At 46.2% G+C, this 46,930-nt stretch carries 47 protein-coding genes; 14 read left to right on the top strand and 33 right to left on the bottom strand.

Annotated features, from left to right (window positions below; translation table 11 throughout):
- Positions 1-191 precede the first annotated feature (191 nt).
- Complete coding sequence (locus tag JFQ59_RS01175; protein WP_202318561.1) at positions 192-2,894, bottom strand: cation-translocating P-type ATPase; 2,703 nt, start codon at positions 2,892-2,894, stop codon at positions 192-194.
- Between the two features lie 245 nt (positions 2,895-3,139).
- Here JFQ59_RS01175 and JFQ59_RS01170 point away from each other — a divergent pair, with 245 nt between their 5' ends.
- Positions 3,140-4,000, top strand: a complete 861-nt coding sequence (locus JFQ59_RS01170; RefSeq protein WP_202318560.1) for a coiled-coil protein — start codon at positions 3,140-3,142, stop codon at positions 3,998-4,000.
- Here the strand turns inward: JFQ59_RS01170 and iorB are convergent.
- Positions 3,972-4,577, bottom strand: a complete 606-nt coding sequence (iorB, locus tag JFQ59_RS01165) for an indolepyruvate ferredoxin oxidoreductase subunit beta (RefSeq protein ID WP_202318559.1) — start codon at positions 4,575-4,577, stop codon at positions 3,972-3,974. The genes JFQ59_RS01170 and iorB overlap by 29 nt on opposite strands.
- A gap of 32 nt (positions 4,578-4,609) precedes the next feature.
- The gene (locus JFQ59_RS01160) at positions 4,610-6,037 is read right to left on the bottom strand and encodes a DHH family phosphoesterase (RefSeq protein WP_202318558.1); all 1,428 of its coding nucleotides are present in this window, start codon (positions 6,035-6,037) and stop codon (positions 4,610-4,612) included.
- A gap of 117 nt (positions 6,038-6,154) precedes the next feature.
- Between JFQ59_RS01160 and JFQ59_RS01155 the strand changes: the two genes are divergently transcribed.
- From JFQ59_RS01155 to JFQ59_RS01140, 4 genes are read left to right on the top strand one after another with little or no spacing between them, the layout of a single operon-like run.
- Positions 6,155-8,104 (top strand): hypothetical protein, encoded by a 1,950-nt coding sequence (locus JFQ59_RS01155; protein WP_202318557.1) that lies wholly within the window; start codon positions 6,155-6,157, stop codon positions 8,102-8,104.
- Positions 8,105-8,132: 28 nt separating this feature from the next.
- Entirely contained in the window at positions 8,133-8,840 is a 708-nt protein-coding gene (locus tag JFQ59_RS01150) for a hypothetical protein (RefSeq protein ID WP_202318556.1), read from the top strand.
- A complete protein-coding gene (locus JFQ59_RS01145) occupies positions 8,837-10,309 on the top strand; it encodes a hypothetical protein (protein ID WP_202318555.1) in 1,473 nt (490 codons plus the stop codon). Before JFQ59_RS01150 ends, JFQ59_RS01145 begins: the two co-directional genes overlap by 4 nt.
- 4 nt (positions 10,310-10,313) lie before the next feature.
- Entirely contained in the window at positions 10,314-10,850 is a 537-nt protein-coding gene (locus tag JFQ59_RS01140) for an amastin family protein (RefSeq protein WP_202318554.1), read from the top strand.
- On the opposite strand, the gene hisC is transcribed toward JFQ59_RS01140, so the two are convergent.
- From hisC to JFQ59_RS01120, 4 genes are read right to left on the bottom strand one after another with little or no spacing between them, the layout of a single operon-like run.
- A complete protein-coding gene (gene hisC / locus JFQ59_RS01135) occupies positions 10,842-11,876 on the bottom strand; it encodes a histidinol-phosphate transaminase (protein WP_202318553.1) in 1,035 nt (344 codons plus the stop codon). The two genes, JFQ59_RS01140 and hisC, sit on opposite strands and share 9 nt — an antisense overlap.
- On the bottom strand, positions 11,873-12,751 hold the full coding sequence (locus JFQ59_RS01130; protein ID WP_202318552.1) for a hypothetical protein: 879 nt from the start codon (positions 12,749-12,751) through the stop codon (positions 11,873-11,875). Before JFQ59_RS01130 ends, hisC begins: the two co-directional genes overlap by 4 nt.
- Entirely contained in the window at positions 12,741-13,280 is a 540-nt protein-coding gene (locus JFQ59_RS01125) for a hypothetical protein (RefSeq protein ID WP_202318551.1), read from the bottom strand. The genes JFQ59_RS01130 and JFQ59_RS01125 overlap by 11 nt, the downstream gene beginning before the upstream one ends.
- Positions 13,277-14,287 carry a rod shape-determining protein gene (locus tag JFQ59_RS01120; protein ID WP_202318550.1) on the bottom strand — a complete coding sequence of 337 codons (1,011 nt, stop codon included), beginning with the start codon at positions 14,285-14,287 and terminating at the stop codon, positions 13,277-13,279. Before JFQ59_RS01120 ends, JFQ59_RS01125 begins: the two co-directional genes overlap by 4 nt.
- A 73-nt stretch (positions 14,288-14,360) precedes the next feature.
- On the opposite strand from JFQ59_RS01120, the gene JFQ59_RS01115 reads away from it, so the two are divergent.
- On the top strand, positions 14,361-14,924 hold the full coding sequence (locus JFQ59_RS01115; RefSeq protein WP_202318549.1) for a hypothetical protein: 564 nt from the start codon (positions 14,361-14,363) through the stop codon (positions 14,922-14,924).
- On the opposite strand, the gene JFQ59_RS01110 is transcribed toward JFQ59_RS01115, so the two are convergent.
- The 6 genes from JFQ59_RS01110 to JFQ59_RS01085 are packed head-to-tail and all read right to left on the bottom strand — an operon-like array spanning position 14,901 to position 21,440.
- Entirely contained in the window at positions 14,901-16,052 is a 1,152-nt protein-coding gene (locus tag JFQ59_RS01110; protein ID WP_202318548.1) for an iron-containing alcohol dehydrogenase, read from the bottom strand. The genes JFQ59_RS01115 and JFQ59_RS01110 overlap by 24 nt on opposite strands.
- On the bottom strand, positions 16,045-16,767 hold the full coding sequence (locus JFQ59_RS01105; RefSeq protein WP_202318547.1) for a sulfite exporter TauE/SafE family protein: 723 nt from the start codon (positions 16,765-16,767) through the stop codon (positions 16,045-16,047). Before JFQ59_RS01105 ends, JFQ59_RS01110 begins: the two co-directional genes overlap by 8 nt.
- A complete protein-coding gene (locus JFQ59_RS01100) occupies positions 16,764-17,630 on the bottom strand; it encodes a 3-hydroxyacyl-CoA dehydrogenase family protein (protein WP_202318546.1) in 867 nt (288 codons plus the stop codon). Before JFQ59_RS01100 ends, JFQ59_RS01105 begins: the two co-directional genes overlap by 4 nt.
- The gene (locus JFQ59_RS01095; RefSeq protein ID WP_202318545.1) at positions 17,627-18,553 is read right to left on the bottom strand and encodes an NAD-dependent epimerase/dehydratase family protein; all 927 of its coding nucleotides are present in this window, start codon (positions 18,551-18,553) and stop codon (positions 17,627-17,629) included. The genes JFQ59_RS01100 and JFQ59_RS01095 overlap by 4 nt, the downstream gene beginning before the upstream one ends.
- A 4-nt stretch (positions 18,554-18,557) precedes the next feature.
- Positions 18,558-20,201, bottom strand: coding sequence for a thiamine pyrophosphate-binding protein (locus tag JFQ59_RS01090; protein WP_202318544.1), 1,644 nt, complete (start codon positions 20,199-20,201; stop codon positions 18,558-18,560).
- Positions 20,202-20,210: 9 nt separating this feature from the next.
- Positions 20,211-21,440, bottom strand: a complete 1,230-nt coding sequence (locus tag JFQ59_RS01085) for an MFS transporter (protein WP_202318543.1) — start codon at positions 21,438-21,440, stop codon at positions 20,211-20,213.
- Positions 21,441-21,536: 96 nt separating this feature from the next.
- On the opposite strand from JFQ59_RS01085, the gene JFQ59_RS01080 reads away from it, so the two are divergent.
- Positions 21,537-21,803, top strand: a complete 267-nt coding sequence (locus JFQ59_RS01080) for a Sec-independent protein translocase subunit TatA/TatB (RefSeq protein ID WP_202318542.1) — start codon at positions 21,537-21,539, stop codon at positions 21,801-21,803.
- On the opposite strand, the gene JFQ59_RS01075 is transcribed toward JFQ59_RS01080, so the two are convergent.
- From JFQ59_RS01075 to JFQ59_RS01030, 10 genes are read right to left on the bottom strand one after another with little or no spacing between them, the layout of a single operon-like run.
- Complete coding sequence (locus JFQ59_RS01075; protein WP_202318541.1) at positions 21,760-22,344, bottom strand: ZPR1 zinc finger domain-containing protein; 585 nt, start codon at positions 22,342-22,344, stop codon at positions 21,760-21,762. The genes JFQ59_RS01080 and JFQ59_RS01075 overlap by 44 nt on opposite strands.
- A complete protein-coding gene (locus JFQ59_RS01070; RefSeq protein WP_202318539.1) occupies positions 22,341-22,709 on the bottom strand; it encodes a cell division protein SepF in 369 nt (122 codons plus the stop codon). Before JFQ59_RS01070 ends, JFQ59_RS01075 begins: the two co-directional genes overlap by 4 nt.
- A gap of 52 nt (positions 22,710-22,761) precedes the next feature.
- Positions 22,762-23,754 (bottom strand): fumarylacetoacetate hydrolase family protein, encoded by a 993-nt coding sequence (locus tag JFQ59_RS01065; RefSeq protein ID WP_202318538.1) that lies wholly within the window; start codon positions 23,752-23,754, stop codon positions 22,762-22,764.
- An 18-nt stretch (positions 23,755-23,772) separates the two neighbouring features.
- On the bottom strand, positions 23,773-24,648 hold the full coding sequence (locus tag JFQ59_RS01060) for an MBL fold metallo-hydrolase (protein WP_202318537.1): 876 nt from the start codon (positions 24,646-24,648) through the stop codon (positions 23,773-23,775).
- A gap of 20 nt (positions 24,649-24,668) precedes the next feature.
- Positions 24,669-25,880 (bottom strand): M20 family metallo-hydrolase, encoded by a 1,212-nt coding sequence (locus JFQ59_RS01055; RefSeq protein ID WP_202318536.1) that lies wholly within the window; start codon positions 25,878-25,880, stop codon positions 24,669-24,671.
- Positions 25,877-26,350, bottom strand: coding sequence for an ArsR family transcriptional regulator (locus JFQ59_RS01050; protein ID WP_330999816.1), 474 nt, complete (start codon positions 26,348-26,350; stop codon positions 25,877-25,879). The genes JFQ59_RS01055 and JFQ59_RS01050 overlap by 4 nt, the downstream gene beginning before the upstream one ends.
- A gap of 31 nt (positions 26,351-26,381) precedes the next feature.
- Positions 26,382-27,224, bottom strand: coding sequence for an SPL family radical SAM protein (locus tag JFQ59_RS01045; protein WP_202318534.1), 843 nt, complete (start codon positions 27,222-27,224; stop codon positions 26,382-26,384).
- The gene (gene yjjX / locus JFQ59_RS01040; RefSeq protein ID WP_202318533.1) at positions 27,221-27,742 is read right to left on the bottom strand and encodes an inosine/xanthosine triphosphatase; all 522 of its coding nucleotides are present in this window, start codon (positions 27,740-27,742) and stop codon (positions 27,221-27,223) included. Before yjjX ends, JFQ59_RS01045 begins: the two co-directional genes overlap by 4 nt.
- The gene (gene endA / locus JFQ59_RS01035; protein ID WP_202318532.1) at positions 27,739-28,659 is read right to left on the bottom strand and encodes a tRNA-intron lyase; all 921 of its coding nucleotides are present in this window, start codon (positions 28,657-28,659) and stop codon (positions 27,739-27,741) included. Before endA ends, yjjX begins: the two co-directional genes overlap by 4 nt.
- The gene (locus tag JFQ59_RS01030) at positions 28,656-29,477 is read right to left on the bottom strand and encodes a TatD family hydrolase (RefSeq protein ID WP_202318531.1); all 822 of its coding nucleotides are present in this window, start codon (positions 29,475-29,477) and stop codon (positions 28,656-28,658) included. The genes endA and JFQ59_RS01030 overlap by 4 nt, the downstream gene beginning before the upstream one ends.
- An 87-nt stretch (positions 29,478-29,564) precedes the next feature.
- Between JFQ59_RS01030 and JFQ59_RS01025 the strand changes: the two genes are divergently transcribed.
- The 4 genes from JFQ59_RS01025 to JFQ59_RS01010 all read left to right on the top strand — a co-directional run bounded on the left by JFQ59_RS01025 (position 29,565) and on the right by JFQ59_RS01010 (position 34,413).
- Positions 29,565-30,875, top strand: a complete 1,311-nt coding sequence (locus tag JFQ59_RS01025) for an FAD-dependent oxidoreductase (RefSeq protein ID WP_202318530.1) — start codon at positions 29,565-29,567, stop codon at positions 30,873-30,875.
- A 14-nt stretch (positions 30,876-30,889) separates the two neighbouring features.
- On the top strand, positions 30,890-32,227 hold the full coding sequence (locus JFQ59_RS01020) for an FAD-binding oxidoreductase (protein WP_202318529.1): 1,338 nt from the start codon (positions 30,890-30,892) through the stop codon (positions 32,225-32,227).
- A gap of 70 nt (positions 32,228-32,297) precedes the next feature.
- Positions 32,298-33,020 carry an ABC transporter ATP-binding protein gene (locus tag JFQ59_RS01015; RefSeq protein ID WP_202318528.1) on the top strand — a complete coding sequence of 241 codons (723 nt, stop codon included), beginning with the start codon at positions 32,298-32,300 and terminating at the stop codon, positions 33,018-33,020.
- 40 nt (positions 33,021-33,060) lie between these two features.
- On the top strand, positions 33,061-34,413 hold the full coding sequence (locus tag JFQ59_RS01010; protein WP_202318527.1) for a hypothetical protein: 1,353 nt from the start codon (positions 33,061-33,063) through the stop codon (positions 34,411-34,413).
- A gap of 4 nt (positions 34,414-34,417) precedes the next feature.
- On the opposite strand, the gene JFQ59_RS01005 is transcribed toward JFQ59_RS01010, so the two are convergent.
- The 8 genes from JFQ59_RS01005 to JFQ59_RS00970 are packed head-to-tail and all read right to left on the bottom strand — an operon-like array spanning position 34,418 to position 40,572.
- A complete protein-coding gene (locus tag JFQ59_RS01005) occupies positions 34,418-34,864 on the bottom strand; it encodes a DUF2284 domain-containing protein (protein WP_202318526.1) in 447 nt (148 codons plus the stop codon).
- Positions 34,864-35,931 (bottom strand): cyclic dehypoxanthinyl futalosine synthase, encoded by a 1,068-nt coding sequence (gene mqnC, locus JFQ59_RS01000; RefSeq protein ID WP_202318525.1) that lies wholly within the window; start codon positions 35,929-35,931, stop codon positions 34,864-34,866. The genes JFQ59_RS01005 and mqnC overlap by 1 nt, the downstream gene beginning before the upstream one ends.
- The gene (locus JFQ59_RS00995; protein ID WP_202318524.1) at positions 35,888-36,625 is read right to left on the bottom strand and encodes a menaquinone biosynthetic enzyme MqnA/MqnD family protein; all 738 of its coding nucleotides are present in this window, start codon (positions 36,623-36,625) and stop codon (positions 35,888-35,890) included. The genes mqnC and JFQ59_RS00995 overlap by 44 nt, the downstream gene beginning before the upstream one ends.
- 8 nt (positions 36,626-36,633) lie before the next feature.
- On the bottom strand, positions 36,634-37,641 hold the full coding sequence (locus tag JFQ59_RS00990) for a CofH family radical SAM protein (protein ID WP_230972173.1): 1,008 nt from the start codon (positions 37,639-37,641) through the stop codon (positions 36,634-36,636).
- On the bottom strand, positions 37,622-38,539 hold the full coding sequence (gene aglJ / locus JFQ59_RS00985; protein WP_202318523.1) for an S-layer glycoprotein N-glycosyltransferase AglJ: 918 nt from the start codon (positions 38,537-38,539) through the stop codon (positions 37,622-37,624). The genes JFQ59_RS00990 and aglJ overlap by 20 nt, the downstream gene beginning before the upstream one ends.
- The gene (locus JFQ59_RS00980; protein WP_202318522.1) at positions 38,539-39,126 is read right to left on the bottom strand and encodes an orotate phosphoribosyltransferase-like protein; all 588 of its coding nucleotides are present in this window, start codon (positions 39,124-39,126) and stop codon (positions 38,539-38,541) included. Before JFQ59_RS00980 ends, aglJ begins: the two co-directional genes overlap by 1 nt.
- Positions 39,101-39,592 carry an NOB1 family endonuclease gene (locus tag JFQ59_RS00975; RefSeq protein WP_202318521.1) on the bottom strand — a complete coding sequence of 164 codons (492 nt, stop codon included), beginning with the start codon at positions 39,590-39,592 and terminating at the stop codon, positions 39,101-39,103. The genes JFQ59_RS00980 and JFQ59_RS00975 overlap by 26 nt, the downstream gene beginning before the upstream one ends.
- A 35-nt stretch (positions 39,593-39,627) precedes the next feature.
- Positions 39,628-40,572 (bottom strand): transglutaminase-like domain-containing protein, encoded by a 945-nt coding sequence (locus tag JFQ59_RS00970; RefSeq protein WP_202318520.1) that lies wholly within the window; start codon positions 40,570-40,572, stop codon positions 39,628-39,630.
- 51 nt (positions 40,573-40,623) lie between these two features.
- Here JFQ59_RS00970 and JFQ59_RS00965 point away from each other — a divergent pair, with 51 nt between their 5' ends.
- Positions 40,624-40,980: a GIY-YIG nuclease family protein gene (locus JFQ59_RS00965; protein ID WP_202318519.1), complete on the top strand. Its 357-nt coding sequence runs from the start codon at positions 40,624-40,626 to the stop codon at positions 40,978-40,980.
- On the opposite strand, the gene JFQ59_RS00960 is transcribed toward JFQ59_RS00965, so the two are convergent.
- Both JFQ59_RS00960 and dph5 read right to left on the bottom strand, forming a co-directional pair.
- Entirely contained in the window at positions 40,941-41,573 is a 633-nt protein-coding gene (locus tag JFQ59_RS00960; RefSeq protein ID WP_202318518.1) for a hypothetical protein, read from the bottom strand. The two genes, JFQ59_RS00965 and JFQ59_RS00960, sit on opposite strands and share 40 nt — an antisense overlap.
- Before the next feature lie 93 nt (positions 41,574-41,666).
- Complete coding sequence (gene dph5 / locus JFQ59_RS00955) at positions 41,667-42,422, bottom strand: diphthine synthase (RefSeq protein WP_202318517.1); 756 nt, start codon at positions 42,420-42,422, stop codon at positions 41,667-41,669.
- Between the two features lie 41 nt (positions 42,423-42,463).
- On the opposite strand from dph5, the gene JFQ59_RS00950 reads away from it, so the two are divergent.
- On the top strand, positions 42,464-45,076 hold the full coding sequence (locus JFQ59_RS00950) for an oligosaccharyl transferase, archaeosortase A system-associated (protein ID WP_202318516.1): 2,613 nt from the start codon (positions 42,464-42,466) through the stop codon (positions 45,074-45,076).
- 251 nt (positions 45,077-45,327) lie between these two features.
- Positions 45,328-46,896: a CO dehydrogenase/CO-methylating acetyl-CoA synthase complex subunit beta gene (gene cdhC / locus JFQ59_RS00945; RefSeq protein WP_202318515.1), complete on the top strand. Its 1,569-nt coding sequence runs from the start codon at positions 45,328-45,330 to the stop codon at positions 46,894-46,896.
- Positions 46,897-46,930: the final 34 nt, after the last annotated feature.

The raw sequence follows: 46,930 nt of genomic DNA, 5'->3' as shown, positions 1-46,930 counted from the left end.
CATTTGATGAAGTTCGTGGATGAGGGGAAGATAACCAAATGGGCGGTGCCAGACAGATTTGAGATCGTTGACGAGATACCCAAAACCAGTGTTGGAAAGATAGATAAGAAAGTGCTGAGGCAGATGTACACCAATTAATTTTTTATTTATCTTTCTCTAACCAGAGTCCTGGGCCTTGCATTGTTAATCGATTACGATTTTCCGAGTCTCTTTATCAGGAATTTCTCCACTTCAATTACGATAAATCCGGAGGATGCAAGCAGGATTATAGGTATCCACCATTCCGGTGGTATAGCAGTTGTTCTGAAGGGAATCTGCAGTGAAGGAACATAGACTATCATGAGCAGTGTTGCTGCACTTATTGCGACACCTGCCAGTATCCATTTATTGGAGAACGGACTGAATGTCAGAGCGGACTCCGTTATTGATCTAGCAGTGAAGAGGTAGAAGATGTGTACGGCTATCACGGCAGCAAACGCTGCGGTTTGTGCCTGAGTTAGCAGCAGTTCATCACCCGGATTCGAAAGGGCCTTTGCCCCGAAATAGTAATACACGGTAAATCCTGCGATTGCCATCACCACAGCAACGAGTCCGACTTTTCTGAAAAATAGACGGTTTATTATCTGTTCTCCGGGATCACGTGGGGCTTTTTCAAGCAGTCCCTTTTCCCTGGGTTCCATAGCAAGAGGCAGGGCGAGGAATACAGCATCGGCCAGATTTATCCAGAGAATCTGTATTGGTTCTAAAGGAAGGCGCAATGTGAACAGGGGTATGAACGGTGCCAGTATTACCGCCAGCAGCATCATCAACGCTTGTCCACCATTGGTGGGGATGGTGTAAAGAATTATTTTGCGGATATTCTCAAAGATGTGCCTGCCCTCCTCCACAGCATCAACTATGCTGGCAAAGTTATCGTCAGCCAGAATCATGTCCGATGCATCCTTGCTCACATCTGTCCCCATTATACCCATGGCTATCCCTATGTCTGCCACCTTTAAAGCTGGTGCGTCGTTTACGCCATCCCCTGTTACCGCAACGACATGTCCCTTTTTCTGCAGCTGTCTTACTATGCGAAACTTGTGCTCCGGAGAGACCCTTGCATATACACGTACGTCATCCACGATCTCTTGCAATTCTTCATCGTCCATTCTCGATAGCTCCTCACCCGTTACAACTCTATCTTCCTCACCGCAAATTCCCAAATGTTTTGCAATTGCTCTGGCTGTTTGGGCGTGGTCGCCGGTTACCATCACCACCCTGATGCCGGCCCTCCTGCACTTTTCAACCGCCTCCCTTGCCTCCTCTCTCGGCGGGTCTATCATTCCCTGAAATCCAAGAAAGGTCAGATCTTCCAGATCTTCCACGGTAAGTCTGCCCTTTTCCTCAGGAACGATTTTATATGCGAAACCCAGCACCCTGAGAGCATCCTTTGCCATCTCATGTGCAACCTTCAGCATCTCCTCATACATTACCGGTTTAACCCGACCGTTTATCAACTGGTGTTTGCACATCTCAAGAATCCTCTCCGGTGTACCCTTCACATATAGGATATTCCTGCCATCGCCTTTGTGCAGGGTGGCCATGTACTGTCTTTCCGAGTCAAAGGGTATCTCGTCAATTCTCGGATAATTCCTGTCAATTCCAGCTTTCATTGCTGAGACAACCAAAGCCACCTCTGTCGGGTCACCTGTGATCCTGTATTCTCCGTCATCCACAGTCAGACCCGCATCGTTGCACAGAATACCCGCTCTCAGTATTTCGATCAGATCCCCATCCTGCGAGGGATCAATTTTGGTATTGTCCAGGATAAACTCTCCCTCGGGCTCGTACCCAACTCCGGTTACACTGTAGTACTTCCCACCGCTGTATATCTTCACAACTGTCATCTGGTTTTTTGTAAGGGTGCCGGTCTTGTCTGTGCATATAACCGTGGTACAGCCCAACGTTTCCACTGAGGGCAGCTTCTTTATGAGCGCATTTTTGTGTGCCAAAGCAGTCACGCCCAGGGCCAAGGTTATGGTTAAAACAGCCGGCAATCCCTCGGGTATGGCTGCTACAGCCAAAGCTACGGAAGCCATTAGGGAATAGAAGAAGTCATATCCGAACGCGATACCCAGCACGAAGTTGAGGGCAGCTACTGCAAGTGTGGTTATAACTATAATCTTCGTGAATTCCGCCATCTCCCTCATCAGTGGTGTGCTTATTTCCCTTGTTTCCATAACAATTTTAGCAATTTTACCCAGTTCTGTCTGCTCCCCGGTTGCCACCACAATTCCCTTCCCGGAGCCCTGAGTGACGAAAGTTCCGCTGAATGCCATGCAGTGCTGATCTGCAGGGGGCAAATCCGGCTTTTGAATGGGTTCAGTACTTTTCTCCACAGGTATGGACTCTCCCGTAAGTGCCGACTCATCGATGAACAGATTTTTTGCGTAAAACAAGCGTAAATCCGCTGGAACTTTATCGCCACTCTTGAGCAGGACGATGTCGCCCGGAACAAGTTCTTTGGCCAGTATCGACATCTTTTTACCATCCCTCAGCACAGTACAGTAGTGAGGCATCATCATCCCCAGAGATTCTATGGATGACTGGGCCTTTCCCTCAAGGATAAACCCTATAATCGTATTTGCGATAACCACACCCACAATGACTGCTGTATCCGTATATTCTTGGAAGTAAGCAGTAACAAAAGCGGCAACAAGCAGAACGTATATCAGGGGGTTATGAAACTGTAGAAGCAGTCTGGTGATAACTCCGGTCTTCTTGAACTTCAGCTCGTTGTATCCGTACTTTTTTATCCTCACCTCTGCCTCTCTGGTGGTAAGACCGTCACCACTCGATTTCAGAGTTTCAAAAACCCGTTCTACCGGTTGTGCGTACCACTCCGTATCTGACACCTGATATCTCCTCACCTTATCTTCTACAATGATACTTCTCCCATTCTATTTGTGATTTCCCCTTGATCACATTGTTCAGCAGTTTGCAAAACCCGTCCTTGTACCCAAAAGTTTTTTAAAGTTTGTCAGATTCTGTCATAAGTCCCCTGAGTTTCGCAATGTACAAGAGAAAAATTTAAATCCAGTCTTTAACATCCCCAATAAGTGACCTCAGAGTTTTTCAAAAAGAACGCTGTTGTGGGAGCATGATGTTGGAAAAGTTGGAAGAACGGAAGGAACAGCTTGAAAAAGAGCTTCAGGAGTACATAAGGAAGAGGGACGAGCTTAATGCAGCGGCCAGAGAGTATGCGAAGAAAAGGGACGAGCTTAACAAAACCGTCAGAGAAATGCTTGAGGCCACCAAATCGGTAAAGGCCAAAAGAGATGAGTACAACAGGAAGGTGAAGGAAATAAGAGTCAAGAGAAACGAAATTTTCAAGGAAATCGACAAGCTCTATAAAGAAGTTGACAAGCTGCGAAAGAGCATAGACAAGGGCGGGAGACCTCTGGGAGAGATTGAGAAGGAAATAAGAAGGCTCGAATTCAAGCAGCAGACCGCAGTTCTCACGATCGAAAAGGAAAGGGCTCTGGTTGAGAGGATATCAAAGCTTAGAAAGGAGCTTGAAGAGCGTAAAAACCAGCTTGAGAAGCATGAGGAGTTTAAGAAGCTCATATCTAGAATCAGGGAGCTGAAGGACCAGGCAAAAGAGCTTCTTAACGAGCTGAAGGCGTATGCGGAAGAGGCGGACAAGTACCATGAACAGCTCTCCCAGATGTTCAGTGAAATCGATGAGAAAAGGAAGCTTGCAGACGAAATGCACGAAAAGTTCGTTGAAAGCAAGAAGGAGGCTGACAGATGCCACAACGAGACCATAAAATTGAGGAAGGACATCAAGGACCTTGAAAAGGTTATCAAAGCTCTGAAGTCAAAGCAGTTTAAGAGTAAGGAACAGAGAGAGAAAGAGGAGCTTATAAGGAAGGCAAAGCAGATTTACGAAATGTTCAAGAGGGGAGAGAAAATAGAGACAGAGGATTTACTTATACTGCAGAGGGCCGGATTGATTTAGCCGATTCATATCCCATTTTTAATGCATTCAGGTTCAGATCCACGATCCTGTCGCTCATAACCTCTTTTATAACCTCCTCAACATGTTCCAATTCAAATGGCATGTTGAACAGTCCAAGCAGCATTCCCACAACAACCACATTTGTTGCCAGAACGTTCCCGGCCTTCTCCGCAATTTCGGATGCGTCCACGGCTATCACTCTTGGTGTTATCTTTCTCAGCTCCCCTATGATTTCATCGAGTTCTGGATAACTGCCAGTCCCAGAGGTTACAGAGGGAGGAATTATTTTCCTTGTGTTGAGGATAACGAGTGTTTTGCTGTTCAAAAATCTGGAATAGCGCAGAGCTTCTGACGGTTCGAGGGCTATCAAAACATCCGCCCCGCCATCCGGGATGAGGGGGGCCATCACATCACCAATTCTTACATGGACCTCTACACTCCCTCCTCTCTGGGCCATTCCGTGAGTTTCGGCAGTGACAACGTTTAACCCCGCTCTTGCAGCAGCTCTGGCGATAATTCCAGAAGTGGTCAGAGCACCCTGCCCTCCAACACCAACTATGACTATGTTCAGCTTCATTGCTCGCAGTCTGGAGCATTGCATTTAAAAATTTAGCTCTGAACCTCGATGCCGATGGCACCAAGCAACCTCTTCTTTATTGCCCCGGTAATGAGTTTTGCAAGCAACTCCTTCTCGCTTGTTTCTCCAAAAATGCCGAGTGGTATCTGTGCTCCTGCTGCATGTGCATGACCTCCAGCGCTGCCGACATCTCCAAACGCCCTTCTGAGCACCTCACCCATATGGAGCCTCACATCCTTATTTCTGGCAGAGATGTACACTGTATCTTTCACAACACCGAATACAACCACTGTCGAGATCCCTTCAAGCCTCAGCAAAAAGTCTGCAGCCTGAGGGAGCGCATCCCTGTCGTTTATGAATCCGGCAAAACTCAACAGGAAGCTGGAGTAAACCTGCCGGTTTTTGATCGCAGTACCCAGAATGTCCAGGGTTTCGGTTGATATTGCGGGTCCTTCGATCTTTTCGATCAGTTCGTGATCAACAAAGGGATACAGAAAGGCAGATGCGAGAAAATCAGCAGTTCTGGTGTTCCTCTTGAACTCGTCGGTTTCACTTTTTATTCCAAAAAACAGAGCTGTTGCAAGGATTTTGCTTGGAACGATTTTAAGCTCTTTAATGTACTCAGTCATAATCGTAGCGGTTGATCCCACATCGTCCCTGAGGTCTATGAACTCGGCAACCACCTTCTCTGCCGGATGGTGATCTATAACAATTGCAATGTCAAGATGTGGCGGTATCGAGTTGTTCACTCCCGGTCCTGAGCTGTCAACGATTGCAAAGGCATCATATTCGTTCAGATCAATTTCATCCGCTCTGGTCATCGGGATCTCCAGTATGTTTACCATGGCCCTGTTTTTCTGATGGAGTATTTCACCGTAATAAAGGATGTCTGCATTAACTTCGAAATGCTTTGCAATCTCCCGCAGAGCGTAAGCGGAAGACATGGAGTCAGGGTCGGGGTTATCGTGAGTGAATATGCCCAGCTTTTTACCCTTCAGCGATTCCAGAATTCTCTTGAGTTTTTCCAGCCTCTTGTAAGTTTCCATTTTCTTGATCTTTTCAAGGAACGTCAGCTTTATTGCGTCAGAAACGAGAATTATCAGATTTGCTCCGGCATCCTCAAATTCGTCTTTGAGCTTTTGTGATCCGGCGCGAACAATGATGTAAGCTTCTTTTGAAATCTTTCTTATTGCTCTCACGATCTCAAGATTTCTACTGTCGTCACTCCCCGTGATAAGAATTGCGGATAGTTTTTCGAAGTCAAGCGATTTGTAGAGCGAAACATCTACTGGATCGGCTATAATTGCATCAAATCCCTCATCCTCCAGCAATTCGATCTTCTCCTTGGACGTGTCGACTGCGAGCACGCTTTTTCCTGCAGCGGTGAGTTCTCTTACAAGCCCCACCCCTGCTGCCTCGCATCCGATTATTATATATTCGTACTTACCATTTTCGGCCATTTCAGAATCACAATAGAAACGTAGTATTAAACGTTTCTGGTGCTGGATTATATACTTTATGTTGTAAGTATTCAAGAGTTCGAAAAATTTTTATATATGGTTATTACCATTACGAGCATGTTTGGTTGGAGATTCGCAGAAATGGGGACAGGAGCTGTGATTATAGTGCTTATAATTACTATCATTAACACTTCAGCCGCACCGCTTGAGGTCAGCGTGGATGAGGTGATCAACAGTACGGTTGATGTCAGTTCCATAGTTAATGGTGAGGCAACCTTCACGTACAGCACCAACACCACTGGCGTTGTTAACATAACCAACAGTGCGGGAGAGAGCATTTACGACGTGTGGGTATCGCTTGACCTCCAGAACAATATCACCAAGTGCACGGAGATAAACCCGCCTGCAGGAGTATACCTTACAGGAAACGTGGGCGATATTCCGTCCAAGGTCAGAAAGGTTTTGAATACCGCAAATGCGAACTGTTTCGTTCACATCCCTGTTCTTAAAAATGGGGAGAGTGTTGAGTTGAAATATGACGTTGATGATCAGGGAATGGGCATAGATAAAGGTTCACCGTTCAACTTTTCAGAAAAATTCGATCCGGCAAAAATACCATCAAGAGGAGAATACACGTGGACTGTTTACTTCAACGTGTCGATAAACCAGAGCTGGTTTAACCTGATCGGCGTATCCAGCCCAAGCGTTACGGTAAATGTGACAAAATACCTGAGCAACGAAAGTACGAACTTCGGAGATGATAACTGGAAGTCGCTCGGTCCAATAACAAGCTGTCAGATCCTCACCGGGCAGAGCGTCTGCAATCTTTTCGATGGCGATTTTGTGGCCAGTACTCAGAATGATGCGTTCTATACGGGAGATGTGACCCTAACTTCTTCGTCAGCATACCTGAATACAACGTTCCAGGTTAGCGGTAACTATTCATCGGCCACCGCATTCCAGTACCGCCTTGCACCCTTTGGCTTTGCAGTTCTGAAATTCGGATTTGACGGTAGTGTTAGCGGCACAAAGGTCGTTGACGTCTTTGCTTTCGGTAATGCAAGTGTTGCGGTGAACAAGAGTGGCCCCTTCAGCGGGAACATCTGGAAAGCGAACGTGACGGTGACCAGCAAGACGACAGGCAATCTCGTGTATGTTCTGACCAACGTCACCGTCTGGGCAACTCAGCAGGGAAGCTTCTCCAGCTATGTGCAGAATAGCAACTTCGCAGACACGAACTGCAGCGGTGGCACGGCTCTCGACGGATCGAATGTAATCTGTGGTTATGAGCCGAATCAGCAACTGGATGCATCAAACCCATCCTACAAGACCGGTGACATGGTCTTCACGTATAACCAGGTTCCTGTAGTCTGGGCAAATGCCACCTTCAAGCTAGTCAGGGGAACCAATGGCTGGGATACAGTTAGCAGCACAAACCACAGCATAAATACCACGTATGGCTCAAATTTCATCGTTATAGAAAAGATATATGTTATAGGAAGTTATCTGGTTAAGGTCACAAAGTATGTCAGGGAAAACAGCACCGCCGGTAATAACGTGTTTGATGTGAAACTCGTCGTTGAGAATCTGGGTGGAGAGAAATCGCCTTTCGTGTATGTGTATGACATGATACCCGCAAACTTCCAGAGGTTGGTTGGAGATAACGACTGGACAACACTCGGGGATTCAGAGTGGGTCAATGATCCAGCCATGCTGGCCGGTGCTCCAACCGTTATAACAAGTCCGATGAGCGGGTACGATGAGGGTTACGTATGGAGACTTAACCCTCTGGAGCCGGGTGCCAATGGCGATGGGGTGGCAAGCAGTGATGAGCTGAGCAGCCACAAAGCGGTGGTTGTGTTCTATCAGATACAGGGCAGCGGAGATTTCAAGGTTCTGGATGCCTTCATTGTGGGTATTGACCCAATGCTGTCGGTGAATGAGCAGACATCACCGAAAATAACCGTTGTCAGCGGTTCAGCCTCATCAAGCTACGAGTCAGTCATGGCTATCGGCACAGCGATAACAGGACTTCTGGCACTGGTGAGTTACAGAAAAAGAAGTTAATTTTTTAAAATTTCACCCTCTTTTTAACATGATGCGGAAACTGGCAGTGCTGCTCCTAGTGCTTATCGCAATACCTGCTGTTCAGGCTAGCAGCGTGGAGGAAATCTCGAATTTTAAAATCACGGTAAAGATCGACGGGACAGCCCATGTCAGATATGATATCACGATAAAGAACCTAATAGACAAACCGGTTGTTCCCGGAATTGGAGAGATAAGGTTGCAAAAAGTTCAACCACTAAAGATAGGTTTTCTTTCATTACCATTTACTGAAGAGAGAGTTCCGGTAAAGGTCAGAAATCTCAAAGTGTACTCGGAAGGTAAGGAATTCAAGTCCAGTGTGGAGGATAGGGGAGACTACACCACCATAGTTTATGAAATCTGGTATCCGATTGAACCCCATAAAAGCCTGAACTTCACTGTCGAGTACGATGCTGACATTGTGGACTCCGGAATTCTCTTCAAGAGTGTAACGATACCCGTCGGTGCTGATACGAACATCAGAAAACTGGAGATAAACGTGGACTCGAGCTGGAAACTTTGCTATACGGAACCAAAATCTTCGGGCAGCAATCCCCTCTGGACTGGCAGCATTCCAGCGGGTGGAATAGCCTTTTACACTGCTGAATTCTCCATACTGCCACTTCCAATGCTTCCTGTCAGGGGATACATAGCGTTCTGGGGAACTCTGCTGTTTTTGTTTGCCATCTCTGCAATTGCAGGGCTGAAACGAAAATGAGGGCTGTTTACCTCGCTTTGATGATCTTAATTCTCTCCATTACGGAGGTCTCTTCCTGTATTTACGAATACAGGGATGTTCTGTTCTATCCAAATCAGACTCAGGAGGTTGGCAAGGACTGGATTGTGGTTAATTTCACCAACAGCAATCCTTTTCCACTTTATGATATCGAACTGAGCTACAGGGGAGAGACTGTTTACATACCAAGCGTCAGACCAGGAGAGAATCTAAAAATAGATCCGTACAAAACCTTATCTCCATCTCCTTTCCCGTTGAGAATTGATGCCGATGTAGTGGGACACAACATTACGTACACAGTTTTCAACGATTATTCCCGTTCAGTTGATGTGAATATCACAATTCCGACCTTCACCGGTTTTGAAGGATGTGACGATTGCAGAGTGACCGAATCGATATTTTTCAACAAAACCATACCTCCTCACGGCAAATCGAAATTCACTATCTTTATCAACACCAGCAGCTTCAGGATACCTGATGGCAAGATCCACTTCCAGATTGAGGATGTCATTCCGGTCAGGTACGGGGTTGATGTGCAGATATCCGTGGAAAAGGAGAAGAGAGGTGGCGAATGGTATGCTGACTTTAAGTTGAAAAACAATCTGAGCAGAGATGTTAATGTGAGCTTCGAGGCATGGTATGTTCTCAGGATTGACGATCATACCTACTCCAACAAAACCGAGCTATTTAATGAAACCGTATTTTTGAAATCGGGAGAAATGAAGTCTTTTTCATCCTCAGTAGTGACTGACAAAATACCCGTATTTTATATGAGGGCGAGGGCCAGGCTTTCCGGAACATGTAAGGTGTACATTAAGCCTGTGACAGGTGTGGGAAACGACTACATTGTTGGTTACGCAGTTTTGAAAGGTTTTACAAATTCGGGTAGAGTTGGCGGTGGAGGTGGTGCTGCCAGTTCAGTCGGTGCAGGAGCGGTTGCTGGTGCTAACGCAGAAGGTAAGGGCAGGGCCGGTGGAGGTGAGACCGGGACATCTCCTCGGGTTCCCTCATTACAACCCCTTCCCGTTTCCATAAACCTGCCATCTCCAGCCATACCTGAAATAACGCTGGAGGAGGCAAGAGGATACGTTGCGACGATGCTTCCGGCATCTTACGGCCTGTTCTTCGCCATGGTCCTGTTCCCGCTTATGACAAGAAGGGGTGTTGTTGTTGGTAACGACATGATCACACCCCACAGATATGCCTTGCTAAGGGCATACGGAAGAAGGCTCTACTCCACACCCTCAAACGCATTTCCGGGTGGTATAATCATAACTCCGGATGAAAAGCTTGTTGAAAGATTTATGAATCTCGGTATCAGCAGAAAAGATGCGGAATGCATAGCAGCGGCTATCAAACTTAAAAAACCTCTGGTAACTTCAAACAGAGAGGTCGCTGAGATTGCAGCCAACAACGGTTGTATAATCCTGTTTGTTGGTGGAAGGATGTGAGAAAATGGACGAGTTTGAAATAGCCCTTGAAGAACTGGTTAGGGAGGTAAGAAGAAGAGATACCATAGCTGCGATTCTCATCTCGACAGCATTCGTTCTGTTTGGATTTCTTGCTCTGATTCTCCTCGACGTGATAAGGCTCACTGAATTCGTGAAAGGCGTTGTTGCGATTGTTACGCTCATAGCAACATGGGCCATGATGGCCGCAGGGGTTTACATTCTGCTCTCCATGCCGCTACCAGAGATGCCTTTGAGGATAGTTGCGGACTCGAAAGGTGCAGTAGAACTCATGAAAAAAAATTATGGTGGAAAGGTGTATGTTACGAGACAGAACTACAGAAAGCTGCCCCCTAAAGCCGGGGCCATGATGAATCTTGAGATAGTGGATGTTCCTTCCAAGGAGGTGGAAAAGTATCTTGACCATGGTATTGAGATGGCCGAGAGTATTGCAGCAGCAAAGATTCTCAGGGCAAAGGTGGTGAGCGACAGGAAGGGGAAGATTGACGGTGTGGAAGTTGTGAGAGCCGAGGATTTATTCTAACTCTCTGAGCACCTTCAGCAACCTGTTGTTTTCTTCTTTTCTGCCCACCGTTATTCGAATATGTGTACCATCGAGACCCATAATGCCCGCATCCCTGACGATTATCCCCTTCTCACCCAGTCTTTCGACTATATCCTTCTCACCCTCAACCTTCACCAGAATAAAATTTGCCTCAGATGGGTAGGGCTTTAACCATTCGATTTTTTTAAGTTCATGGTAAAGTCTGTCTCTTTCTGAAACGATTTTCATCCTCACAGTCTCGTAGTAATCTCTGGAGTTTATAGCTGCAATTGCAGTTTTCGCTGCCGGATAACTGATTGCGAAGGGAAGTCTGACCTTTTCAATGGCATCTGCGAGATCGGTACTGCAGACAGCATAACCAATTCGCATTCCTGCGAGTCCAAAGTACTTGGAAAAGCTTCTCAGAACTATCAGATTCTCGTAATCTTTCACCAGTTCAACATGACTTTCCCCTGAAAATTCAGTGTAGGCCTCATCAAGGACAACGTATTCTGAGCTTTCGATCACACCCCTGATTACCTTTTCATTTATACAGTTCCCCGTGGGATTGTTTGGAGAGCAGAGAAAGACGAGTTTTGGATTTTCCTCTGCAATTCTGTCAGCATCAATATCGTAGCGTTCAAAAACCGGAAAACTTATGGATGCGCTCCTCAGCATGGCGTAAATTGCGTAAAGGGTGTAAGAGGGCATTGGAATCACGACCCTGTCCAGCTCCTCAATGATGATGTTGCAAACTGCCTGAATGAGCTCAGATGCCCCGCAACCAACAGCGATGCACTCGACCGGGAATTTTATGTATGATGAGATGGCTTCCTTCAGTTCGTGGTAGTCTGCCTTTGGATAGCGGGCTATCATGTCAAGAGATTCCATGTAAGCCTTTCTCACAGCCTCGCTGGGACCGTACGGATTCTCGTTTGAACCCATCTGTATAACGTCGGGGTAAGAGAAGTCCTCGGGAAATTTTCCCGGATCGTATTTGTTTATGAACCTCACAACCTCCCTCAACCCACCACCCTGCATATATCTCCGAGCAGCCTCATTGCATTTAGGTCTCTGAAAAAGGGATCTGAGAGTACCACATGGTCCGTTACTTTAAGTAGCTCTTTCAGCCTTAAGATGAATGATTCAAGATCCCCGCAGATTGTAAAGTTGTTGAGCAGAAAATCCCTGTGCTTGAAAAGAGCGTCCGAAGTCTCGCAATCTCTGATACTTCTACCTGCCTCTCTTAGGCTTATGAGCTCTGTCAGATTCGCCTTTGAAATCTCCTGTTCCAGATTCTCAAATCCAAACTCCGATATAAGCCTTTTACTACCCAGAAAAACTATGGATGCAGCTATAAGGAGGTCCTCCTCGTTCTCACTCGGTGTTATCAGAGCCGGACCGTACGAAGCTTTGAACACATCTTTTACGAGATACCGTCTAAGCCAGTTAACGAATTCGGGATTGACCGAATTGAAAAGAACACCGTCTGTAGATGATGAAAGTCTGACGGTTCCGGGGGATCCAGCACCTACTACAAGATACGGCACACTGCTTCTCAGCTCTTCAATGCACCTTTTGAGTCTTTTAAAAGCGGTCTGAGGTTTGTCAGCCCTACCCGCTCCCAGACCGAGAACGTATCTCTCTCCGTATTTAGCGCACAGATCTTTCAGTCTCTCTACAATTTCATCACATCTCCTCTGGGCCGAAATAACCCCAAACCCGATATTTATCCGCACTTCTTTGCTTATTATTTCAGCGACCTCAAAAGGGTCATCGAAACCTTCAAACTCTCCGATCCAGATTATTTTTACTCCGGAACTCTCTGCGATCCTGGCTCTCGCTGCAATCTCACTTCTGCTTAAATCACCGTTGATATTGAGCCCAACCCTACCAGTCAAGAAGTTTTTTAACCCCTGCCTTTTTTGGCAGTTTTTCCTCATCTCTCACCACTTGGTCTTCAACAACCTTATCGGTGGTCGTTTTCGGCCTGTACCCCAGTCTATCACCGTAAAGCTCGACCACGAACTTTGCTGCAATTTTGGCAAGATCATACATCTTCGCCTCAGTGAGCTCTCTGAATTCCGTCCTTCTTCTGTCTTTCCTTTTGTCCACATAATACAGGCAAAATATGCACCTGTATGGGGATATCGGGACTGGTTCCTTATCAGAAAAAACGTCCTCAAAGGTTTCGATTGCGCAGTAAGCTCCATCGCTGAACTTGCAGAATCTCACCCGTTCTTCGGCAACCTCTTTGGCCACTCTGAGCAACTCACCTAACTCTCCTGTGGTCTCAGTCTTCTTCTGTTTCCTGTAGAAATACCATTCAAGAAGGAGGTAAACAAATTCTGATGGAGACACTTTGGCCTCCTCACATTTTTTCAGAAGTATTTTCTCCATATCTGGTGGAATATCGACCGTAATCTTCATTTTTTACTTTTCCTCCCTTTTTTAACTTCTTTATCACCCGCATCCAGTATTTCCACGTCACTCTCTTCCTTTCGTTCGGCATTCTCACCAGCCATCGCTTTCGCAAGCAGGTAGTATCCAACGGAGTTTGCCCTCAGCGGGTCGTCAGGCCTCTTTATCTCACCGATGTCCGCAAAACTGTCCTGAAACATCTCGTAAACACCGGGAAGGAGACTTCCACCGCCTGTGATCGTGAAGTTCTCTATCAGCATGGTTGACAGTCCCTCCAGCACGAGCTTTACCCTGTTCGCAATTCTCTCGACCCATGAGCTGAGAAGCTTCTCATATTCAGGCATAATTTCATCTCTGCTTACACTGACCTTTTTGCCACCTCTGATCCTTCCTATTTCGAAACCTTCCGTCGTGAGAAGCTTTGTCATTTCCTCGGGAGTGATGCTGATTCCAACTCTGTTTCTAACGGCGACCTCGAGATTCTCGTACAGCTTGTCGACCCCCATGAGCATCGTATCGCCCTTAAGAAACTCCATGTCTGCTATGACGAGCACATCGGTCGTTCCGAACCCTATGTCCACACACACTCCCGTTTCAATGCCCATGTATGCCATCGTACCAACCGGTTCGGGGAAAATCAGCACCTGCGCCTTCAGTTCCGTCTCCATCTCTTTTTTCAACTCTTCTCTCTCCTTTCGCGACGATTTTACAGGCAAACCCGTTGCTATTATGGCACCTTCCTTACTCCCGATCTTTTTCAACCCGTATCTGGCAAGCTCAAGGTAGGATTCATGAAGAACCCTGCCCTCATAGAGGGGTCTCAGAACCTCAACGTTCTCCATAGACTGGACGATTGAAAGCGCCTCGTCACCAACGTAAACACTTTTGGTCTCCCCCTTCAGGCTCCAGTCTTTCTCTTCACCGTAAGCAACAATTGAAGGATAAACAAGCACGTTTCTTCCATCTGCGGTTATTTTTGTGTAATTCGTCCCAATATCAACGCCAATCGGATGCATGAGATAAGTCCGGTGGTGATATATAAAACATTTATTGGAGTTACATTTTTAAAATTTGGCCAGAAGAAATTATATGGTTAAAACGAGAATACACACAACTATTTCTCAAGAAACATTCAGAAAGATCGAGGAACTGAAAAAAGAATACAAGACCCTAAGCAACATCATAGAAAGAGCAGTTGATATCCTTTACAACTCAGCATACACCGCCAGTGTTGGAGAGGAAGACATTCTCCTGCTGAATTTCGTCAGAGACCTGAATTTCACCCTCTGTGCCAAGGACCACTATACAGCCCTCGCAGAGGGGGACACAGAGAGAGCAGTTAAGGAGAGTATGATAGAGATGGCTGTAAAATACATTTCGAAAAAACCGATAAGCGACCTGAGTTTCGAAGAACTTCTTGATAACGTCTGCAAACTCTGGAAGCTTCTGAACAGGGCAGAACATGTTGAAGTTGAGAGGCTGGGTGGAAGGATTAACTTCGTCTTCTACCACGATATGAGGAGTATCAGGGTATCGGAAATACACCTCAATCTGCTGAAGCTCCTGTTCGAGAAATACTACAGCGATAAATATGATATGGATGTTGAGACTGTTACCGTTAACGGCTTTTCAGTTGTTTTCAGCCGAAAGTAGACCGTAAACTGCCTTTCTGACAAGTTCAAACATATCCTCTTTTCTCACAGTTCTTGGATTCCTTGAAACATGCTTTTCGCTGAGAAATATCCTCTCCACGATGTCTGAAACGTCCTCTTCTCCAGCACCCAGATCTGACAGTTTCAATGGCATGTTAAGATCTCTGAGAAGATTTGCGAACTCCAATCCCGCCTGAAATGCTGCGTCTCTTGTATGCCTGACGTTCGAGCCCAAAAGCCGGGCGATTCTGGCGTGTTTTTTGAGATCACTTATCGCATTGTACTGCAGCACGTATGGCATTGTGACCCCCACACTGGCGCCGTGGGGAAGATTGTGGATGTGGCTGTGCGCATAACCCAGAGCGTGTCCAAGACCGGTTCCAGCGTTGTTAAAGGCTATTCCTGCAAGAAGTGCCGCATACGACATCCCAGTCCGTGCTTTTAGATTATCACCATTTGCAAAAGCCTCTCTGAGCGCATTTGAACCTGTTTTTATCGCCTTCTCTGCCAGAACGTCTGAAATCGGACTTGCGTATCTGGAGGTGTACGCCTCGATTGCATGGCAGATAGCATCGATTCCGGAACTCGCTGTGACTTCTGGTGGAGCAGACACCGTCAAAACTGGATCAACGATGGCAACATCTGCGTAGAGTGAGGGGCTGTCAAACACGTATTTTACCTCTCTGCCCGGAATTTTGAAAACTGCGAGCTTGGTCACCTCTGAACCTGTTCCGGCTGTTGTTGGAACAAGAATGAGTTTTGCCTTTCTGCCGGATACGTCTCTCCCAACAAGTCTCTCCGGATCTCCGTCTTTTCCAGTCACCGCAGCCAACTTAGCAACATCGAGGGTGCTTCCACCACCAACTCCCACCACTGTATCGAAATCGAACTGGCTGACAAACTCCTTTACCACATCAATTTCCGGCTCAGCAGTTACACCACTCCACAGTTCGCAATTCAGACCCGATCTGTTCAGAATCTCACACACTTTTTCTCCCGTTTCCCTCAACGCCCTGTCGGTAACAACGGCGACCCTTCTTCCTTTTAACATCTTTACCTCATCGGACAGCCTTTCGAGAGATCCGCACCCAAAAACAATCCTCACACATTCAAATGAGAAGCTATCCAATCAAACCACCTCCGTATCTTGCTATCAGAATGATGGAGGAGAGCATAACTGCCAGAAGCATAATCTTCCTTAAATTTTCTCCGTCAAGCTTTCCGAGAATCTGTTTACCAACCAAGTACGAGGCACATACAAAAGGTGCGAGTATGGCGAACTTTACCAGCGTTTTTGCAGTCAGATATCCTGAAAACAGGTAGGCAAGGAGCGTAACGGTATCGATTACGAGAAGATACGTTATCATGAAACTCCTTATAAATTCTGCTCTGTATCCCTGACTTGTGAGTGCAAGCACAATTTGCGGTCCGTTTACCCCAGTAAGCACACCCATAATCCCACTAACAAAACCGAGTCCAAGGAATAGATTTTTGCTGTTCCTTACCCTGAAGGTAAATCCTGAAAGCATTAGAACTGCAAGCACCGCCATCCCCGCTCCTATCGTCAGACCGATTAATTCCTGAGATGCGATTCCGAAGAAGAATATTCCAGCGCCGATTCCGGAAAGACCACCCAGATACACCTCTTTAAGCTTGAAATTCAACTTTTCATTAAACACAAAAATCAGGTTTACGAAAGATTCAAGCAGGATGATAAGAACCACGGCCTCTTTTGGAGGTACGATATTCGAGAAAATTGGTGAGAGAAGAATGGCGCTGCCGAATCCGGTGACAACTCTCACCGTGAAGGCGGCGAATGTAAGAACTGCCATGATTGCCATCATTTCAGATCGAGACACCCCATCAGCGCCAGTATCCTTTTTATCCTTTCTTCATATGCCGATTCAAAGTCCCGGTATTGGTAAATCCCTCTGCCTGTTTTCACTCCAAGTTCTCCTTTCTGTACCTTCTCCAGAAGCCAGTTTGAGGGTCTGTACTTTTCATCCCCGTATCTTTCGTATAAGTACTGGGAGGCAAAGTGCACAACATCAAGGCCTATGTGATCCAGGTTTCCTAGAGGGCCAAAAAGTGTATACAGGATGCCAAGATGATACTTCCAGACACTGTCAATGTCTTCAAAGCTCACACCCTCTTCGATCATCCTGCTAGACTCGCTGAGTACAGCAGCGTTAAATCTGTTGACAAGAGATCGGTTTCTGCAGTAGACGACTTTTTTTCCCATATTTCGCAGCATGCCATCTACGAATCTGACGGTTTCATTATCAGTGTAGCTGGAAAGAATGATCTCCACCAGTGGCATAATGTGGGGTGGATTCATCCAGTGTACGCCAAGAAACCTCTCTTTGCTTTCCAGCCTTTCAGCAATATCGTCAATTACTATCACCGAAGTGTTGGAGCAGATCGGTGATTCTGTGAGCTTCTCTATCTTTCGCAGAAGCTCGACCTTAACCTCCAGATTCTCAAAAACGGACTCCACAACAACATCGCACCCTTTAACGTCCTCCAGACTGGTTGTGAATTCGATTTTCCCCTTCACCTCTGCCTTTTCGGCAATTCCCGTTATGATCTTACGGGCATTTTCCAGTGCCTGCTCGCTGATGTCATAGACAAGAACATCGTACCTTCTGGCAAGATCTACTGCAATTCCCTGCCCCATCAATCCTGCTCCGGCAACAAACGCCCTCAAACTCCCACCTCCAGAGTCTTTAAGTGATCCCTTACGATCTTTTCCGGACTATCCCATCTGATCTCCCATCCAAGCTCCTCGTTTTTTCTGTATCTGTCAAGTATTCCGGATTTTTCTGCCATAAGAGTCATGAATGTCCAGGTTTCTGCAATTCTCTTCTCCTCCTCGCCGTAATCGTAAACAGGCTCAAATTCAGGGTAAAAATTCTTTACCGCCCTGACCATCTGCTCGATTGACAGAGCGATACCTCCAGCATTGAATAACGGGCTCGAGACGATGTTTTTCTCGTAAAATTTTACAATAAAATCTGCAGCATCCCTGACGTACAGGACTGGTAGTCTGGTTTCAGGCGGGAGTCTTATTACGGGACTTCTTCCAAAAAAGACGTCGTCAATGAAGGAAGAGAATGTAACACTCGCTCCCATTCCACCTCTGAACGGGCCAATGAGGATCGGGAACCTTACCGCTCTGAAGTCGAGGCCGTACGTATAATTGTAGTAGCAACCTACAATCTCCGAACATGCTTTGGTAGCACCGTAGAATGTTGTGGGATCCCGAAATGAGTATTCATTCAGGGGTTGCTGACTTTTCGGTCCGTAAACCGAATGACTGCTTGTGAATACAATTTTTTCGACGTCAAACAGTCTACACGCTTCTAAAACGTTAAGTGTCCCCTCTACATTTGTCCTAAAGGTGTCAGCATGGCTTTTTTCAGCCTTCACTGAAAGTTCCGCAGCGGCATGAACCACTCCTTCAATGTCGTGGTTTTTAAAAACCCGGACAATATCGGGCCACGAAGTCACACTTCCGAACTCGAATACGCCCTTTTTCGGCCTCTTCAGGTCGAGTATGACCACCTCTCTAAATCTTTCGGCTATGAACCTGCCGAGAAATCCGGAACCGCCAGTTATAAGTACTGCCATTTCATCACCCCTCGGAGCCTGCCAGGATGTAGGCGAGAGGAGAAATCTCATCAAGCTTAACTCTAACGTCGAGAACTGCTGGCAATCCTGAGTCCAGTGCCCTTTTCACAGCACATCTAAATTCATCTATTTCTGTCACCAGCTCTCCATAAGCCCCAAGACTCTCTGCAAACTTGTCGTATCTGGCATTCTCATTCAGTATCGCTCCGTATTTCGCTCTCTCAGTATCTCTCGTTGATAGAAGCCTTGTGTGATTTACCAGTCCCCATGCAGAGTCATTTACAACTATGACTATGATCTGAAGATTGTGCCTCACGGCGGTATCGATTTCGGCCCCGTTAAAAAGAAAGCTGCCATCGCCTGTAATTACGAATACCCTGCTCTCGGGGTTCGCCGCTTTGGCAGCTATCCCCATGGGAATTCCCGCACCCAGATGGCCAAAGGGCCCCTGAGAGCCTATAACATTTCCAGCCCTTCTTGCCCTGAGGTAGAGGAATCCCCACGCTGTTGTCTCACCGCCATCAAGAATTACCGTATCTTCCCTTCTGACTATTTCTGATATTTCCGCCATAAGTCTCTGTGGCTTTATCGGCCGGGTATTTTCTTTTGCTGCCTCCCTGAACATGCTCGCAATGCTATTCGTCGAAACATGAGCAGATTGGCCCCATTCGTCGAATTTTTTGTCGAGTTCAAGTCTGGAGAGAAAGAATCCGACATCGCAGCTCACCGCAACATCCACGTACCTGTTCTTGCCCAACTCTGAAGGGTCGATATCAACCTGAATGATCCTTGCACTCTCCGGAAATCTTTTCCCAAAGCCCAAAAATTCGTCAAACCTGGTTCCGAGAGCAAGAATGCAGTCACTCTCATTCAGTACGGGAGATGCAGAGGCCTGACCTGCGTAGAGTCTATGATCAGATGGAATGCATCCGAATCCAAGGCCGCTGACACATACGGGGATCGAGTGTTTTTCGGCAAAATTTAACAGCAGATTCTCGGCCCTACTCCAGTAAACCCCAGAACCTGCGATTATCACCGGTTTTTCCGATTCTCTGAGAATTTCGGCTGCCCTTGAAATAAATGAATCCTCGCACCCAACCCTACCGGTAAACCGATAGTGCTGAGGTTCTTTCAGCTCAATCTCTCCTTCGATACTGCCGTTGAGCACATCTTTCGGGATTTCGATCAGTACAGGTCCGTATCTGCCTGACAGCGATCTCCTGAAACCCTCCTGTACGTATTCGTGAATTCTGTTGGTGAATGGCACGAGTCTTGACCACTTTGTGTATTCCTTAACCCAGAGATGCCCGTCAATTTCCTCAAAAGCGTTCATGTCAAGGTTTGAATACCTGCTGTGTCCGGCAATGGCAAGAACAGGACTTGAAGCGTAATATGCCTGCGCAATCGCAGGTAAAAGGTTTGCAAGCCCTGGTCCTGTGGGAACTATGCAAAATCCCGGGCCTCTTGTAACGCGGGCGTATCCATCTGCGGCATTTCCAGCAGCCTGTTCATGTCTTGTGAATATCACATCAACCCCTTCTTCGCTCAGGTATTCACACACCGGCAGAATTTCACCGCTGGGTAAGGCAAAGGCGCATCGAATTCCCTCCTTAATAACCGCCTTAGCAACAGCTTCAGCTCCATCCATTCTATCACCTCAAAACTCCTCCAGTTCTTTTCCTTTGGTCTCTGGCAATAGCCAGGGAAGAAAGATCATGAAAAAGAAGGCAATACTGCCCAAAAGCATCCCGTACAGAAGACTTGAAAAGGTTGCAACGTATCCAACCACCAGACCGCCAACTGACAGGCCCCTTGCAATACTGAAAATCACGGAAGTGGCGGTCGCCCTCATTCTGGTGGGGAACATCTCACTGCTCCATACTCCAAAGAGTGCGTGAGAGCCAAAGCCTATGGGAATCACGAAGAGTGAAAGCAGGGCAAGCTGTGGATTGTAGTTTATGAGGGTAAAATAGGCGAGCATTGCACACCCGATTAGGCCTATGAGTGCGGAAGCAGCAAAGCTGGACCTTCTGCCAACGTAGTCGCTGATGAACCCAACGAAGGGCAAAACTATCAGGGCAACAAGCGAGATTCTCAGGACTATCGCACTCGCCTCTTCTGGAGCGTAACCAAACTGTCTGATTATGAAGGTCGGTGACCAGTCCACTATTGCGTGATAGGCAAACTCTGCAAGCCAGAAGAGAATGGTTGCTAAAATCAGCATCTTCAGGTATGTTTTGTTGCTGATGATTTCTTTAAGCTTCAGCGATTTTTCCGCCTCTGAGCTGTGTTTCTCCCATATTCTGGATTCTGGGAGATACTTGGCGAATAAAACCAGAAACGGAATCGGGTAGAGGGTTACGAAAAAGCATGCTCTCCATCCGTAGACCGGATAGATGAGTGATACTGAAAGGGCGGAGAGTATGAATCCGAAAATGAATGTAGCGTGGATCAGACCACCAAAGAGCCCCCGCCTCTTAGGGGAGTAGAATTCGCTCATGTAGGTGAATGCCAATCCCCATGTAACCCCCATTCCAGAAATAATTCTGAGCACAGCCAGTGTCCAGAAGTTTGGAGCGAATGCAGAGAGGACACTGAAAATCACTACCCAGAGTATCGAGAGAATGAGTGCATTTTTCCTGCCAAACCTGTCACCAAGTTCACCAAAAAGCATTGCACCGAAGATGCAGAAAATGTACTGTGCTGAGAAGATGAATCCCACTTCAAGCGTTCCAACATTGAACTCCTTCATTATCGGTTCTGCAAGGAAGTTGAGGAGGGTCAGACCAACGGCATCGTGGGACCATCCTATGGCTGCTGCGACGAGAACGACAAGCTTTTCCGTTCTGCTAAACCTGAACTCGGTTTTAGAATCGGGCTCAAGCATACATTTTTTAAGAATTAATTAATTAAAAAATTTATGCAAATAAATGTGCATTAATGTGCCAGAAAGTTGATATAAACAGAGGGTCAACATCAATTGATGCTCGGCTGGGGAGAGGTGATGCTTGTCCTTGTAATTGCCGTACTTTTTATGGGTCCGGAAAAGTTGACTGATTTTGCCAGGGAGCTTGGAAAGCTTTACGCCGAGTACAAAAAGGCCAAGAGAATGATAGAGCTGGAAGTAATTTACGGAATAGAGCCGATTTCGGATGAAGAACTCGAGAAAAAATCAAAAGAGAACCTGGAAAAAATTGTTGAGGAACTCACTGACTCCTTTCAAGAAGCTCCTCCTCGTTCAGACCGGTGATATCGATCACGGTCAGACCCTTTTTCAACCTCTCGGCCTCTTCTTTACTCATTATCTCCCTAAAAGCCTCATCAGAGATTATAAGGCTGTTTCCGAGCGGATCCTCTAGGATGAGGGTTAGCTCCTCCTCCCCATGGAGCGTGTTTTGTATTCTTTCAAGAATCCACCTGCACCTCCCGACCTTCTCCTCATCTTCAGCATTCCAGCGCATCGCTGTTCTTACTATTCCCTCAATCCTGTCAAGCACCCCCTCCAGATTCGTGATGAACGCCTGACTGGCCGGTCCAGGTTCAACGCTGACACCTATTTCAGGTATCCTTATTGTACCGGAGGTTGACCGTATCACCTTTGTAAAGAGGTTATTTCTGTTGATCTTGATGGTGTATCTCACAGGTTCTCTTGTTTCCACAACAATCGAATCAGCATGTTTAAACCCGCACTTACAGCTAATTGAGGTCAGCAGTACCTTTCCAAAAAATGGAACTTCGTACGTTGACACCACAGTCTTGAGCTCTTCACCGCAGTTCGGGCAGGGTATCATCTTGCCGTACTTCTGATTTTGTTTCTGTCAATTTTCATTCCTGTAGGGGTTATGATCACATAGTCCTCGCCAAGGCCAACTATATCTCCCTTCACGTCCTCGGCGAGCTGTCTCAGGTCTTTAAGTACCCTATCGAGTGTGAGCTTGTCATGTTTTATGAAGGCTATATCGGCAATCACAATATTTCCGTCGTATATTTCTCTTTTTATCTCGGGAATTTCGTTCAATCCAGTAACTTCTGCAACCTTAATGTATGCCGCAGCTTCGCTGCTGATCTCAGCCTCATACTCGCTGAGGTCAAGCTCCTCATACTCCTCAATGTTGATCTTTTCAGACTTACCGAGAATCTTGTCTATAAGCCCCATGCTTTCACCGAAGCTATTTTTGATTTAAAGTATTTAAAGATTTTTTGTGAAGTCACTCAGCCTTCACAACCTGATTTCTAATGGTGCCTATTCCTTCGATCTCCATCTCGATTATATCTCCCGGTCTGATAAGCCTGCCCAGATGCATTCCACAACCTCCCCCGGGAGTGCCGGAGAGTATTACGGTTCCTGGGTAGATCGTCTGATCTCTAGAGAGGTGCTCTATCAGATCCGGGATTTTCCAGTACATATCCTTCGTGTTTGCTTCACTCCATACCTCTCCGTTTACTCTCGCTATCATTTTCAGGTTGTGGGGATCCTTGATTTCATCTCTCGTGACGATGCACGGCCCAATCACCGTTCCGTTGTCAAAGTCTTTGCTTTTTAACGGGCCAAGAGGCATCGCCCTGAGCTCCAACAGTTCAATATCTCTTGCACTCACGTCGTTAACAATTGTGTACCCAAAAACGTGCTCGTAGGCATCCTCTTTCTTTATATCCCTGCCCTTCTTTCCGATGACTATCCCCAGCTCGAGCTCGTAGTCAAGGAGCTGAGTAAATTTGGGCCACACGATTGGCTCGCCTGTACCAATCACGGATGACGGATTCATTTTATACCCGACAGGTATCTGGTACCACTCTTTCGGCACATCCATTCCGAGCTTCTCATACGCCATCTTAACGTGTTCTTCGAATGTCGAAAAGTCAACCATGAGCCTCGGTCTGGGTATTGGGGCCTTCAGCCTGACAATGTCCATCTCGTAAGCAACTTCAGCCCCGTTAGGAGCCCTGACCTCTTTTCCATTCTCGATCATGTTGCTGACGTATTCACAGGCTTTTTTTGCTTCGAGGAGAGCTTTATCCTCTCCATCCAGAAATTTCAGCATATCTGGTGGAATTCTGGCATTTGCGATCCTCAGAGGTGTGGTCTCTCCTTCGATATTTCTTAGATACGTTGCGTAACTCAGGGTGAGGTCGACGACTTTCCCATTCAGCAAAAAACCTATCCTTTCAACCCCCTGCACTTCGAACGTGACCAGCTTCATAGCAGTAGTAGACGGCGGTTATCTAAGCCTTTTCCCGAGCATCTTTTTTGCCACCTCTAAAATTTCCTGAAACTGCATGTCCTCACCCTTTATATCCCTGTAGGCTCTCGCAACGTTGGCATATATTCTCTCCACCTCGTTCCACTCAGAAAACTCGCCTAGATCAATGTTTTCAACGATTTCATCCACGCCAAGTCCCCTTACCATACCCTTTCTTGTTTCCTCATAAACAAATTCCAGATACCTCTTCTCGATCTCAACCTCTTCTTTTCCGGCTATACCTCCGTGACCGGGGATGTATACATCTGCATCAAGCTTTAGAAGCTCTTCTAGAGCGTTTATATACCCCTTGACTGATCCTGCGAGAGCCAGTGGTGTGCATGGCTTTGCAAACAGCAGATCGCCGCAGAAGACAACTTTTTTCTCGGGCAGGTAAACATAGCAGTCACCTGTTGTATGCGCTACTCCCGAATATCTCAGCAGAATTTGCGTACCGGCATTTATGCTGAGAGATTCCCTGAACGTAACGTCCTGTGGTGTAATTTTTGCTCCGCTAAAATCAAGATCTGGAAAAAGAGACTGGTAAATTTCTACAAAGGCATTCATCGTCTCTTTTCTTGCATTTTCCTGGCATATGGTTATGGCATCAAACATGTGATTTGTCCATACGTGGTCGGGATGTCCATGAGTGTTTACGAGAAGTTTGATTGGCATGGTGGTTATTTCCTCAATTTTTTCAATCATGGACCTCGTTTTACTCTCGTTTGCCAGACTGTCGATGAGAACAGCATATCTGTCCCCGATTATCAATCCAGAGTTGCTGACGAACCATTCACCCCTCCCCTGGATGTATGCATAGACGTTTTCCGCAACCTCCACGAATTCACCGTGCATGCAACCACCTCCCTGCTTGCTCAGTACTGTGGATCGAAGGCAAGCATTGCAAACACCTTGGCATCGTTGACCATGTGATCTATAACACAGTACTCATTTGCCTGATGGGCAACACCATCTGCCGTGCACCATGCCGCCGTCTCGGTAAATCCTTTCCGTCTGAAGAAAGATGCGCAGGTATTCCCTCCAATTCCGTAGAGTTTGGGAGTAATGCCCCTCAGCACCTCCAGCGTCTTCTTCAGTCTCCCTATTATCACTGCCGTCTCAGGTGTTTGTGGAGATGACACCTTTTGCACAACCTCAACCTCAATTCTACCGTTTCCTCTCATTTCATGAAAATTCCTGATGTCCTCTATGTAGCCAAGAACCTCTGCTACATCGTAGTCCGGAATGATCCTGCAATCCATATAGCTTACATCCAGTCCTGGGATTGTATTGATGTTGTCAACATTTTTCTCTCTTTTTGTTGGCTCAAATGTTGAGTGGGGTGGGATGAAGAGGTTGTTTTTTCGGTTGAACTTGGAGTGCAGTTTCTGATCAAGGTCCAGGATGAACTCCATCGCCCTTCTGCTGGCGTTGACGCCTGTGGGCATGCTTGCGTGACTTTGCTGACCATATACCTTAAATTTAAGCCACAATATGCTTTTTTCAGCAATTTCTATCATATCACCTTTCGGCGTTCCTATGTCTGGAATGATGAACATATCATTTTTGCTGAAAATATCCTGTTCAATCAGATGTTTGATACCATAATTGCTTCCTGCCTCTTCATCAGCAACGTAAACGACTCCAAAACTGTATTTTGGAGTGTAGCCACTTTCGATGATGGCTTTTGCGGCAAAAAGAGATGAAACTATGCTCTGTCCATTGTCCTCACTGCCTCGTCCGTAAATCCGGCCGTCCTTAACTACGCCCTTAAAGGGAGGGGTGTTCCAGAGTTTTTCGTCACCCTCGGGAACGACATCAAGATGGGCGACAATCCAGATTGTTCGCTCGAGTGCACCCTCTATCTTCGCCACAATGTTAGGTCTGACTCCATCACTAACTCTCTCATCCCTGACGTCATACCTCTCCACGGAGTCAAAACCTTTAAGATGCTTCATAAGGTATTCAGCCTTTCTGAACTCACCATCTCCATCAAACTCCGGGGGTATTGCTTTTATTTCGATAATGTCACAGAGTGTTCTGATCATTTCATCTCTGTAACCATCCACAATCTCAAGAAGTTTCATGCTACCTCCTCAATAATCTTTCTCAGTTCCCGCATAATCTTTTCCGTCTCGACCACAACACCCTCATCATCCGTGGATTTTTTCAAAATCTCAAGTTCGGCTAAAATTGGAAGGCACACCTTCATTTCCTTTCTACCATTTCCGGCAAGACTCTTTAATATATCCAGTCTCCTTCTGGCGTTCAGGTCTTTATCCAGCTCATTCCTCAAGTCCCTCAGCATTTCGGCAATCTTCCGTCCGTAGGTTGTGAGAGTTATAACCCTCATTCTCCCCTCTACCTTGCTCTCAACAATTGAATTCCTCTCGAATTCACCGAGAACCTTGGAAATATAGCTGTAAGGTGAACCAACGTCGGTTGATATTTGAAGGGGATAGATTTTCTCATTCGCATCCTCCGCTTCCAGGATTCTGAGTAATATATCTACAGTTCTTTCATGAAGAAATAGCTTGGCAAGGCTCAATTCCCACACCTCCCGTTTCTCCTTTTTTTGGCAGAAATATTTAAAAATTTTTCAACTTATTTAATGTGTTATTTTGTGCTGTGCTAACCAGATGACTTCCGTCACAGGATTCTGCACGGAATTCAAAACCTTCTCTACAGAAGGCGCAGCTAATCCCGATGTCCAGGCAGAATTCTTCTATCCTTTTCATTATCCTGTACCTGTCCTCTCTTTTCATGTAGTAATACCTGCCTACTCTCTCCCGATATCTTTCGTTCAATCCGGGAAGGATCTTTGAAACTCTTGCAAGAGAATCCGGCTTCAACTTGAGGGTCGACGTCACAACATGATCCGGGTTACTGCGATCGATTATATCCAGTCGATTTTCATTAATTTCCGGAATTACAGGATCAAATCGCAGTATTGCTGGCAGACCCGCATCTTTTACTTTCCTCAGGGCATCAATTCTTTTCTCAGTTGGCGGTGCATTGGGTTCGAGAAAGTCGAGTCCCGTGATGGTTATGCTTACTGCACACCGCATCTCGGACAGTATATCCAGATCTCTCACCACAATGTCGCTTTTCGTAACCACCAGCAGCCTTACGTCATACTCTCTCATGATGCTGAGACATTTTCTGGTAATCTCTCTCTGTCTTTCCACAGGCGGATACGGATCTGAACTGTTGGACATCGAGATCAGGGAATCCGGGGGTAATGTTTTCAGGTCTCTCTCAAGGTTTCTGAACAGGTCCTTCTTTTCTCTCAGATGACGGAAGTTTGGTATGTAGGTGGCGTAGCAGTAAGTGCAGTCATGGGCGCAACCTGTGTAAGGATTGAAGGAGTATTTTTCTGGGCATGTGCACAGTTTCGATTTCCACGGATCAAATGGACGAATGACTCTCATAGGTAAAGTTCCCTGTTAATCCAGGGTATTAAAGCCATAGTGACTGACAGTCTTGCCAGTTCGGTCCTTGAAATCACACCTTTGCTGAGGTAATGCACCGCTCCGGTCTTTTTCCCGAGATCCTCTATTCCTGAAAGTTCTGACATTACATCTCCAACTTCCTTTCCCTTAAGCACCTCACCGATTACCATTGGGGGATACTCAAATCCGGGACCGAAACCTAGGGTGTAAACCTTTCCATTGTAGATGGCTGCCACCTGAAAATCGATATAGCCTGTAATCGTCCCATCAAATCTGAAAAGCCCTGCTTCAATACCAACAGAGAAGTCATATTCGCTGGAGTAAGATTTTTTAGCCCTCTCAATTGCTCCTGTTATGGTTTCACCGTCGAAGGGTTGGGAAGGAATGTCCGTTTTCACCTCCACACCTGTAACCTCCACGTCCTCAAAATACTGCAAGAATGCCTGTCTGGTACCCTCAACTTTCGTGGGATTCTTGGAACCAACCACGACCCTCATATTTTCACCCTCTCAAAACAGATGTATCTATTTCCAAAAACGAACACCATCCTTTTCCGGACGTTTTGTGCAAGCCTAACGGCCCTGGCGATTTCGCTGAGCTTCATGGTCCTGTCATCTGTGATGTCTATGAGATACTCAGAATGCGGGAGATCATCAGCACCTGTAACCTTTCTGTATATTCTAAAATCACAGCCGAACTTGTAGCCAGTTTTGACCACAAATTTTCTTGTTTTAAGGTCTTTGTAAACCTCATATCTTCTGTCAAAGTTATCCTCCACCTTTCTGGCAGTTTCAACAAGCGTCTTCACATCACCGTTCAAAATTTTCAGGACCCCCATTTCTGCCAGATAAACACTTTCAATAAGGGAGAGTGCCACGAACTCACCCTTGTAACTTCCGAAAAAGAACTTCTTGAATATTTCCGTATCAGGTGTCAGTACACGATCTTTGAGCACTATGCCCCTGATTTCACATATCTCCTCTACCTGTTCTCCCGTCATATCCGGTTCATACACCCGATAGTATGTTATCTCGCTTTCCTCATCAACAACAGCCAGTCGAAAATCTTTGAAACTCTCTGCCTTCTCAGCTATTTCTGCGATCCGAACTTTTTTTCTTTCTGAAATGGGTAGATAGGCTCTGTTCGTTAAGAGATACTCTCCCTGAATTCTTACTCTGTTTCCCCTGTCTCTCAGATCTTCGTAGACAAAATAGTACGTGGAAAAATCCTCCATCTGATCTTGAGCCCACTCAAGGACCTCTGACATTTCCCCGAAGTTTGCTATACCCCTCATCTGGAGGTAAACAGCCTCTATCGGATGAAGGTAAATTTTATCTCCCTTTTTTACACCAAAACCCCTTCTTTCGATTGACTTTTTTGCATTTATTACCGCAAAGTTTTCTGAGAGCGTCATAACTCTACCCCGTAAACCCTCTCGATGTTCTCGACACATATTTTGTAGATGAAGTCCTCATCATAACCTTTTTCCAGCAGTTCCCTCATCTTTCTGGGAACCGTTTTTGGACCGAGTACTGCCCCGGGCCTCCTGCGGTCATCTATGTAGTCCGTCTCCACCGTAAATCTATCTCCCTGAGTTGCAGCCTTCAGAACGTTGTCATTTCCGGCAAGTATAGAGGGGAAAATACCGATTTCCTCAAATTCCTTCACTCTTGCTGGTGAGAAGTGTTTCACGACCTTCTCTCTTTTCAAACCTGCCCTGTCAGCCATTTTCGCTATCTCCATCATACCCTCTTTTGTGTAGCTTTCCGTGTGGAGCTGTACGGCGCATCCGACATCTTTTGCGACCTCAAATGCATGCATCAGAACTTCATTGCTCAGCTTCCATACCTGTCTGCTTACCGGATAGTGGGGTCGTCCCGACTTCAGAGCCACCGCCTTTCCCTCCTCGACGTATCTTCCTGCCAGCTCGAGTGCATCTTTCATTATTTCTGCGGCTCTCTCATATCCAAGTCTGTCTCCAAGAACGGTTATTTCTGCCGGATGAACTCCAAGAACTGCATAAGCTTTAACTATTCTGTTTGCCCTGTTCACCAGAGACACATGCCTATCAAAGACCTCAGCAAAATCCATACCCTTTTCTGGTTTAACACCGTAGTGATGGCAAAGCAGGTTAACCAGAAATACGTGAGTTCCGCTAGCATTCCTGAACTGTTCCAGTGCCTTAAGTTTGAGATTATTGTAAAGATGCATGTGGTCATCGGTTATTATCATGGGCCGAAGTCTGATGAACGGATTATAAATTTGTATTTTTCAGCAAATCCGCGAAAAGCATAAATTGAACTTGGAGAATAATAAACCATGAAAGTTGTTGTGGTTGGCGGTGGAGCAGCAGGAATGAGTGCTGCTTCAAGGGTAAAGGCTCTGAAGTCAGGATGGGACGTGATTGTTTTTGAAGAGACCAGTTTTGTAAGCCATGCCCCGTGCGGCATTCCATACGTCGTTGAGGGACTTTCAGACCCTTCTCATCTGATGTACTATCCACCGGAGTTTTTCAGGGAAAAGAGGGGAATTGATCTACACATGAATGCCAGAGTTGTGGAGGCAGGAGATGGATTCATTAGGGTTTTGGAGAACGGACAGGAGAAAAAATACGAGTGGGATAAGCTTATAATAGCTACCGGAGCGTTACCCAAGACTCCACCCTTTGAGGGACTCGATTTGAAGAATGTTTTTACTGTCAGACACCCGTCACAGGCAGAAGAACTCAGGAATGCAGTCATTAAGGCTCGTAATGTGGTAATAGTGGGTGCGGGATACGTCGGTGTGGAGATGGCGGAGGCTGCTGCAGAACAGGGTAAGAAGGTAACCGTAATTGAGTATCTAGACCAGCCGCTACCAAATCTTGATAAGGATGTTGCCGAAACCGTGAGGCAGGAGATTGAGAAAAGGGTTGATCTCAGACTCCAGGAAAGGGTGCTGGCCTTTGAAGGAAACGAAATGGTTAGAAAGGTTGTAACCGATAAGGGTGAGTACCCTGCCGATGTTGTTATAGTTGCAACAGGGGTTAAGGCGAACACGGCAATTGCAGAGCAGATAGGATGCAGAATCGGTGAAACAGGGGCAATATGGACGGACAGCAGGATGCAGACAAACATTGAAAACGTTTACGCCGCCGGAGACTGTGCGGAAACCGTACACATGATTACAGGAAAGAGGGTTTGGATACCACTCGCCCCGCCGGGAAACAAAATGGGGTACGTTGCGGGTGTAAACGCTGCCGGTGGGGACATTGAGTTTCCCGGGGTGCTCGGGACGCAGCTTACAAAGTTTTTTGACTTTGAAATCGGTGCTACTGGATTGACGGAGAAGGCAGCGATAAATGAAGGTTTTGAAGTCAAAACCGCAACGATAAAGGCGAAAACAAGAGTGCATTACTATCCGGGAGCGAGGGATACCACGCTGAAAGTTGTTGCTGAGAAGGAGACGAACAGGGTGCTCGGAGCCCAGGTTCTGGGGGCAGATGTTGCGATGAGGGTGAACGTTTTTGCATCAATGATTCAGGCTGGATTTACGACAAGAGATATTTTCTTTGCCGATCTTGGCTATGCCCCACCATTCACCCCAATCTGGGATCCAATAGTGGTTTCTGCAAGAGTTCTTAAATTCTAGTTCCCAATTTTTTCATGGACTGGGTTGAAGAGCTGGGCAAAATATGTGAGGTCTTCCCACCTTCAGATGCCTACCGAGTTGATGAAACTCCACCCCTGATAGCTCCTGAACCGGCAGAAAATTTTGTCGTGGTTAAACCGGAGAACAGCGTGGATGTGTCTGAAATACTGAAATTTGCAAACGAGAGAGGTATTCCTGTCTTCACCCGTGGTGGGGGAACGGGGCTTAGCGGTGGCGCCGTACCCACAGCAAATGGAATTCTGCTTTCAACAGAGAAAATGGTTGAGATTGAAGTTGATACTGAGAACAGGGTGGCGGTTTGTGGTGCTGGAGTTACATTGAAACAGCTTGACCGGGCAGCGTTTAAAAACGGGCTCAGCTTCCCGCCCCATCCCGGAGCAGAGACTGCAACGGTAGGGGGCATGATCGCCACAAATGCAGGTGGTGTTAGAGCACTTAAATACGGCACAATGAGGAACTACGTTCTTGGTCTCGAGTTCGTTCTGGCAAGTGGAAAGATACTGAGGGTGGGGGGAAGGACTGTGAAAAACTCTTCGGGTTACTCATTGCTCCACCTTTTGATAGGGAGTGAGGGGACACTTGGAGTCGTTACTCAGGCCACACTGCGTCTTTTTCCTGCAATGAAGGACATTACTGTTCTGGCAGCTCCATTCCAGAGAATGGAGGACGCAATGAGTTGTGTGGTTGAGATTTCATCCAAAATGCTTCCCATGGCCCTTGAGTTTATGGAAAGAAGGGCGGTTGAAATTGGAGAAAGGGTAAGCGGAAGGCGCTGGGTAAGCAGGGAGGGGGAAGCACACCTTCTGATGATTTTTGAACGGTTTGATGAGGCTGAAGAGGCGGCGGAGATTGCTGAAAATAAGGGTGCCATAGATGTTTTTGTCGCAACGGGGAAAAGGGAACAGGACGATTTAATGGCGGTGAGGGGATTGATTTATGAGGGTTTGAGAAATGAAATCATTGAAATTCTGGATGCGTGCGTTCCTCCTGCTAAAATCGCAGATTACTGGAGAAAAAGCAATGAGCTTGCAGAAAAATACGGAATTGAGCTGGTAACCTACGGCCATGCGGGTGACGGGAATGTCCATCAGCATCCACTGATTTACGACGGCTGGGAGAATACGTATTTCGAATTCAGAAAGAAGCTTTTAGAACTTGCAGTAAGCTACGGGGGCGTAATCAGCGGTGAACATGGTATAGGTACTGTCAAGATTCAGGAACTGGCCGAGATCTGTCCCGATCAGTACAGAATTATGAAGGAAATAAAGAGTCTGTTTGACCCCAGGGGCATTCTGAACCCGGGAAAGGTCGTTCTTCCCAATCATGGTTGAGTCGGGAAGAGATATCTGCCAGGAACTTCAATAGCGAAAATCATAAATATGCTACAGCATGCCATGAAATGTGATCGAGGTTAGCAATCTTACAGTAAAGTACGGAAAAGTGATTGCAGTGAACAGGGTTGACTTCACGATAGGCAGGGGAGAAGTTGTGGCAATTCTGGGGCCAAACGGTGCAGGAAAAAGCTCAATAATGAAGTCTCTGGTGGGAATTGTTGATTATGATGGGGATATAAGGTTTGACGGGGTAGACGCCAGAACGAAAGAGGCCAAGAATCTTTTTGGTTACGTCCCTGAGGAGGTGAACCTGATAGACCATCTGACTCCGGAAGAACTCTTCAACTTCATAATTTCGGTTAGAGAGCTCGAAAATGTAGAGAAAAGGGTTGAAAATCTCGTAAGGATTTTCAGAATTGAGGATTACATGACCAGGCCAATCCTTTCCCTCTCAATGGGAAACAGAAAGAAGGTTGCAGTTATAGCAGCTTTGCTTCATGATCCACCCTACCTGTTACTTGACGAGCCGCTTAACGGATTAGACGTTTTTTCAGCCAGAGTCCTCAAGGAGGTAATATCAAAAAAGGCCGAGAATGGCGGCGTGCTGCTATCGACCCACATTCTTGATGTTGCGGAAAAGCTCGCCACAAGGGTGGTGGTTATAAACGGTGGAAGGAAGATAGCAGAAGGAAACATTGATGAGATCCTGGCTGGTAAAAGTCTCGAAGAAGTGTTTCTGGAAATCACTGGTCAGTATGAAAATCTTGGGAAGATTATTGCCTCTATATAATTTTGCGGACCTCGTTTACGCTGAGGCAGTGATCAGAAATATGGTAGAGCACAGCAGGGCTGACCCGGAAAGAATCAGCAAATATCTCAGGGCAAACACTCTGATCGTCAAAATCTTTCTGGGTCTGGCCGTGATTATAAGCTGCGGAATGGTGTTTGAAAGTGAGCATTACACCGGTTCACTGCTCTCCCTCACGATCATAATGCTGTTTTTTGGTATCAGTTTCTCCAACTCCTATTTCAAGCTCGATCTCAGCTACCTTCACACCCTTCCACTTGGCAAAAGAGAAATAGAGAAGGTCAGAGTGCTGGGCTTTTTTCGCCTCTATGACTGGCCCGTAATTGCAGGGTTCCTGCTGTTTGTAGGATTCATCACCATTAGAAATCCTCTTTCTGCAATCCCGGCAGCGATTGCCTATACAACCGCAGTGATGTTTTCTCTTGCGATCAACATTCTGCTCGGAAAAAAGTTAAGCAACATCCATGCGAGCGGTTCCCTTACTGGCTCGATTGTTAAAACAGCAGTAACGGTACTGTGGATGCTCTCCTTTTATGGTGTGTACTTCCTCTATCAGCTCATCCTGCTGATCTACAGGACAGAAGGGCTGGATAGGTATGTCTTCATATACCCAGTCCCGTTCAGCATGTGGATTTCCGATCCGCTGAATCTCAACCATGCACTGATGAGTTTGCCGTATGTGGTACTGTCCACCGTTCTTTTTACTTTCTCCATTGATAGAATTGCGCAGGAGAATTTTGCAAAAGTTTACGGGAAGAAGACCATCTGGAAAGTTAAGAAAACTGGTAGACTTGCAGCGATGGTCGTCAAGGATTTCAAACTGCTGTTCAGAAGTCCTCAGATGGCAGTCATAGCTTTCTTGCCACTCTTTAACGGTCTGATATACCTCCTCTTCTTCTTCAAAGGCTCTGAGATACTGAGTGTTGCTGTTATGCAGATAATGACCGTTGCAACAGCTTCAACATTTACCGTGCTGGACAGGAGCAGTTATACGCACTCACTACCACTCACGGAGCAAGAAGTCAGAATATCGAAAGTTGTTTCTTCTCTGTTTGTTTATCTCCTCTCCCTGGCCATCATAATCGCTGCAGTATACTGCAGAGGCGGTAACGTTGTGAACGCTCTATCTATTGTCCCCACCGGATTGGCCGTGATACTTGTAGCAGTCACCTTCTCAAGCAGGATTTCTAACGACCCCATCAATGTGGAGTCTGCGATTTCGTTTTTCATTTCACTGGTGGTGGTCTTCCTGCCCATTGCTTCTGGCGGATTTGCAACACTGCTGCTGAAACAGAGTTTTGCGAATTTTGCCTTTCCTGTTTCTGTGATTGAGATGTTACTATTCCTCGCAGCTTTCCGGATAAAAAACAGGTAAATATTTATTCGACAAAAAGTATGGCAACCATCTCTTCTTTGATGTTGAACCCTGAAGCATCTATGCACAGTGCGGAGAGAGAAGGTCTCACCTTGCTGCACCTTCCACTGCACTCTTCACAGATCATACACCCTCCCGGGAAAGTTGAAAGAGCGTAAGGTTTTTTAAGACTCATCTCCGCCTCAATCATAAACTCCTGAGCTTTTCTGATATCCTCGATTTTCTCAATCTTGAACCTGAACAGAAATGCCCTTTTGTAGGAAGTAACGAATCTCACACACTCGTCATAGTCCGGAACATTGGGTGGGCACGACGGCTTTCCATAGCTATCGCACCCGAACATGCACTTCCATCTGGCTCTTAAATCCAGCCTCAAATCAGCAGGATTTATTTCCTCAACCTCTGCAACCAATCCGTATTTTTCGATAAGCTTTTTTATACTCTCAAGCATCAGAACCACTCCAGAATTTTGTAGTACGTGTCTCTCAGGGCAACGGGTCTACCCACGGCCTTAACGGCTTTTACTATCTCATCCACCCTTGCAGGTCTGAACGCCTTGCCTGTAGCTTTCACCACATTCTCTTCAAGCATCGTTCCGCCGAAATCGTTGGCCCCGAAAAACAGGCTCAGGGTTGCGATGTCAAACCCCTGTGTCAGCCATGAGGCCTGAATATTCCTGAAGTTGTGAAGAACTATCCGGGAAATGGCCAGAACCTGGAGATATCTCAGAGGGGACACCGGTCTTTTTATCTCACAGTAGAGATCAGTGTTGCCCGGCTGGAAGGTCCAGGGGATGAAGGCAGTAAAACCCCCCGTCTTCTTTTGCAGCTCTCTAAGCTTGAGCAGATGATCCAGTATGTCCTTGTTGCTCTCCACATGCCCGAACATCATTGTGGCAGTGGTTGGAATTCCCATCTTGTGAGCGGTCTCCATAACCCTCAGCCACTCCTCACTGCTGCACTTGTTCGGGCTGATTCTCCTTCTGACCTCGTCCACAAGAATCTCCGCACCGCCACCCGGCAGGGAGTCGAGGCCAGCACTTTTCAACCTCTCCAGAACCTCTCTCTCGCTCATCTTCTCAGTTTTTGCGAGAAAAACTATTTCCGGAGGAGAAAGACTGTGGATATGCACACCCGGATATCTCTCCTTGATTTTCCTGAACAAAACCTCAAACCACTCAATACCAAGTTCCGGATTCAAACCACCCTGCAGCATGATTTGCGTTGCACCGATATTTGCAGCCTCCCCAATCCTTTTCAGTATCTCCTCGTAGGGTAGCACGTAGCCCCCATTTCTGGCATAGAAAGCGCAGAACCTGCACTTTGAAACGCACACATTGGTGTAGTTGATGTTTGTATCAATGACAAATGTGACAAGGTCTCCGCACTTCTGTCTCCTTATTTCATCAGCAATACGGCCCACGTCGTGTATGTCCATTTCAAAAAGTTTCAAAGCCTCCTTTTTGCCAATGTCTTTACCGAAGTAGTCCACAGTCTCTGCAGTACTTCTCAAACTCATTCAGTCCCCTCCTCTCCTTACCCCCAAGTTCAAACCTGAGGGTTCTGAAGTATTCAATCAGAAACTCCCTCGGCATCTTAAATGTTTTTTCGGCGTCTTCAAGAACGCTCTCAATGTTCTCGTAAGCTTTGTTGAGAGATTCCAGTATCCTTGAATCCAGATTTGAAGCATCCACGTTTTTCAGAGAAGCAGAAATTCCGAAAACCATCGGAAGTGATGTCAGGTCGTACCACTCTTCACCCAGATCCATCACAACTCTGTATATCATTCTTGCCTTTATAGCCTCATCTCCTATTACAAGAGCGTGTCTGCATCTTTCCAGCATTTCCTGGGCTATGGCAGTTTTCATCGGTACAAGTCTGTTTCTCAGCCCCCTCTCCCTCAGAATTATTTTCAGAAGGCTTACGGATGTCATGCTATCCTTCGTTATTGCAATTGGGCCATCGTCAAGTTCTTTTTCCCTTGAAACGACAACAACGCTGAGTACTTTCCCGAAAGAGGCAACACAAAATCTGTAGTGTCTCAGTAGATCTTTTCTGGAAAGATAGAAAAAGGCAGGAATGGGAGCGTAGTCTATCTGTCCGTTCAAAAGCTTGGATGCCATATCCTTTGGCGTTGCTTCAACAACCTCGACCCCGTTGAGAAAGTAGTATGGCAGAAAGTTGTTGAGGTATCCAAATTTTCCGACCTTCATCCCATCCCTCAGGTATACCACCTTATGATGTTGCAGAACGTATCCCTCTGCCCAACTCTCTTTCCTGCACTCTTTCCAATCTCAATCAGCCTATCCACCGTCAAACCTTCCGGCGTTTTTGCTCCTGCAGCATGCGTGATTTTTTCACCCATGATTGTTCCGTCTATATCATTCGCCCCGTACCTCACAGCCACCTCGGTCAATCTTTCCCCAAGCATAACCCAGTAAGCTCTGATACTCTTGAAATTGTCCAGAACTATCCTTGAAACTGCGATCGTTTTCAGAATGTCCACAGCGTCTGTTTTCTCTTTCACAATATCATTCAAAGGTGTGTTTTCAGGATGATAAACGAGCGGTATGAACGATATGAACCCTCCTGTTCTTTCCTGAAGCTTTCTCAGCTTGTAAAGGTGAATTGCCCTGTGCCTTATACTCTCCACATGTCCGAAGAGCATTGTTGCATTACTCCTTATCCCAAGCTTGTGAGCGGTCTCCATAACCCTCAGCCACTCCTCACTGCTGCACTTGTTCGGGCTGATTCTCCTTCTGACCTCGTCCACAAGAATCTCCGCACCGCCACCCGGCATTGCTTCCAGTCCGGCATCCTTCAGACGGTTTAAAAATTCCTTTACACTCATTTTATTCTTTTTGGCATAGTAGTACACTTCAGTTGCCGTTAAAGCTTTAATAACGGCATCGGGCATCTCTTTCTTTATTCTTCTGAACATCTCTTCGAAATACTCCACACTGAGTTCAGGATTGTGACCTCCAACAATATGAAACTCTGTTGCCCCCTCACTGTAAGCTTCTCTGGCCTTTTTCACAACTTCGTCGATTGTCAGGAGATACCTCTCCCTGTTATTGAATGCACAAAGCGGGCAGCGGGAGATGCAGATATCCGTGTAGTTTATATGTCTGTTAATGACGAACATGACGCAGTCATTTATCGAATCCGCAATTTTCCCGAGATCGTGCAGATTTTGTTCAAACAGCCTTTCAATCTCCCTTACGTTCAAATTCCATCGCCTCTCTGATTCTTCTTAACTCCTTGCGAAACTCCACATTACTTCTGAATATGAAGTCTGCAATCAGTCCGAACATTATGAGCTGGACTCCGGTGATAATGAACAGAGATGTCAGGATCGCCATTAGATAGTGGGTAATTCTGTGAAACCACTGATAAACCACGTAGCCACCTGAAAGTATGCCTGCAAAAATGAAAATCAGTCCAATGATGTAAAGGTATCTGGCAGGACTGTACCTGCTCATCAGTTCATATATCGTCTTCCCGATTCTGAAACCGTCCATCAGAGGGTTTAGTTTGGTTTTTCCACCTCTTTTTCTGTATGTTATCGGAATTTCGAGAATTCTGAACCCTTTGGCAATTGTTTCAACGGTGAGTTCAGTTTCAATTTCGAATCCTGCTTTTTTCAACTCCACGTTTTTATAAACCTCCCTTTTCAATGCCCTGTATCCGGACAGAATGTCCCTGAGCTCGATACCATAGGCAAATCTGAAGAAAAAGTTCAGAATTTTGTTGCCAACGAGGTTTAATCTTGTGAAAGCTCCCTTTTCATAGTTGGCAAACCTGTTACCCACCACGTGGTCTGCCAGACCTCTATTTATTGGTTCAAGCAGCTTTGTAACTTCTTCCGGCAGATAACTCCCGTCTCCATCTACCAGAACCAGAACTTCGCTGTTGACGATTTCAAAAGCCTCTGCCACTGCCTGACCTTTTCCTTTCCCGGTCTGAACCACAACCTCAGCACCCATTTGCCGTGCTATTTCTCTCGTTCTGTCCTTGCTGTTTCCGTCAATGACGAGAACCTTAAATCCCTGACGGACGAAACCTTCGACTACCTCACCAATCGCCTCCTCCTCATTCAGGGTTGGAATAACAACCGTGACATCCATTATATCCTCAGTATTTTCAGCATACTCAGTACTGGGAGGGAGTCTATCTCATCCCCGCCTCTTTTGTTCACAATCACTGCAGCGCAAAGAGCTCTACCCTCATGTGCCTCTATAATTTCTGCAGCCTCCTTGATGGATCTGCCCGTCGATATTATATCATCAATAATAACGCAGTTCTTGCCGATCACCCTGGCAAAATTCTCACTCAGTATTCCACCTCTCGGCCTCTCTTCTTCAGTTTTGAACTTCCGGGGGTAGTAAATTGCAAGATCGCAACCTAACTCCTCTGCAACCATTGACGCCAGAGGAATCCCGCTTGTCGCAATTCCAACAACAGCATCAACCCTTTCGGATACCTCCTCCCGTATCATATCGGCTATTGCCGAAGCAAGATGTCTCAACCTCGACGGTTTCGTGAGTTTTCTCCACTCGACATAGATGTCTGAGGGGGGAGTTTCACTGACTCTTGTAATCAGCCACATTGCGGTTTCTCTTGAAACGTTAAGTTCATCCGCAATTTCTTCGGTTGTCAGGCCTTTCTCCTTCAGTTTTCTCGCTCTTTCAACCAAGGTCTCTATTTTTGTCATTTTTAACCCTCCTAATTATTGCCTCACTCCCGCAAACGGGGCAGATGTCGGAATCAATTTTTCTACCACATCCTCTACATACCTTTATCCATTTAAACTCTTTTGATATCTGCCGATGCAGAATTGAGTCGAACTTTATACCGAGGCTCATGGCCACATTCTGAATTGCGTAATCGTCAGTCACGAGTACAACATCGTTTCCTTTTTCCATTTCGTCAATTGCCTTTGCGAGAACCTTTATATCTGTCTGAGACAGTTTGTGGATATCTCCTGTCTTTCTTGCAGCTTCTATGACTTTGTTAACTCCCTCATCCGTGGCCTCCTCAACTCTGAGATTTTTTATGCTGAAGTAGAGTGCTGAAGCTTCATCAAGTATCTCTGCCGCTACCTCCGGCACGGTCACCATGTTAGCGTAAACGGCCTTTCTCTGAAAGATGGCACTGGAGTCGATGACGTACACTCTCACACCCTGATATTTGGCGGTGTAATAAATAACTCTTACTACCTGGCAACGTAAAGTACAACCTCCAGTCCACCTTTCTGTACACTTATCTTAAGGTTAAAAGCTCGAAAATTATCATTTTTTTCATTAAGCAGCTTGAATATATATCTGGCAAATTGCATTTTGAATTCCGGATGGTAGTATTCAGCCATCCCGAGTGTAAGTTTTATGACTTTCCCATCTCTGTAGCCGGGAGGGAGCATTTTTCCACTCAGCCTCGGATCCTCTTTCAGGCCGGTGTGTCTGAACATATCTGCTACAAGCATCTCAAGTTTATCGGCATCACTTTCACTGAGGCTGTACCCATGCGAGAAATCAAGACCAACTGTCGTGTTACCGTAGTAAACCTCAGCAAACTTGACCTTTCTCCCCTCTTCCAGCCACTTTTTGTAGTAACTGCCGGGATCGAGTGGAGGCAGGTGCTGGTCGAGTATGAAAAAGGTCCCGTTTAGCAGTATTGCAGCCGCAACATGCCCTTCTCCTTTTTCGAATGTCACATTTACCAGATAACCGTCACAACCTGCTCCTTTAAGCAGCGCAAGAGTCAAAATTGCGTAGTCCGTGCAAATTCCTTTCCTGAGCGATACCGTCTCAGCGGGAGTCTGTATCCTTCTCCCGGTGTCGTGGACCTCAACACTTCCTCCACCTATCACAATCTGAGGTGGTGGCAGTGATGCTTTTTCGTAATCATATTGAAGATTTTCGTCCTCCCACTCGAGAATGTTCCAGGCAGTGTCTTTGCAGTTTTCACCTTTCAGGGTTTCAGCCAGAGATGCGACCTTGCTAACCTCTTTATCGGTAAGCATGTGCTCAACAGCACATTCGACATCATACCTCCAAACTTTGCTGCAGTATTCTTCATGAGAAAGAGAGCTGAACTCCGCAATCTGCCCTGCACAGCAAGCGAAGAGCAGGGCTATGACTAGGACTGTGTACCTTTTCATGCGATTAAAAGGTAAGGAGATATTTTAAAAATTTAGCGAGCATGAATTTCTGTGGTCTCCTACATTGTAATACTTCAAAATGATACTGACATCAAACTTAAAGTTGGCAGTCTGGGAAGAGTGACCTTCAGGGCCGGTTACTACTACTACGTCGGAAGCGCAAATAATGGAGTCCACAGGATAAGAAGACATTTTGCCGAGAAAAAAGCAACGAGGTGGCACATAGATTACATTTCGAGCATAATGTGCGCAATTGGTGCTGTAATTCTGAAGGAGTCGGAGTGCAATGTAGCTCTGAAACTGGGTGAGGTGCTTGAAGGAATCAGGAATTTTGGATGTTCTGACTGCAGGTGCTGGTCGCACCTCTTCTATTCACCGAATCTCACCCTGGAGTTTTTATCCACATAAACCCCACCATTCGTTACGATCCCATTGAAAACTTCAATATAGCTTCCGATATCGGCTTTGAAGTAAACCTCCTTGTCTTCCAGAGCCACCCTGACCCTCCCGGTCTTGTCTGAAATAAATATTTCCTCTGCTTTTTCAGGGTCACCGATTCCGCTTACCCATCCTCTGAGATTTACCCTCCTTCCCCTGTATTTCTCAAGCTGAGAGATTTCAACGAAATCCGTTTCGATCTCAACTTCGGAAATGCTGTTGACCTGCACCTCTCCATTTCTGAACCATCCCCTAACCCTCAAAATAACGCCCTCTACCACATCGCCGGCCTCTATAAGTTCCGCAGCATCGTTCCAAAAATTGATCCTGCAATCATCTTCAATTATGACCGAGCAAACCTTTCCATCTCTGCCGTTTTTGCTGAAATGTCTGATTGGAAATACTTTTACAACCCTCCCCCTAACCGTCACCCTTCCATATTTCCCGGCATGAGTTTCATTTTCCTCTCCTTTTGCATAGTTCTCAAGCAGTTTTGCTGTAACTTCGTCGATCAGATCACCGAAGTGATTCTTAATCTCATCAAGGTTTTTTGGCATTTTCATATCAGAACCTCCAGTACAAGTAAAGTATGGCAGCAAAGCCGATCGTCAGGAGGAGCAGGCCGGCCTTTTCTCGAACTGAAAGCCACCTCACCTTCAAACCACCAGCCTCTTCAGCTCTTCAGGGGCGCTGGCAAATTCTCTTAAACACTCGTATTCCATGAAATGAAGTGTTTTTGCAAGAATGATCAGAATGTGCAACGGCTCTCCAAAATCAATGTCTTTCAACCTTTCCAGCCTGTCACATCTCACTACAGCACTTTCGCTTCCAGCTCTCGCTATGCCAACGCCGTAAACTTTCCTCAGCCCATCGTCAATTACAATGAGCTTTTCTATGGCATCGTTTACCCTCATTGGACTTGGATGAAGGTCCAGAAAGAGAAGAGTATGTGCATCGATTTTCAAATTTGACTTTATCACGTCTGCAGGCGTTCTTGAGGTATGCCAGCTAACAGTTGCAGATTTACCAAACCGGTAGTTGTGCAATCCCGTAAGCCCACACACAGCACTGATTATACTGGCACCGTGAATAATTCTCGTTTTCACACCCCTTCTCTCCGCCTCAAGTTTTATTGATGAGTGTGTTGTGGCAACCATGGGATCGCCCGGGGTAAGAATGACCACATCTCTTTCCTTCCCTGCCTCAATGATTTTAAAGCTGTTTTCCTCCAGATCTGACCTTTCCAGGACTCTGACGTTTCTACCAAAAAATTTTTCAATTTCATCCAGGCTGGAGGATATCCTGGAGGTATAGAACTCTATGAAAACTTCATCAGCTTCTTTTACAGCATTGTATCCCTTGATTGATATATCTTCAATGTCCCACAATCCCAGACCAACGAAGGTAATCATGCTATCAGAAAGTTTAAATTAAGCTTTTTACTTTTTCTCCCATGCAAGATTCAAAAGTGATGCTCAAAAAATACTGGCACCTGCCAATTCTGATAGTAGCTGCGGCAATATCCTTCAAACTTAGGGTTCTCAACCCCTGGGACAGTGTTTTCACATGGACTGTCAGACTGGGGGGTAACGATCCCTGGTACTATTACAGACTTATCGAAAACACGATACATAACTTCCCTGCCAGAATCTGGTTCGACCCCTTCACCCACTATCCTTACGGCTCCTACACGCACTTTGGGCCGTTTTTAGTCTATCTTGGGGCCATAGCAGGAATTATTTTTGGAGCAACTAGTGGAGAGAGCTTGAGGGCTGTTCTTGCATTTATTCCGGCAATCGGTGGAATACTGATAATATTTCCAATATATATGCTTGCAAGAGAAGTTTTTGGCAAAAAAACTGCTGTGATGGCTGCATTTTTGGCTGCAATCATCCCCGGACAATTTTTGCAAAGAAGCATGTTGGGGTTCAACGATCACCACATATGGGAGGCTTTCTGGCAGGTGACTGTTCTCGGAACGTTTTTACTTGCATACAACCGCTGGAAGGATAGGCCACTGCGAGAAAACCTGAATTCCAAGCAGGTTTTATATCCGGTAGTTTCGGGACTTTCAATAGGTCTCTACATGCTTGCGTGGGCCCCGGGATTCATCTCTGCCTTCCTTATTCTTGCATTCGTCTTCTTCGCAATGCTCCTCAAAGAATTTGTTGACTCGGACACAAAAAATCTGACTGCAATAGCGTCAATTTCTTTAATAATCGCTTCTTTAATTTATCTGCCATTTGCATTTCACTACAGTGGTTTCAGCACGACACTTTACTCCCCCTTCCAGCTTCTCGTACTCTCTGGCTCAGCAGTAATTTCAGGTGTGTTTTACCAGTTGGGCAAACTGGCAGATGATGGATTTTTTGAAAAAGTTGGGATAAACAGGAAATACGGCCTACCAGCAGCAATTCTGACACTCACAGCAATCCTGACGGGCATTGTTTTTGTTATCGCTCCCGACTTTGCGAGAAATCTGCAGTACATCCTCCGGGTTATTCAGCCAAAGGGAGGTTCATTAACAGTTGCCGAGGTGTATCCATTCTTCTTCACACACAATGGAGAATTCACTCTGGCAAATGCCGTACTGCACTTTGGCTCTCTGTTCTTTTTCGGTATGGCAGGGATTTTTTACGGAGCGTACAGGATCGTGAAGCAAAGAAGATTCGTGGAAATTAGCCTTATGATATGGGCAATCGCAATGTTTATCGCTCTGTGGGGTGAGAACAGGTTTGCCTACTACTTTGCAGCGGTTACCGCAATTTACTCTGCACTCATTCTAAATGTAATTTTCGAGAGGTTTCACCTTTACAAAGCCATTGAAAGTACGGTGGGGGTTAAGACCAAATTCAGCTCGTTCAGAGTTGCTGTGGCAATTCTTCTGGCAATTGCTGCAGTTTATCCGACCTACGCTTTTGCGGATGCTCAAAGCTACTACGCTGGTGGACCACAGAAACAGTGGTACGACGCCTTAATGTGGATGAGAGAACATACTCCGGATAAAGAAAAGTACGATAATTTCTACTACCAGTTATATCCAACACCCGCAAGCAACAAAAAGCCCTACAGCTATCCATTTGCCACCTACGGCGTCATAAGCTGGTGGGACTACGGACACTGGATTGAAGCGATAGCACACCGAATGCCGATAGCCAACCCATTCCAGGCGGGGATCGGGAACAAGTACAACAACGTTCCCGGAGCATCGTCATTCTTTACCGCAGAGAATGAGAGCTATGCCGAGTGGGTGGCAAAGCAGCTTAATGTTAAGTACGTTGTAAGCGATGTTGAAATGGAAACGGGTAAATTCTATGCAATGGCTGTATGGGCTGAGGGAGACCTACACCTTGCAGAAAAGTATTACGCCGGATTCATGTATGTAACACAGGGAGGACAGATTGGTTACGCCACATCCAGGTGGGATGTCCCTCCAAATTCAGTGATAATACCCCTCAGAATACCCAGTGAGCTGTACTACAGAACTATGGAAGCAAGACTGCATCTTTTTGACGGAAGCGGCCTTGCCCACTACAGGATGATATATGAAAGTGATCTCCCCTCAGAATGGAAGAGATACAGCTCGTTTGTGGATCTCACCAACCAGAGCCTCGTTACCACCGTTGCATTTCAGGAAGCGATGCGGAGAGCGATATATGGCGTTGAACCCTCAATGGGTACTCAGGAAGTGCTGTATAAGTATGCGTACAATCAGCTCTACAAAAACAAAATTGGAATCCCCGTCAAACTCAGTCCGTCTGGATATGTGAAGATATTCGAGAGAGTTAAGGGGGCGGTTGTGACCGGAAAAGTCGGAAGTAATGTAACAGAGGTTGTGGTAAACGCCACCATACTCACGAATCAAAACAGAACCTTCGAGTACTACACCACTGCAAAAGTTGTCAATGGCCATTACACGGTCATCCTTCCGTACTCTCACGATTCCAGCTATCCTGTGAAGCCTGTGACTCCATACTACCTGCGTGCAGGTGGGGTTATCAAGAAGCTTACACTCACCGAGAAAGAAGTTGTCAACGGTGAGACAGTTAGACTGGATTTGATTTAATACTTTTTTACAATTTAGTAATACTTTTTGTTATTTGCATCTAAAAAATTGATACTCCGGAATATTTTCGATTAATTTAAATTCTACTTTCCCCAAAAAGAGAGGGGAGCATGAAAAATGCTCCTTAAAATGAGAAATCGTGTTAAATCGAGAATAGGTAAAAAGCGATAAATACAAATAAACAAAAATTGAGCTTTGAGTGTAGTTAAGGATGTAAGTCGAGGTTATAATACCAAGGAGGTGGGTTAAGCATGGTTGAAAGGAAAAGAATTGAGATCCCGGAAGGGGTAAAGGTCAAGGAGAGTGAAGGGGAAGAGGCAGAGTTTCCATTCGACATTTCTCCAATGTATGAGGGAGAAAGGATCAGAAAGGGCGATATGTACGTGGAGCTTGGTGGACCGTCACAGCCGGGCTTCGAGCTTGTTATGGCGTTGCCTCTGGATCAGGTAGAAGACATGAAGGTCACTCTCATCGGTCCGGATCTCGATGAGATGGAAGAGGGGTCCACACAGCCGTATGCAATGATATACTATATTGCCGGTTCGCAGGTTGAGACTGACCTCGAGCCCGTCATAGAGAGAAGAAATCACGACTTCCAGAACTACATCGAGGGTTACATGCATCTCAATCAGAGGTACGACATCTGGATAAGAATTGGAAAAAACGCAATCAAGAAGGGGCTCAAGAGTCTTATTGAGATTGCAAAGGCCACAATGATGCTATACAAGAATGAACTGCCATTCATTGAGAAAATAGAGGCTGTGTACATAACGGACAAGGATCTGGTTGAGAAACTGCTGAATGAGCTGGCGATGCCAATATTTGAGGAGAGAGATGCAAGAGTTGAGGCACTCAGCGATGAGGATGTTGATGAGTTCTACTCATGCACGCTATGTCAGTCATTTGCTCCAACCAACGTTTGTGTTGTCTCACCAGACAGGCCGTCACTCTGTGGAGCGATAACCTGGTTTGATGGCAGAGCTGCTGCAAAGGTTGATCCTGAGGGGCCAAACAGGGCCATACCAAAAGGAGATCTGCTCGATCCAATCGGTGGTGAATACAGCGGGGTTAACGAGTTCGCAAAGCAGGAAAGTGGTGGAGAGTATGACAGAATAAAGCTGCACAGCTTCTTTGAGTATCCACACACGAGCTGTGGTTGTTTTGAGGTTATAGGCTTCTACATGCCTGAAGTTGACGGAATTGGATGGGTTCACAGAGGTTACGCTGAGCCGGCTCCGAATGGCCTTACATTCTCAACGATGGCCGGACAGACTGGTGGTGGAAAGCAGGTTGTCGGCTTCCTGGGTATTGGTATAGCCTACTTCAGAAGCAAGAAGTTCATTCAGGCTGATGGTGGATGGTACAGGGTTGTATGGATGCCAAAGGAGCTTAAGGAAAGAGTGGCGAAGTACATACCTGACGACATCAGAGACAAGATCGCAACTGAGGAAGATGCCAAAACCCTTGACGAACTGAGAGAGTTCCTGAAGAAGGTTGATCATCCCGTGGTCACCGGTGTTGTTAGGCCTGTTGATGGACAGAAGATCACAAACGGATGGGTTGAGGAAGAAGAGGAAGTTGAAGAGGAGGCGGAAGCTGCTGAGGCACCAGCAGAAGCTGCTCCCGCTGCAGCACAGCCGGCAGCAATGCAGCCAATGCAGATGCAACCCATGCCATTCCAGATGCCAGCTTTGCAGATGCCCGCTCCCGCATCCACCACCGCACCTGCAGGGATTAAGCTTGTGATCAAGGACGCAAAGATCACCATCGATAAGGTTATCATCAGGAAGGCCGAGAAGGAGAAGAAGGGTGGGAAGTGATGGAGGAGGAAGTAAAGAAGGTGAAGCTCATACT

Origin of the sequence: Archaeoglobus neptunius, assembly GCF_016757965.1 — an archaeon.
Lineage (GTDB): Archaea > Halobacteriota > Archaeoglobi > Archaeoglobales > Archaeoglobaceae > Archaeoglobus > Archaeoglobus neptunius.
This window is presented reverse-complemented; position numbering and strand designations above follow the sequence as displayed.

Excerpts from the sequence above, each read along its gene's own strand:
- JFQ59_RS01170 (WP_202318560.1), top strand. The coding sequence starts at position 3,140 with ATGATGTTGGAAAAGTTGGAAGAACGGAAGGAACAGCTTGAAAAAGAG.
- iorB (WP_202318559.1), bottom strand. The coding sequence starts at position 4,577 with ATGAAGCTGAACATAGTCATAGTTGGTGTTGGAGGGCAGGGTGCTCTG.
- JFQ59_RS01160 (WP_202318558.1), bottom strand. The coding sequence starts at position 6,037 with ATGGCCGAAAATGGTAAGTACGAATATATAATAATCGGATGCGAGGCA.
- JFQ59_RS01155 (WP_202318557.1), top strand. The coding sequence starts at position 6,155 with ATGTTTGGTTGGAGATTCGCAGAAATGGGGACAGGAGCTGTGATTATA.
- JFQ59_RS01150 (WP_202318556.1), top strand. The coding sequence starts at position 8,133 with ATGATGCGGAAACTGGCAGTGCTGCTCCTAGTGCTTATCGCAATACCT.
- JFQ59_RS01145 (WP_202318555.1), top strand. The coding sequence starts at position 8,837 with ATGAGGGCTGTTTACCTCGCTTTGATGATCTTAATTCTCTCCATTACG.
- JFQ59_RS01140 (WP_202318554.1), top strand. The coding sequence starts at position 10,314 with ATGGACGAGTTTGAAATAGCCCTTGAAGAACTGGTTAGGGAGGTAAGA.
- JFQ59_RS01125 (WP_202318551.1), bottom strand. The coding sequence starts at position 13,280 with ATGAAGATTACGGTCGATATTCCACCAGATATGGAGAAAATACTTCTG.
- JFQ59_RS01120 (WP_202318550.1), bottom strand. The coding sequence starts at position 14,287 with ATGCATCCGATTGGCGTTGATATTGGGACGAATTACACAAAAATAACC.
- JFQ59_RS01115 (WP_202318549.1), top strand. The coding sequence starts at position 14,361 with ATGGTTAAAACGAGAATACACACAACTATTTCTCAAGAAACATTCAGA.
- JFQ59_RS01105 (WP_202318547.1), bottom strand. The coding sequence starts at position 16,767 with ATGATGGCAATCATGGCAGTTCTTACATTCGCCGCCTTCACGGTGAGA.
- JFQ59_RS01095 (WP_202318545.1), bottom strand. The coding sequence starts at position 18,553 with ATGGCAGTACTTATAACTGGCGGTTCCGGATTTCTCGGCAGGTTCATA.
- JFQ59_RS01090 (WP_202318544.1), bottom strand. The coding sequence starts at position 20,201 with ATGGATGGAGCTGAAGCTGTTGCTAAGGCGGTTATTAAGGAGGGAATT.
- JFQ59_RS01085 (WP_202318543.1), bottom strand. The coding sequence starts at position 21,440 with ATGCTTGAGCCCGATTCTAAAACCGAGTTCAGGTTTAGCAGAACGGAA.
- JFQ59_RS01080 (WP_202318542.1), top strand. The coding sequence starts at position 21,537 with ATGCTCGGCTGGGGAGAGGTGATGCTTGTCCTTGTAATTGCCGTACTT.
- JFQ59_RS01075 (WP_202318541.1), bottom strand. The coding sequence starts at position 22,344 with ATGATACCCTGCCCGAACTGCGGTGAAGAGCTCAAGACTGTGGTGTCA.
- JFQ59_RS01070 (WP_202318539.1), bottom strand. The coding sequence starts at position 22,709 with ATGGGGCTTATAGACAAGATTCTCGGTAAGTCTGAAAAGATCAACATT.
- JFQ59_RS01065 (WP_202318538.1), bottom strand. The coding sequence starts at position 23,754 with ATGAAGCTGGTCACGTTCGAAGTGCAGGGGGTTGAAAGGATAGGTTTT.
- JFQ59_RS01060 (WP_202318537.1), bottom strand. The coding sequence starts at position 24,648 with ATGCACGGTGAATTCGTGGAGGTTGCGGAAAACGTCTATGCATACATC.
- JFQ59_RS01055 (WP_202318536.1), bottom strand. The coding sequence starts at position 25,880 with ATGAAACTTCTTGAGATTGTGGATGGTTACAGAGATGAAATGATCAGA.
- JFQ59_RS01045 (WP_202318534.1), bottom strand. The coding sequence starts at position 27,224 with ATGAGAGTCATTCGTCCATTTGATCCGTGGAAATCGAAACTGTGCACA.
- yjjX (WP_202318533.1), bottom strand. The coding sequence starts at position 27,742 with ATGAGGGTCGTGGTTGGTTCCAAGAATCCCACGAAAGTTGAGGGTACC.
- endA (WP_202318532.1), bottom strand. The coding sequence starts at position 28,659 with ATGACGCTCTCAGAAAACTTTGCGGTAATAAATGCAAAAAAGTCAATC.
- JFQ59_RS01030 (WP_202318531.1), bottom strand. The coding sequence starts at position 29,477 with ATGATAATAACCGATGACCACATGCATCTTTACAATAATCTCAAACTT.
- JFQ59_RS01025 (WP_202318530.1), top strand. The coding sequence starts at position 29,565 with ATGAAAGTTGTTGTGGTTGGCGGTGGAGCAGCAGGAATGAGTGCTGCT.
- JFQ59_RS01020 (WP_202318529.1), top strand. The coding sequence starts at position 30,890 with ATGGACTGGGTTGAAGAGCTGGGCAAAATATGTGAGGTCTTCCCACCT.
- JFQ59_RS01010 (WP_202318527.1), top strand. The coding sequence starts at position 33,061 with ATGGTAGAGCACAGCAGGGCTGACCCGGAAAGAATCAGCAAATATCTC.
- JFQ59_RS01005 (WP_202318526.1), bottom strand. The coding sequence starts at position 34,864 with ATGCTTGAGAGTATAAAAAAGCTTATCGAAAAATACGGATTGGTTGCA.
- mqnC (WP_202318525.1), bottom strand. The coding sequence starts at position 35,931 with ATGAGTTTGAGAAGTACTGCAGAGACTGTGGACTACTTCGGTAAAGAC.
- JFQ59_RS00995 (WP_202318524.1), bottom strand. The coding sequence starts at position 36,625 with ATGAAGGTCGGAAAATTTGGATACCTCAACAACTTTCTGCCATACTAC.
- aglJ (WP_202318523.1), bottom strand. The coding sequence starts at position 38,539 with ATGGATGTCACGGTTGTTATTCCAACCCTGAATGAGGAGGAGGCGATT.
- JFQ59_RS00980 (WP_202318522.1), bottom strand. The coding sequence starts at position 39,126 with ATGACAAAAATAGAGACCTTGGTTGAAAGAGCGAGAAAACTGAAGGAG.
- JFQ59_RS00970 (WP_202318520.1), bottom strand. The coding sequence starts at position 40,572 with ATGAAAAGGTACACAGTCCTAGTCATAGCCCTGCTCTTCGCTTGCTGT.
- JFQ59_RS00960 (WP_202318518.1), bottom strand. The coding sequence starts at position 41,573 with ATGAAAATGCCAAAAAACCTTGATGAGATTAAGAATCACTTCGGTGAT.
- dph5 (WP_202318517.1), bottom strand. The coding sequence starts at position 42,422 with ATGATTACCTTCGTTGGTCTGGGATTGTGGGACATTGAAGATATATCA.
- JFQ59_RS00950 (WP_202318516.1), top strand. The coding sequence starts at position 42,464 with ATGCAAGATTCAAAAGTGATGCTCAAAAAATACTGGCACCTGCCAATT.
- cdhC (WP_202318515.1), top strand. The coding sequence starts at position 45,328 with ATGGTTGAAAGGAAAAGAATTGAGATCCCGGAAGGGGTAAAGGTCAAG.